Below are 57671 nucleotides of genomic sequence, written 5' to 3' on the forward strand. Positions count from 1 at the left end.
GGATGTCGAAGACACAGCGCCAGAGGCCCGCAGTACCCAATTCGAGTCAACATAGATCAGCATTCGACGACGCGACATATCACCAGCAGAACGCGCCAGCGGCGAGCACGTGGAACGATCTGGTCGCGACGGATCTGTTCAGAGCCAACGTTCACGTCGATGGCGCCGAAGCCGGACATTGTCGACGTCCTAATTGATGAATGCGAGGGTCACCGACTCCGCGACTTGGAGCTGCATACCCGCGCGTTCGTCGATGCGCTGATGACGAGCGCACGCGAAGCACTGCACGCCACCGAGCAGATTGTCTCGGAGCCCGTTGGGCCCACCCCAGATCGAGCACCTCCCGCTTTTCGGTACCAGAATCTGAATTTCTTGCGTTCGTTGAGTCGGGAGCATTGTCGGGAGCTGCGACCTGATCAGATCCAATTGATCGAACAGTTCCAGCCCTACTACTGGGCTGATGCCATCAAACCAGCTCATCAACGATTCGGCGTAGTCGTGACGCGCCTGTACGGCCTCGCGACGCCCGCACCACAACCGGAAGCCCGTCCCCTAGCGGCGTTTTGGGTTGAGTCCACGCTCCCCGCCTTGGAAATAGATCCACCGGCGATAGTCACTCAGTTGCAAACCTACCCCGATGGGGTGCTCGTCGATTCGCATCTGGTCACCACGTTCCGTGTGCCTCCGGGTACCTCACCGCAGTGCACCCCCAATATCGCCATTGATGCCATCCTCAATACCGAGCCCTGGCCCGACAGCCCCGACGACAACATGAGTGTCCAATGCCGCGAACTCCTACGAGCGATTCATGAGCTCATCGTGGCCTTCGAGCGTTCGGTGGGGCTCCGGGCACCGCTCAATGATAGCCACTTTCGGCTTATCCCAGCCGAAGACGATCCTATGTGGGCGCGAGTAGACACAAGCGATAACCCTGATGTCGAGGCAGGCCTTGCTCGATCCGACATTGGTCTCGCAACCTATCGTTCAGGGGACGACCTCATCATGCTGGTTCAGCGACCCGACGACATCTGTGGACGAAGAATGGTCCCGATGGCCGGCGATCTCGATCCGGCCGCAAATCGTGGTGTAGCGGCCGAGGATGCGAGTCGTGACTCAGCAGCCCAATGGAGCCTTCCGGATTTCGTCTTCAGGCCTGAAACAGTTCAACGTGGCTGATGCTACAAGAGAAGTCGGCGACGGAACCGTCATCAGCGGTGCTCGCGGACTAGCCATTCAAGTGAGAGCGAGGACCAACGCGGCCACAACTGACGATCGTGAGCGCAAATGGATCGCCAAGAAGGCCAAGAGAGGAGCGCGGCAGACAAGCGGATCCGTCAGGACAGTTCAGCGCGGACCCATTGCGCATACAAACGCACGCGGTCGGTCAATCACCGTCGACGGTAATGCGATTCAGTGGGTCGGCGTGGTGATCATCGACCATGACACACCCCCAGACAACGTGTCCTTCTATTCAGAAACGGTGCCGATCCCCTACGTCGTCATCCTGAGGAGAGAATGGGAGTTTCTGTTCGATCAACTGCGTTCGACGACCGCCGTCGTGGACTACCTGCATCGCATCGCCGGGCATGTTGTAGCGCCTGGCAAGCACGCCACTCATTACTACGAGCTAGCACTTGCCGACGAACGGACGCCACCGGACTTCGAACGATCTGGCATCCCGGCCTGCCTCAACGACCCGGAGCTTCGCACCTCACGACCGACACTGCCACTTGAACCGGCAAGCGCAGCAGACGAATACGGGGTGCGAATGTATCGCCAGATCCTCGAAGACGTTGCGGAAAGCCGACGGGTCGGCGACGAACCAGACCGCTTGTTTGTACTGCACCTGCTCGACAAGCTTTACGTAGCCGAGCGCGCCGTTGTTGGCCGACTGCTGTTGACCAGCATGAGCAAAGCACCCCGTGTCGACATCGGCACCACCCGTTGGGATTTTCGCCGCTATCTACTCGGCGAGGCCGGCCTTTGTTGGCCGTCGCTCAGGATGCAGACGATGGCGTCACTGTGGATGCAGACGTGATTTCGGGGGTCGGTCTGCATTGTGACGGGGTAATCGTCGCGGCGACGCGGTGGTCGTCATGGTGACGACTGTCGGCAGGCATGGTGATGACGCCCCCGGCGGCAGCGCGGGGACGTCGGAGGGTCAGCCGGAGTGGCGCCAGAAGGCGGCCGCGGGTGTACATCCCGATCAGGGTCCACGGCGGCTCACCGAGGGCGTAGCGGCGGCGGTCCCAGTAGGCCGCTGCCGACAACAGCGACGGCGCGTGGTGCAGCATGTTCCCTCGGTAGCGCAGCGCGGTGAACGTGTCGGGGGCCAGGGCGAGCAGCTGCTCGGTCCCGTCGCGTGCGAGACGGTCCAGGTGCTCTGGCCCGAGTTGGGTCATTTGGCTTAGTGCCTTGAATTCTCGGCGTTCAGTGCGTTGAGGATTGCGTTGACTTCTGGTGTTTAGGGCTGGCGGGTAGGTGGCGATGACGCCGTTGAGGTCGATGGTGGCTGATCGCAGGGGTTTGAGGGTGCGTAGGAATCGGCGCAGTGACGAAGCCGGTGCGGGTCTGGGCTTCGCGGCTGACGGCCAGGGCGGTGAACACGATGGTCAGGTGGGCTTCGATGGCGTCGCGGGTGCGGGCGAACATGGGCCGGGCAGCGAGGTCGGATTTGGACATCCGGAAGGACACCTCGACGTGCCAGAGGTCGTGGTAGCTGGCGACCACTTCGGTCGCGGGCATCAGTACGGCGTCGATGTTGGTGACGTAGCCCTTGAGCCCGACCAAACGGCAGGCGCGCTGCAACGACGCCTCGTCAAATTCTTGGGAACCGTTGCAGTTCTTGATGAACCGCGGTACCCGCGCGGCTTTCTCGCCGGCGACGACCGCGCGGGCCTTGCTCTCCTGCAGGTTGAGCGTCTTGGTGTCGCGCACCGCGCATTTGGTCGAGTACGCCCACCACGCCCGCCAGGACTTGGTGTGGGTCGCCGAATCCCAGACGGGCTCGGCTTTGCGCTTGGGGTCGCTGGTCTTGGTCGCGGTGCCGCGTCGATCGCGTGGGGTGATGGTGTCGATGATCTGGCCATCGGTGAAGAAGTCGCCGTGCCGTGGAAGTGCGAGGCCAGATCGTTGGGCGCTTTGGTAACCCTCGATCCGACGATGAACCGCAACCCTGCCTCATCAAGTTCGCGCAGATTGCCGCTGGCCAGCATGCCCGCATCAGCGACGACGACAATGTCGGTGATCTCGTGGCAGGCTTGGAATGCCTTCACGATCGGCACGATCGTCAGAGTTTCGGCCTTGTTTCCTTCGAAACAGCCGATTTCCAAGGGAAATTCGCACCGATCGACCAGCAACCCGACCACGATCTGCGGGTCCACTCGGCGTTCAGCGGAGTACCCCACGCGGCGTAGGTCGTCTTCCTTGTCGGCCTCGAAATACAGGGTCGTGACGTCGTAAAAGCACCAGGCTGACATCACCGGCGGTGCGGGAAAAGTGGGCGAAACACGCTGCAGGCGATCTGGTCAGCGGTAACGCAACCACCGCGGGCACGGCTATGCAGGGTGCGCTTGCGGGTCGACAGTGACGCTGAGGTGGCCGTCCCCAGCCTTCGGCGAGGACCCGATCGGCGTCGAGACAGGCTGGTCGGCTCGACCACCCGGGCGATGACCAGGTCACGGAAGACCTCATCGCCGACCGCGCCGTCGAACCCCCGGCTGGCATACACCTGCGCCAGGGCGTCCTACAGCAGCCCGCTGCAGCTCTTGAGCACCCGCGGCCGCAATCACCACCAATCCCCGTACTGGCGGATTCTCCAGCATCCTCGGTGAACAGCATGCCAGCTGGCGGTGGAACCATATGGGCCTCGGGAACGGCTTTCGGCGTGATCCCCAGATCCAACTCGCCTTGGGTGTCATCGGCCAAGGGCAGCCGGCGGGCCTCCTCGAGCAGCAGACCCAGCTCGGCGTCATCACGCGCAGAAGCCCACATGGCGCACGATCCGGCGGCGGCCATCGACGGACTTCGGCGATCTGGACCGCGGTCGCGCCCGAGGCCGTGCGCAACGAGCGCCGAATCCACACCATCCAGGCAGCCTACTGACCTGCAACATTAGTGCCTAGCACGGGCACTAAGCTCTCGGGATACACCGATCGGCGGTTGGTGTGGGGTTGAATCCTGGTTGTGAGGCTTTGAGCTGATGTATAGGTCCCAGTGGGCGTGGCTGATCGCCCGATCTCGGTATCGGGTTGTTCCTGTTGGTGTTTCGCGTCGAAGGCCGGTAGGGAGTGGTCTGATTAGGCCGTGAGCGGCTGATATCGGCCGAAGAGGTTGCCGAACAGCAAGTTCCATGCGTGTTCCCAGGGCCAGTTGCGCGGCAGGTGCAACGTCAGCCGTCGTGCCGAGGAGGCGATGCGTGCGGGCACGGTGATCAGCGTGCGGCGGATGGTGGCGGTGCGGGCCTTGGCCAGCGTGGGGCCGGTGAGGGTGGCCGCGGCGCGGTGAGGTTGAACGCGATGACCGCCAGCACCAACCATGCACTATTGGCCGAGAACCGGCCTGACGGTAGATGGGCCAGCGCGGAGGCTTTCAGGTCGGCGTGGACCTGTTCGATGATCGCGTGGCCGCGGTGAGTCTTGTCGGCGGTGACGGTGTCCAGATCGGTGGTCGTAAAGAAGGCGTGAAACCGCCAGGTGTCGAACAGGGTGGCCTGTCCATCGCTGGTGGGGTTCAGGTCGGGGATGTGGCGTACCACCAAGCGGCCCGGGACCTGCTGGTGGGTTTTCTTGGAGCTGAACGCGGTGAATCCGATCTCGGCGACCTCGGCCCGGGAGATCCATTGGCCGGTGTTTTCGTCGTAGACGGCGTCGGTGTACTCGATCGAGGTCCACGCATCATCGTTGATGGCCGCGATCGCAGCCTTGACTTTCGAGTCCAGGGCACGGTGATCGACACCTCGGCGCCACCGCGCAGCGCCGCGCCCACGCTGCGGTGACCGTAGAACGCCGAATCGGCGCGGACCAGCGGCTTGCTGGTGGCCTCGGGTGAGCGCAGCCGTGTCACAGTGGACAGGGTGTCGCTGATCATGCGGGCAGCTCCGCGTGGGGAGCCACACGAGCCTTTGCGCAGGCGTTGGGCGGCGATCACCGGAGCACACTGACCGGTGGTGACCGTGGCCAGCAGGGCGTTGAGACCCCGGACTCCGGAGTAGCCGTAACCGGATCCTTGCTTGCTGTAGCCGTGGACTTCGATGATGGTGTCGTCGAGATCGACCAGCACGGGGCCGTCGATGCCGGCCAGCACCGGGGTGCGTTCGTGCAGGCTCGCCAGCACCCGCGCCGCGATGGCGTCGAGTTGGCGGACGTGGCCGAAGCTGAATTCCCGCAGGAACGAGCCCAGCGTCGAGGGTGCATACGGACGGTCGAACACCGTGCGCATCGCGCCGTGGCGCAGCAGGCGCATATCGTCGATGCTGTCCGCGCCAGCGACCATCCCCGCGACCAGCGCGCTCACCTTCGCCCCCGCGTTGGAGCCCTTGTCCGTGGGCACCGTGAGGTGCTCATCAGCCAACGCGGCCAGACCGCATTCTTGCGCCAACGCGGTGATCGGGACCAGTCCGGCGCACGACACCAGGTTCGGATCATCGAAGCGGGCCGCCGCGACGGGCCGAGTGTGAGATAGTTGCATCTACGAGATGCCCTTCGTAGTGGCTGAATTGGATCCTGAACAAATCTCATTCTCCCACCACGACAGGGCATTTCGCTGTTTCAACCCACCCAGGCCGCCACCTAATCGGTGTATCCAGGCTAAGCGGAGACATCACCCCAGCTCAAGACACCGCCACCCCTACAAAACTGACCAAAGTGACCCAACTCAGGACAAGCTTTACGTAGCCGAGCGCGCCGTTGTTGGCCGACTGCTGTTGACCAACATGAGCAAAGCACCCCGGGTCGACATCGGCACCACCCGTTGGGATTTTCGACGCTATCTACTCGGCGAGACCGACCTTTGTTGGCCGTCGCTCAGGATGCAGACGATGGCGTCACTGTGGATGCAGACGATTTCGGGGGTCGGTCTGCATTGTGACGGGGTAATCGTCGCGGCGACGCGGTGGTCGTCATGGTGACGACTGTCGGCAGGCATGGTGATGATGCCCCCGGCGGCAGCGCGGGGACGTCGGAGGGTCAGCCGGGTGGCGCCAGAAGGCGGCCGCGGGTGGTACATCCCGATCAGGGTCCACGGCGGCTCACCGAGGGCGTAGCGGCGGCGGTCCCAGTAGGCCGCTGCCGACAACAGCGACAGCGCGTGGTGCAACATGTTCCCTCGGTAGCGCAGCGCGGTGAACGTGTCGGGGTCCAGGGCGAGCAGCTGCTCGGTCCCGTCGCGTGCGAGACGGTCCAGGTGCTCTGGCGGTAGTCGGCGAAGCCAGCGGCGCACGGTGGACACCGGCCGCCCCATGGTCGCCGCGATACGCCGGTGTCCGAGTCCATTTGCTTTGTGCAGCAATGCTGTTCCAATCACTGCGGTGGTGTCGGCATGGCGTGGCTGCAGAGCGGCGGGCATCACGATATGCGTTGACGAGCAGGACCGGCATCGCGTGCGGCGGGGCGCACCGTGATCGTGGTCCCGTCGTGATCGCGCACGGAGCGCCGCCTGCCGTAGCCCCAAGAAGTCAGCTGGCCGTCGCGGCACCGCGGGCAGCGGAGTTCGCCGGCGGCGAGCAGTTTCTCGGCCAGTTCGCCGGTGCGCGCGACGATCACCGCAGAGCCAGTCCATGATCCACCAGCCTTACCTATCACCCGGGAACCGGGATAGGGTCAGTTCGTGTTGGGCGACCGCAGAATCGACGCGTCCGCCGTCACCGATTGTGACGATCTCGGGATTCGGCATCGCGCCGGAGCCGAAATGGACTCTGCGCGAGCAGACCAGCGCGGGGTCCGTTCGTGGGCACGCTGATGATGCAGACGACCGCCGTCCCCGACCCGGGATTTCGACAACTTCAATGACGATCACCCCCGCCGTGGTCGTCACACAGAGGGACGGTCAACAACCTTCATCTGGCATACGCAGTCTGCAATCACTTCACCGACCGGCATAGGTACGCGTTCAAACTATGGGGCATGCTGCGCCACCACGAATGGATCACGCACCTAGAACCCGACCGACGAAGCGATGCGACAACGGTCGCAGTGATGCTGACTCCACGCCATGACAAGGTACGACCTTGGGATACAACCCTATTCGCGCACTTCGGCGAAAGACCGTTGGACGACTACGAGCTGGAGTCGATGCGCAGGTTATGGAACAACCCCAGAATTTTGCGCCTGACGTTGAGGTTGAGGCAGACGGTGGGTCAAATGACCAATAAGAAAGGGTGACAATCGTGGATCCGCTGGCGCCGCTGGGTCGCAATGAGATGTGCTGGTGTGGATCGGGTGTGAAATACAAGCGCTGTCATGGCAATCACCGCCCCGGCTCGCAGCCGGGCGCACCGCTGCCGCCCGACTTGGAGGGCAGCGTTTTCTTGAGCCCGACCGTGAATATGGCCGGCGATGCGATCACTGTCCCGGAGGGCGGAGCCCCTTCAGGATCGTCGAGACTGAGCTGGCTGCCAGAGCTGTCAAATACACAAATTGGGACTCGCACCTCATTGAGGTTGCCGCATCTGCTGGTCAAGTGTTGTCTCCCCCCGATCTCGGGCGACTTCGAATCGAAGTCCTAAGCAGACTGACATCACTCAGTACCGATGATTCGGAGCTGAGCGACGAGGTCAAGCATGGGATTCTCCTTCTGGCAGCGCAATCAATCCGGACGGTAAGCGCTCTCGCTCAGAAAGCTCCGAAACCGTCGATGCTCTGGAATCAAGAGCTCGATCCAGCGAAGTTCCTCGGCCGCACCCTGCTCTTGGCAGACCACGTGGTGATGCCAGATCGCGTCTTCGAGGTGCTTTTGGGAGGTCCACAAAACAGATCCCTAAGGAGGGCAGCAGAAAACGAGCTGAAACTGAGCAAACTCCTCAGTGCAGGACTGGTGATCCCGGTGCCTATCGGACCAGCGATTGCTCTGAGCGGTGCGGCATCTATCAAGCTCACCAACCACGACTTAGAAGATGCCGCGCTCGTCTCCTGGGTTAGGGACCAGCTCATTCTCGAAGGCCCGACTGCACGAGAAGCCCTATTTGTGCGAGCTAAAGACGATCTGTCGATGTACGCCGACAAGTTTTGGCTCTACAGCCATATCGACCCTGACTCCCTGAGCGCGGGCGACGGGCGATTCACATCCCGCATGCTCCAATCCTATGACCCAGCACACGATTACAACCCGTGGATCAAGCAGGTGTCAGACTCCGCAATCAGCTTCTACGTGCAGCGAACGGCCAAGCGACTCGTCACGGCAGACGTCTACGGCTCCGACTACGTGTCAGCGTCGATGTTCGAAGCACGGCTCCTCGACCGTCGAGGGCGCAGTAGCGGCAACACAGCTGCTCAGGCCGCAATGTGGGCCGACATCCCCCACCTCCCGAATCTTTCCGCCCCGACCTCGTCAAAATAATTCAGAACGAGCAAGCCGTTGACGACCTGCGGCGACTCTTAAGAGCCTCGCTAGTTACAGTGTCAACGGCGGCCGAAAATTGACCCCTTTTTCGTCGGTTGAAAATTGACCCCCTTGGTGTTCATTCTTCGGTTGTCGATCCCGGGACTCTCCCGAGGTCGCGGTCTTTGATGCGGTAGGAGTCGCCCTTGAGGGCGATGACTTCGGCGTGGTGGACCAGGCGGTCGATCATGGCTGCAGCAACGACGTCGTCGCCGAAGACTTCGCCCCAGCGGCCGAAGGGTTTGTTGGAGGTGACGATCAGGGAGGCATCGTTCGTAGCGGCTGGAGACCAGCTGGAAGAACAGGTTGGCCGCTTCGGGTTCGAACGGGATGTAGCCGACCTCATCGATAACGAGCAGCGGGTAGCGCCCGAGCCGGACGAGTTCTTGTTGCAGCCGCCCGGCGTGATGAGCCTCCGCCAGTGACGGCGCTCATCGAAAGTCCCCAGGTGTGCTCGTTGAAATTCCCCACCTGTGAGCAGCGGTCAGTGTAGTGGTTGGCGGGTGCCGGTGGTGGTTCGGCGGATGGTTTCGGCGGCGTCGTGGTGGTCTCGGAGTCGGTAGGACTGGCCGTCGAGGTTGATGACCACGGAGCGGTGGAGCAGGCGGTCGAGCATGGCGGCGGCCACGGTGGTGTCGCCGAGGATGTCGCCCCAGGCGCCGACGCCTCGGTTGGTGGTGATGACGATGCTGGTCTTCAAATATCGTTGGGAGACAACCTGAAACAGTGCTGAGGCGGCCTCCGCCGGTAGTGGCAGATACCCGAGCTCGTCGATGACCAGCAGGGTGGGGCCGGCGTAGAACCGCATGGTGGTGGCCCATCGGCCTTCGATGGCGGCGCGGTGGCACCGAGCGGCCAGGTCGGCGGCGGTGGTGAAGTAGGTCCGGTAGCCAGCATGTGCTGCAGCGCGTGCCAATCTGACCCGTCCCGGCGAGTCCGGAGACTGCATTCGTTGATTCATCCCGCCTTCGGTGGGATGCGTCTGTGATCGTAGTGGAGCTTCTCGACGGCCTCGGGGGTGAAGTCGTCGAGGTACTCGTGCGGGCGTTCGGTGTTGAACCACATCACCCACTCGGCGGTCGCCAACTCGACCTGGTTGACGTCACGCCAGGGGCCTTGGCGCCGGATGACCTCGTTCTTGAAGGACCCGACGGTGGTCTCGGCCAAGGCGTTGTCCAGCGCGTCGCCGACCGAGCCGACCGAGGGATCGACGCCTTCGTCGATGAGCCGCTGGGTGAAGGCCACCGAGGTGTACTGGGCGGGTTCAATCGGTCGTTGCAACACCGGGTTGTTGGAGTGAGTGTAGCTGTTGGGCAAAGACTTCGGCGGAGTCTTCCAGCCGAGGACCTTTCGGGGTCGGTTGTTGAGCGTCAGTGCGACCGCTTCGAGGTCTTGAGCCGACCATCGAGATAAGTCGGTGCCTTTCGGAAAGTACTGACGCAGAACGCCATTGGTGTTCTCGTTAGTAGGCCGCTGCCATGGCGAGTGCGGGTCGGCGAAAAACACCTTCGTTCCGGTGTCGAAGGTGAACTGGGCGTGCGCGGCCAACTCTTTGCCGCGGTCCCATGTCAACGTCTGACGCAGCTGCTTGGGTAGCTGTGCCAGTGAGGCGATCAGGGCAGCGTTCATCGCCTCGGCGCCGTAGCCGCTGAGCGCCGGCCCGTTCTTCACCGGCGGCGCCAGACCCCACCCCTCGAGGCGGGGAAGGTGAACCAGCATCACCGAGCGGCTCTTGCGTTCCACCACGGTGGCAATCGCCGACCGGCCCGCACCGATGATCAAATCACCCTCCCAATGCCCAGGAACTGCGCGATCGGCGGCTTCGGCAGGGCGTTTGCTGATCACGACGTCCGCGGTGACATGTCCCTGCGGTTTGTTCTGTGTCCTGGCCCGCGGGACCCGCAGCGCACGACCGGTCCGCAGGCACGCGACCAATTCCCGTTTGAGCGCCCCACGCCCCTCGATGAACAAGGACTGATAGATCGCCTCATGGCTGATGCGCATGGACTCATCATCGGGGAAATCCAGCGGTAAGCGGTGGGCAATCTGTTCCGGGCTCCATGCTGTCGACCACCGTCGGTCTTGTCGGTGCGGCTTGTTGCGGCCGTTCCAGGCCTTGGTCTGCGGACCTGCGACGGCGGTGCCGTCGGGTCCGCGGACACTGCCATCGAGCCGCTGCTGCACGTACTCACGCAGCTGCGGGTTGACTGCCAGTTTCGCGGGTTTCGGGCGCTTTGCTGCTTGCTGGGCCTTCCACTGCGCCACCCCTGCGCGGTACACCTGCGTGCCGCTGCGGGTGGCTGCGTTGCGCCGCAGTTCCCGCGAAACTGTCGAGGGGTCACGCTTGATCTCGCGGGCGATCTCACGCACCCCGGCGCCCTGGGCGCGTAGCAGTGCGATCTCCTCCCGCTCGGCGAACGACAGATACCGGCCCGTGGGCTCATCCAGACTGATCGGCGTCATGCCGCCAGCGTGGTGGAACCACCTGGTCGCCACCGGTGTCGACACGCCGACCTCTGCGGCTGCGTCGTCGGTGGAGACACCCTGGGCGATCAGCCGCCAAAACTGACGCTGCACCGACCGCGACGGGTCCGGGCGCCCTGGTGAGCGCATCGCAGGCCGCAACGCACGGTCAGCCGCCCACTGCCGTCGCCTACCAACCGATTCCGCGTCCTTACGCTTGGCCACACCACACCTCCGTGATCAAGGTGTTGCGACGACCAGTTGAATCCGCCCTGGCTGCCCGCGTCGCTGTGGGCGATCAGCCCGTGCAGGCTGGTGGTTCCGTCCTGTGCGCGGGTGAAGAAGGCGTGCTCGACGGCGTCGAGGACCAGGTCGGTGGTCATCGTCCGGGCGGCCCGCCACCCGAGGATCCGACGGCTGTAGGCGTCGATGACGAACGCGACGTAGACGAACCCCATCCAGGTCGAGACGTAGGTGAAGTCGGCTACCCACAACCGATTCGGTGCAGCCGCGTAGAACCGGCGGTCGACGAGGTCGGGGTATCGGACGTGGGTGTCGTCGGCGACGGTCGTACGGTGCTTAGATCCGTAACGCGCACCCTCCCAACCGTTTTCACGCATCACCCGCTCCACGGTGCAGCGCGCCGCATCGTGATCTCGACCACGCAACCAGATCCAGAGTTTGCGCGATCCCAACGTCTGCACGAACTTCCCGGTCTTGCGGTCTTCCCTTGCCGCGGTGATGATCTCGACCAACTCGGCGTCGCGGACCTGGCGCCGTGTCGGTGTCTTGGCGATCCACTCGTAGAACGTCGACGGGCTGATCGGCATGCCGTGCTCGGAGAGCACGGCGCACATGGGCTCGACACCCCAGCGCAGTCCGGCCCCGCCGTCGGGGCCGGCCACCTGCTGGTCCTTGTGTTCGGCGATGAACCGAATCACCGTCTCCCGGGCCGGTCGAGCTCGGCCCCGAAGAAAATCGCCGCTGCCTTCAAGATCTCATTGGCCCGACGCAGCTCGGCGATCTCCCTGCGCAGCGCCTTGTTCTCCTCGGCGATCTGAGTCGTCACCCCCGGCCGCTGGCCGGTATCGACCTCCGAACGCCGTATCCAGGTCCGCAACGTCTCCGGGGTGCCGATTCCCAACATGCCCGCGACCGCGGTGATCGCCGCCCACTGCGACGGGTACTGCGGGCGGACTTCGGCGACCATGCGCACCGCACGCTCACGAAGCTCCTCGGGGTACTTGCTGACACGTCCCATAACCCAGATCCTCCCAAGATCGGAAGTCTCCGGAAACGCCGGGACGGGTCAATCCGACCGACAGGTGCGTCTTTCCGGTGCCCGGTGGGCCGATGAGCAGGATGTTGGTCGCTGATTCCAGATAGCGGCAGGTGCCCAGTTCGTCGATGAGCTTGCGGTCGATGCCCGCGGCGGCGTCGACATCGAAGTCGGCCAGGGTGGCCGGGGTGGGGATGCAGGCGAACCGCAGCCGGCCGGCCAGTCGGCGGGCGGTGCTGGCCTCGACTTCGACGGCGAGCAGCCGTTCGAGTGCCACGGTCAGCGACAGTCCCTCGGAGCTGGCTTCGTCGAGTACCGCGGGCAGGGCTTCGGCGCAGGCGTGCAGTTTGAGCGCGGCCAGATGGGAGCGCAGTTGTTGGTATCTGCTGGCCGATGCCGACGGCGTCTCATCGGTGGTCGTGGTGGTCTTCTTGGTGCGTGGGGTGGGGGTCATTGGATGGTCCTTCGTTGGGCGGCCCGCTCGTAGGCAGACAGGTCGATGACGGTGGAATCGGTTGACGGCGTTGTTGTCTCGGATATCTCGGGATCGTCAGATGCGAGCCGAAGTAGTTGTGCGGCAGCGGCTTTGGCGGCCAGGCCGGGTGGGATGCGTTCCTTGCGGCGGTGTGGACGCCCGGTGGCCGCGGTCGCCATGGCCGCGGCGTCCAGGGCGATGACATGACCGCTGTCGCGGACCATCACCCCGAGCCCGTCAGCGGCCATCCGGTGCCGCGCGATCACGATCCCGCCGGTGGTGGCGATGTCGCAGAACTCACCCCCGACCGGATGCGACACCACCACCTGGGCGGCGGCGAGCTCTGGTGGCACCGAGTAGCGGTTGCCGCGGTAGGACACCAGCGCTTGGCGCGAGGCCGTGCGAGCCTCGGAGACGATCACCGGATACGCCTGCGCCGGCACCGGGTGCAGGGGCTCGGCCTTGGCGATTACGGCGACCGAGGACCGCCCGTCGGCAGTGGCCCGCAGCCGGGTGTCACCACGGACCCGCGCGAAGCGGTCCAGGCTGGCTTGAGCCATCTCGACGGTGGCTTCGTCGGCCAGGGTGCGCCACCAGCGCTGCGCCGCAGTGTGGTTGACCTTCTCCACCACGCCCTTGCGGTTGCCGCGCCGGGCCGGGCAGATCGCCACCGAGACCCCGTAGTGCTTGGCCACCCCAGCGAACGAGGCGGTCACCCGGCCGCTGCCGGGATCACAGACCGTGGCCATCCGGTCGAACCGCCACACCCGGGTCAAGCCACCGAGATCACGGGCCACGCGGTCCAGCCCGGCGACCAGGTGCGGCTGATCCTCGCTCGCCGCCAGGAAGCCGCGCCACTTACCGGAATGCGCCAGCGACCCGACCAACAGATGTGCGGTCTTGCCCCAGCCCCACGATGCCGGCGGATTGGGCAATTCCAGCCAGTCCCATTGGGTTTCATCACCCGGGGCGTGCGGGATCACCGCGTTCGGGCGATCGGTGGCCGTGCGGCAGGCTTCACAGACTGGACGTAGATCCCGGGCGCGGATGTTGCGGGTCAAGCTCTGATACGACAGCGGAAACCCCAGGTCCTCGAGCTCGTCGAATAGGGTGCGCGCCCACAGGTGCGGGTCCTCGGTCAGCCGCGCGACCACATAGTCGATGAACGGATCAAACGGATCCGGGTCGGGGCGGGCTCGCACCCCGGGTGCCGCCACCGGCCAGATACTTGCGGACCGTCTTACGGTCGAAACCGGTGTGGCGGGCGATCGCCGAGATCGACCAACCACGCTTGCGTAGGGCATGTACTTCCACATCGTCCTCCCATGTGAGCATGAGAAAGCGGGCCTCCTTCGGACAGTGCTGCAGGCGTTAGACACCAGCAGCATCGAAGGAGGCCCGCCCTTCTCGGCGGAGCCACACGGGTGGGGAATTTCGATGAGCGTCAGTGGGGAATTTCAGTGAGCGCCGTCACCAGGCGGGCCACCCATTCCGAGGCGGTGGCGAATAAGGTTCGGTGGCCGGCCTGGCAGGCCCGGATCGCGATCCCGATCGCCAGATGGGTCTTGCCGGTGCCCGGTGGGCCGAGGAACACGACGTTGTCCTTGGCGGCGACGAAGTCCAGGGTGCCCAGATGGGCGATCAGGTCCCGTTTGAGGCCACGGGCATGGTCGAAGTCGAACTCCTCGAGAGACTTTCGTGACGGAAATCGCGCGGCCCGGATGCGGCCCTCCCCGCCATGGGACTCCCGGGCGGAGACTTCGCGCTGCAGACAGGCCACCAGGAATTCCTCATGGGTCCACGATTCGGTTCGGGCCCGCTCGGCCAGCCGTGACACCGCTTCGCGCATCGTGGGTGCCTTCAAGGCGCGGGTCAGGTAGGCGATCTCGGCGGTCAGATCCCGGTTGGTCGATGTCGCGGCCCGGGTGGTCTTGGCGGTCATGAGGCGAACCCGCCGTCACCGAGGTCGATACCCAGGGCGGTGTCGTAGTCAGTCAGCGACCGCTGCTCGACACACAACGGGTCATCGTGTTCCCGGTTTGGGCGCAAGGCACTGACCCTGTTGTGCTGCAACTGGTTCGCTGCCTCACGGTGCTCGGGGTCGGTGATCGTCTGATGCCACGCCCACACCCGTTCGTGCTCGGCGACGGTCTTGCCGTCACAGAACACGACCACCCGGTCCAGGTCGGCGATCACCTCGATGCGCCGCCCGATCACCGCGGGGTGCACCGAGTAGTCGTTGGAGTCCAGCCGGATGTAGTGATCGCGGGCCAACCGGGTCGAGTTGCGCCAGCCCACCTCCGGAGCCACCGGCGGCAACGTGAGCATGGCCGCCAGGTCTGCTCCGATCCGATCGGTCGGCGCACACCCCAACACGCGACGCCGACGGGTGTTGACCACATTCAGCCACTTCTGCAGCTGATAGTTGAAGTCCCCGGGCCCGGTGAAACTGCGACCCGGCAGAAACGACCTCTCCAAGTAGTCGTGGCTGCGCTCGACGATGCCCTTGTGCTCGGGCTCTCCGCCCTTGAGCACGATGACCTTGGTGCCCAGGACCCCGCGGAATGCCTGGCAGTCCCGGGTTAGTTCGGTCCTTCCGGCTCGCCACCGCCCGACCGCGCCCTCGCCGTCCCAGACCAGGGTGCGGGGCACCGCACCCAGCGCGGCGATCAGGTTCCACCAGCCGGCGAACAGGTCCTCGGCCCGCCGCGACGGGATCAGGATCGCCGAGAGCCACCGCGAGTACCCCAGCACCATCGTCAGCACCGGCAACTGCAACGCGGTCCGGGTCTGCCCATAGCCGACCGGAAGCGTCGTGGGTGGGAACCACAGGTCGCACTGCGCGATATCCCCGGCGTCATAGGACGTGCGCCCGGCAGGGTCCGGGGCAGATACGCCGGGCGCAGCTCCCGGACCCGTTCCTTGAACACCGTGATGCCCCGCGTCCAGCCGACCCGCTCGGCGATCACCGTGGCCGGCATCGTCGGCACCGCTGCTAGCTGCGCCCGGATCGCGTCCTCGAACGCATCCACCGCTGACCCCGCCGGCCTGCGCACGTACTTCGGCGGCCCGTCGGAGGCCACCGCCGCCCGCACCGTGTTGCGCGAGATCCCCAACGTCCTGGCAATCAACTTGATCGGCAACCCCTCGGTCTTATGCAACCGGCGGATCTCAGCCCAATCCTCCACTGACAACACTCCTTCTCCTCTCGGCTCGTAAGCCGAGACTCAGACGAAGGGGGTCAAAATTCACCCGCCGACACGGGGTTAGTTTTCAGGCGACGCCGACATACAGCACGGACTCCTGGCGAACAAGCTGACGTATTGACGGCGTTGGCTCATCAGCTAGACGCAACCTCGTGTCGTCTGCCAGGAGGATGGGACCAGTGTGAGCTGATTTTGCCAGGGTGATGGGACCACCTGGATTGCCAGTTATGGGACCACCGGCGCGTCGCGTCGGTGGTCCCTTCATCTGTTCGTTTGATCGCCGTGACGGTCGAAGTCACGGAGGCGGCGGGCATGGCTTTTCGGGAGGTCAGTGTGAACGAGATCAGGGAAGTGCTGCGGGTGTGGCTGGGGGTCGCCGGGCTACCGGCACCGGGCTACCGCACGATCGCCGCGCATTGCGGCGTGGACCGCAAAACTGTGCGCCGCTACGTCGAGGCTGCGCAAGCGGCTGGTCTGCACCGCAGCGACGGCGTTGAGGCCGTCGATGACGGGTTGATCGGGGCTGTCGCCGACGCGGTGCGCCCGGTACGCCCGGATGGCCACGGCGCAGCGTGGGAACAGCTGCTGGGGTTCGAGGACCAGATCACCGCGTGGGTGGCCGGCGAGGGTGAGCAGCGTCCGTTGACGATCACCAAGATCGAGACCCTGCTGGCCCGTCAGGGGTGCGTGGTGCCGTATCGCACGTTGAACCGATTCGCCGGTGAGCGTTGCGGTTTCGGCCGCAAGGACACCACGGTGCGGGTCGCCGACGGGGATCCCGGGGTGGAATGCCAGATCGATTTCGGCTACCTCGGGATGCTCACCGACGCCGATGGTGGGCGGCGCCGCAAGGTGCACGCGCTGATCTTCACCGCCGTCTACTCCCGGCACATGTTCGTGTGGCTGACCTACTCGCAGACCCTGGTGGCGGTGATCGCCGGATGTCAGGCGGCGTGGGAGTTCTTCGGAGGGGTGTTCGCGGTGCTGATCCCGGACAACCTCAAGCCGGTGATCGCCGCCGCTGATGCGGTCAATCCCCGATTCACCCAGGGGTGGCTCGACTACGCCGGTCATGTCGGGTTCCTCACCGACCCGGCTCGGGTGCGCTCCCCAAAGGACAAACCGCGAGTGGAGCGTGCGGTGCAGTACGTGCGCCGAAACTTCTGGGACGGTGAAACATTCGCCAGTATTGAGCAGGCGCAGCAGGCTGTCACCGTGTGGTGTCTTCGTACTGCCGGGACCCGCATCCACGGCACCACCTGCGCACGGCCGGTGGAGGTGTTCACCACCGAGGAGCAACCGCTGCTGCTGGCGGTGCCGGGGGCCTACGACGTGCCGGTGTTCAAAGCGGTCAAGGTGCACCGCGACTTCCACGCCGAGGTCGCCAAAGCCCTCTACTCGCTTCCTGAGCAGTGGATCGGGCACACCCTCGACGTGCGTGCTGACGGTGAGCTGGTGAAGTTCTATCACCGCGGTGTGCTGGTCAAAGTCCATCCTCGTCAGCCTGCGGGAGGCCGCAGTACCGACCGCGCTGATCTACCCGAACACAAAGTCGGTTACGCGCTGCGGGACTTAACGACGCTGATCGCCACCTGCGCCGCCTATGGCCCGAACGTCGGGATCTACGCCGAACGCATCCTCGACGATCCGCTGCCGTGGACGCGGATGCGCACCGTCTACCGACTCCAGGGCCTGGTGCGCCGTTACGGCGCGCAGCGTGTCGAGCAGGCATGTTCGGTGGCACTGGATCTCGACGTCGTCTCGGTCAACAAGATCGCCTCGATGCTCGAGCGCGCCACCGAGAACACGATCCCGGCACTGCCGCTGGCCGTCGGCCAAACCGCTACCCGGTTCTCGCGCGATCCATCCGAATTCGGCACCACCTCAACATCATTGACCGTCATCGCCAATGCCGACTCCGAGGAGACCTGCTGATATGACCACTACCAACCGCGTGGCCGCAGACCCGGTCGGCGCCGACCTGCTCCGACTGCTCAAAGCGCTCAAGCTCGGCGCCCTGGCCGACACCCTGCCCGAACGGGCCGCACTGGCCCGCCAGCACAAACTCAGCCACATCGGATTCCTCGAAACACTTCTTGCCGACGAAGTATCCCGACGCGAATCCCGATCAGCCGCCCTGCGGGCGGCCAAAGCCGGACTCGACCCGACGATGCGCTTCGACTCCTGGACCGCACAACAGGACCTGCGCTACGACCGTACCCTGCTCGGCGACCTGACCTCGCTACGATTCCTCGACGCCGGACAGTCCGCAATCATCCTCGGGCCCGTGGGCGTAGGCAAAACACATCTGGCAACAGCACTGGGGCACTTGGCCATTCGTCGCCGCCACACCGTCCTGTTCGCCCGATCCGACAAACTGTTCACCCGGCTACGCGCCGCCCGACTCGACCACACCGTCGACGCCGAGATCCGCCGACTGGCGGCCGTCGACGTCCTCATCATCGACGACTTCGCGCTGCGACCCCTCGACGCCACCGAAACCAGCGACTTCTACGAAATCGTCGTCGAACGCCACCAAACCAAGACCACCATCGTGACATCAAACCGGGAACCCGCCGAATGGCTGACCATGACCGCCGACACCCTGCTCGCCCAATCAGCCATCGACCGACTCACCGCTGCGGCCCACACCCTGGTCATCGAAGGACCGTCCTACCGCCAACGCACCCGACCCGGTCAGCTTGACCCAGAGGGACCCGACGAGCATCCTCGATAACGCGCCACGGTGGTCCCATCCCCCTGGCAATCAGGTGGTCCCATCACCCTGGCAAGCGACACTCGCACCGCCTGGCCCGAGTTGGGTCATTTGGCTTAGTGCCTTGAATTCTCGGCGTTCAGTGCGTTGAGGATTGCGTTGACCTCGGTGTTTAGGGCTGGCGGGTAGGTGGCGATGACGCCGTTGAGGTCGATGGTGGCTGATCGCAGGGGTTTGAGGGTGCGTAGGAATCGGCGCAGTGACAGGCCGGTGCGGGTCTGGACTTCGCGGCTGACGGCCAGGGCGGTGAACACGATGGTCAGGTGGGCTTCGATGGCGTCGCGGGTGCGGGCGAACATGGGCCGGGCAGCGAGGTCGGATTTGGACATCCGGAAGGACGCCTCGACGTGCCAGAGGTCGTGGTAGCTGGCGACCACTTCGGTCGCGGGCATCAGTGCGGCGTCGATGTTGGTGACGTAGCCCTTGAGCCCGACCAAGCGGCGGGCGCGCTGCAACGACGCCTCGTCAAATTCTTGGGAACCGTTGCAGTTCTTGATGAACCGCGGTACCCGCGCGGCTTTCTCGCCGGCGACGACCGCGCGGGCCTTGTTCTCCTGCAGGTTGAGCGTCTTGGTGTCGCGCACCGCGCGTTTGGTCGAGTACGCCCACACCGCCCGCCAGGACTTGGTGTGGGTCGCCGGATCCCAGACGGGCTCGGCTTTGCGCTTGGGGTCGCTGGTCTTGGTCGCGGTGCCGCGTCGATCGCGTGGGGTGATGGTGTCGATGATCTGGCCATCGGTGAAGAAGTCGCCGTGCCAATGGAAGTGCGAGGCCAGATCGTTGGGCGCTTTGGTAACCCTCGATCCGACGATGAACCGCAACCCTGCCTCATCAAGTTCGCGCAGATTGCCGCTGGCCAGCATGCCCGCATCAGCGACGACGACAATGTCGGTGATCTCGTGGCGGGCTTGGAATGCCTTCACGATCGGCACGATCGTCAGAGTTTCGGCCTTGTTTCCTTCGAAACAGCCGATTTCCAAGGGGAATCCGCACCGATCGACCAGCAGCCCGACCACGATCTGCGGGTCCACTCGGCGTTCCTTGGAGTACCCCACGCGGCGTAGGTCGTCTTCCTTGTCGGCCTCGAAATACAGGGTCGTGACGTCGTAAAGCACCAGGCTGACATCACCGGCGGTGCGGGCGTGGGCGAAACACGCTGCGGCGATCTGGTCGCGGTAACCACCACCGCGGGCACGGCGCAGGGTGCGCTTGCGGGTCGACAGTGACGCTGAGGTACGTCCCAGCTCGGCGAGGACCCGATCGGCGTCGAGCAGGCTGGTCGGCTCGACCACCCGGGCGATGACCAGGTCACGGAAGACCTCATCGCCGACCGCGTCGTCGAACCCCAGGCTGGCATACACCTGCGCCAGGGCGTCATACAGCAGCCCGCTGCAGCTCTTGAGCACCCGCGGCCGCACCACCAACTCCCGTACTGCGGATTCTCCAGCATCCTCGGTGAACAGCATGCCAGCTGGCGGTGGAACCATATGGGCCCGAACGGCTTTCGGCGTGATCCCCAGATCCAACTCGCCTTGGGTGTCATCGGCCAACAGCCGGCGGGCCTCCTCGAGCAGCAGACCCAGCTCGGCGTCATCACGCGCAGAGCCCACATGGCGCACGATCCGGCGGCGGCCATCGACGGATTCGGCGATCTGGACCGCGGTCGCGCCCGAGGCCGTGCGCACCCGCCGAATCCACACCATCCAGGCAGCCTACTGACCCAAATTAGTGCCTAGCAGGGGCACTAAGCGGAGACATCACCGCAGCTCAAGACACCGCCACCCTACAAAACTGACCAAAGTGACCCAACTCAGGTCAGGTGGTCCCATCACCCTGGCAAGCGACACTCGCACCGCCTGGAGAAGTCGTCTATATCGGACCGCTGGTGGCAGATGGCGGCGCCCGGAGGTCTTGGGGTGGGTGGCCTCGTGGTCGGTTCCTTCTCAGGCGGGTTGCCCGCGATGTTTGGGGCGACGCTAGGGGTGCTAGCCGGCGTCGCGCCGTATCTTGGCGCTCGTGCTAACGCTCGACGCGATGCAGCGCATCTATTTTTGACGGCACGGCGCAAGGCACGGTAGAACAAGCCCGCTCGCCACGAAGAACACCGGAATCAGTCACGCCACGGCAACGCGGACCAAGGCCGTGCCCCTTTCAGTCTCGGCCAAGCTATGCAACGAACCCATTTCTAGTGGAAGTTTGTAGTCTTCTTATTTTGATTATCTCCACCTTCGCTCCTTAGTTTTTTGTAAGCCGCGGTAGTAGCGGTGTCCAGACGCTACTGCCTTTCCAAATGCACGTCAGTGTCGCCGTCGGGGTGTTAAATGATCCAACAAGAAGTAGCGCGTCGTTGCCATATCCGAGCGCACGCTCTTCACTTACGGCCTCCGACTTTCCGGACTCCATGATGGCTTTAGCGCCTTGGATACGGCAGAAGTCGATTAACCTAGAGCGCTTTCCCTCATCCGGGATAATAGCCGGTGAGTGAAGAGACGGAATATCTGTGTTGTAGATGTGAGTTTTCAAGTTTTCAAAGCCCAGTGCTGCGGCTCGATTGCTCAGGCTGTCGGCGCCCTCTTGTTTCCCATTTGCAAAAAGGATCGTAATATCAGCTTTGAGCAGTTCAGGGCGTACTCGGGACGGCAGTGGCTCGACCCTACTTTGATTAAGGTCCTGCGTGCTCGCCGCTCCTAGCCAGTTCTCAAGTATTTCTATACCTGCACTACCGCGTCCGACATAGTCATCGATCATAATGATGGGCTGATCCATGAAAACCGCGTCAGTGATAGGTTTGAGTTCGAAGTCAAATCTGCTGCCCAGATCCCGCACCATGTATGTTAGGACGCTGGACGAGTCTTTTGGCTGCCCGAAAGGGACCAAGATCGATGGGCCGCGTTCGCTGTCCTGTTGAAGGTACTCTTCGAGGGCACTATTGAGGTACGACCGATTGATGTGCCGGACTCCTCCAACATGCAGAGCGCGCTCTCGGCAAGCTCATCTGTAGGGAACTGCTTTATCCAATTCGCTACCCGGTCGGGTGTAAGGAGGATTCTGTACGCGCCTCCCCGCTAGCATCGGTAGTTAGCGGCCCCTGGTAACCGCCAAGATTTTCGACTATTAGTGCCCTTAGTCTCGCTGCAGCGTTTGCTAGCGTTAACACATTTGGCGTCGGACGCAGGTCGTGAGGCTTTCCGTCGTACCATCCATTACTAGCCAGAGTGCGCCTGCTCACCTCCAGCGCTGCTGCATCTTGCTTGGCGAACGCGAGCATCGTTCGAGGTACGCGTAGCCCGAACTCCCGGCGTACAACGCTTTCGGCTGCGAGGTACATCGAACGGCGAATTTCTCGCGGGCAGAAGATAAGACCTAGATCCCGTGTTGCAACATACGAGTTAGACCACAGGTCGGTCTCGGCGTACTCGTCACGAGCTTGGCGCAGCTCTTCTTCAGAGGATCCGATCAACCACGCATGGCCTATCTGCCCGACCTTTCCAGTACCGTCCGTGGTCCGAGGTGCACTCATCCAAACGTATGGAATGACGTCGCCCTCGGGGACGACGCTGTTGGGTGGGGGTTCTCCTATAAGGCTTGCTATCTCGGCGGCTTCAGTGACAATCAGTCGGATGAGGTCAAGTCGGCGGCGTGGGTCCTCAATCGTCGCTTTCAACTTCTGGGTCGCAGCTGGTCGGCCGGCATCTGCCCTGTGGGGATCCAGCGGCATCCGTTCGCTGAAGGCGAAGCACCGCGAAAGCAACTCGCGGCGGCGCAGGCGCTCCGCAAGATCGACCGCAGTCCGTATGTGCCTAGCGATCGTGTTGTCCTGGATCTGATCCTCGTCCAGATCCAAGAGGTCCTGAGCTGAGCGAACCGTCAAACCCAACAATTCTTCGTCGCAGACGCGGAAGGGAAGCATGGCAGCCGGCGAGCCGGCGACTTGTAACAGTTGGTCGAAGATGCCAGCAACCATTGCCTCGGCGGCCCGTACCTTTTGGTGCCGATAAACTTTATCGAACATCAGCGTCCGAGCTAACGACAGCTCATCTAGAGTGCGTGCTCCTGATCGAGCAATTCCTGTCATCACGTAGCTGTGATTTTGTCTCACCGTTGCACCTATAGGCGCAGGCAACTCGGACTGGCCTAAGCGTCGAGAACGAACCTTTTGAATCAGCCTTGGTATATCCGTCACAACGGGCAATCCACACATCATGGCGTCGCGCGACATGTAGTCGAGTTTGTCAGCGTCGAAGGGCCCACTTATGAGCTCGTGTATCAGAGGGTACTCGTCGTCAATCGCTTGACCGACAATCAGACGCGGTAGTTTGGTTTGGTACTCCTTAATCTTGTCCACTTGCGATTGGCCCTGGCGTATGACGGGGAGGCCATCCGGGACTAACTCAGCCGCTGTTGTCAGCATTCTTCCGAATGCCGGCGAGCCCAGCAAAAAGTAGGACGCGATTTCGCCAAGATTGCGAACTTTCTGATCTTCAAGGTAGTCCGTGAATGCTAAGCGTATATCAGCGCATGTTGCGTCGTTGTCTAGAGCGTTCTCGGACACATGGGACATCACGCCGTGGCCAGTGTCATGACATATGGCCGCCAGACGAAGGATTGCAATATGCCAATCGTCTAGGCGATTGTGTTCCCGTTGGCCGGGGGCGTTGACCGAATGACGTTCGAGCGACTCCGCCAGTTGGCTGACTTGATGAGACACCCCGAGGCCATGTTCAAATCGAGTATGCACCGCTCCCGGATAGACCAGATGCGCGACTCCTAGCTGCCGAATGCGCCGTAACCGCTGTAGTAACGGACTATCTAAGACCAGTACCTCAAAAGCGTTCACATACAGCGTTCCCCAGACGGGGTCATTAAATTCTTTCGCATTTGGTGCAGGTTTCGCAGACGCCAAACGCTCCACGTATGTGGCAAGAAGCTGTTCAGCCAAGGCCTCTATGTTGGCCTTATAGTCGGCCAGCACATCGGCAATCTGTGACGACATAGCGCGAGGCTACCGGCCTAGCGGTTAATGTTCTGGCAGACGTGCTCTACTGACTGCTACGGACGTGCTTGCGAACCACCCACGCATAGTCGGACAGGAAGTCGTCTGCGAGAGCTTCTGCCAATGCAGCCCCACCTGGAAGCTGTGCGGCCAAGAGTCCTGCTTCTTTACAGTTAAGTTTGATCCGCAGATTTTGGTATTCAGGGTCGTCAAGGGCGATCAAGTCGCTCTGGGCTGCTTGACTCAGCGCCTCTCTGACGACGGGTGAGTCCCCGTAGATTTTGTCGAGGTATACACGGAATCGTAGATCGATCGAATGAGCAGGCGCATGCTTGTAGCGAAGAAGATCGAACACTCGTTTTGCTGCACTGTCGAACTCCGTTCCGCGGATGCTCAGAGCTTCCACGTCGCGGAGTGCCAGACCGGCGAGCAGCGTCGCGATGAAGCCGTCGGCGCGCATCTCAGTCGCGGTCGAGCTCATTCAGTGCCTCCATCCTCGCACACATGTTCTATAAATGAACTATGCACAATTTCGACGCTCTGTCAAGCTGCGCTGCTCCACAGGGCTAGCCTAGTCGAAAGTCTGTTGCGCCGTCCTGCGTTGCGTGTGGCGTGTTGGCATCTGTGGGATGTCTTCCGCGTCACCTCGCGGCCCACTGTAGGGCCGTGGTCCGACAACTCGTGAGCTGAACTTCCGACCGCGTGGGGCACCCGACGGGGGCCTGACACACGGCAAACAAGTGGCGGATACAACCCAGCCGCGCCCAAGCATGGAAGAGGTCGGACATTGAGATTACAAGCACCACCCAGAGTGGGCCGAGGCCACCTGACACCACTAGTCCTGCGTTGCTCGCTGATCAGCTCGATAAGCGCAATCGTCAGCAAGCATCTGCTGGCGGATCTGGGTGACGCGTTCCGCGCGCTCGGGATCGGCTAGAACTCGATCGAGGTAGGCACTCCCGCGGTCTTGGAACTCCATTGCTGGTTGCCTTTCCATGGCGAGCCCACCCTTTCGCGTGCCGCCGGGGGCGAGGCGTATCCCATAGCATCGTTTCTCCACGCCGCCCTCTGTGCAAGCTCTTGATGTTGACGTCCATGAGTAGCGGCCTACGCGACACAGCAATGTCGTAGATGGGAAGGCGTCCAGATGACAGACCAATCGGCCGAGCGGGCCTCCGAGAAGTCAGACGATGACCTGCGTCAACGTTCAGACGTGGATGGACACACTCGTGGGCTGGCCGTTGAGCATCTCGATAGGGCGGCTACGGCTGCGGCCGATGTCGATGATCCGGCGATCATGGACGGCGCGTGGCGATAGCACGGTGTGACGTGTTGCTCGCCATAGTGCTTCGTCCTGCAAATCGGTGAGGCGACGGCAGTCTTGTTTTTCCATGGCGTAGGCATCCGAGTGCGTCTTTTAAATCGTCGCGACCACAGCCTACGCGTAGACGACACGCCGAAGGACGATTCTTTCTGTCGAAGGCACAGATGCCGTGCAGCGCGCACAAGCAGTCAATCCACAAAAACGCGCATGAAAGATCTTTGCGCACAACGCTTTTACCTATGTCGGCACTCGAAATTTGGATGCCGATATAGAACCCAAAGCTATTGAGAAGCAACGGATTACAGTGCCGATCGATATTGCCGGAAACGGGTGTAGCCAATGTTCGGCTATATTCGCGCCACGAGATCTTCGGCCTCCTCCGGAGTGATCCGGACCTCCACAGCAGAGGTGGTTTCCATGGCTCGACCGGTAATGAAACGCCGCGAGCGCGTGCGCGTGGAGTTCAGCTTAACCCCCGAGCTGGCCGCCCGAATCTATGACTACGCCGATGCCCAAGGTCTGACGCTGTCCCAGACGGGGAGCGTCTTCTCGCCGGAGCACTGCCTGACCAAACAGATACCTGTTTCGCGCAGTGCTCTGCCGCGGACTCGCCGGCACCGGCAGACGGGGCGTAGAAGCGCCGCTTCAATGGACCGCTGCACGACGACCACAATCAAGGGAAGGACGCCCGAATAGGTAGCTCTTAGAACGGTCTCGCGCCGAAACGCGAACATTCACCTTTCTCGGCTGTGCCGAGCCCAGAAATGCCAAAAGCTGGGGGGCAACCCAGCTTCGGCGTTCATCAAGAGTCTCTCGGCTCTAGACCCCTCAAGGAGGGATAGGTGTATTCCACCGTGCACGAACAAACCTGTCAACCGTCCACGCCGGATTGCCTCGACCGAATCCTGGGGCCGAGGTTGCTAGGCGCGAAGACGCCCTACCGAAACCGTGCAGGCCGACCAGCTTGCGACCGTTGGTCAATCGGGGCGAGGACGGCCCGCTGATGGCGCGGTTCAAGAAGATGACCATCGCGGCCAGCCCACCGGTCAGCCCTCAGGCGGCTGCTCACGGTCCCGCCGCGGAGTCAGCGGCGCAAACAGCGATGCTCGTCGCTCAATCCGCGGTGAGGCAGCTTCCCGCGCTGCCACCGTCGGAGCATGACCGGCTGGCCACACTGCTGCGCCAGACCGTCGGTGCCGACGACCCGGAGGTGGCGCGCGCAGCGATCACGGCGGCCGCGACCCTGCGGTGCCAGGTGCCGTTCACCAGCGCCGAACAAGACCGCAAAGATGTCGGACACGTCGCGCGATTCTTGGTGTGGGCGGCGTTCGGCGATGTGGTCGACCCGGTACGGGCGTTTACCAGGGCCAACGTCGACGAACACCTGGCCGCCACGGCCACCGCCAGCAAGCGATCCGCTGACCAACGCCGCTACATCCTGTACCGGACGGGCCGCCGTCTACATCCACAACAGTTCCCGCCCAGGATCGGCATGAACGCGTCGGCGCGGCATCGGCATCCGGTGGCTAGCCATGCCGAGATCGCGCGCCTGCGGACGCTGATCCCTCGGCTGCCGGCACGCCTATCGCAACGGACGCAAGCACTGCTAGACCTCAGCTACGGTGCAGGCGCCCGGCCGGCGGACTTCCGGAGCCTGCGCGGCACCGCGATCACGACCACCACCGTCGACGGTCGTGCAGTCGCGGTTGTGGCGTTGCCGAATCTTGGCGGAGGTGTGCGCCAGGTGCCGGTCTGGGACCGCGAGATTGGTGCCCGGCTCGTGGGACTTGCGGCAGGCCTCGGCGACCGCCTCATCTTGGCCCCCCACGCCGTGGCCGCGGAACGCAACATCGTCAACCGAATCGGTGAGCAACTGCGCAACCACGGCCACCCCAGCATCGACCCGATCGCGTTGCGCAATCGGTGGGTGCTGGATCTGGCCGAACGCATACCGGCAGTACTGCTGCAACAACTCGCCGACCTATGCGAACTGCGAATCCTCGTCGATGAACGCAGCCTGGTGACACAGTACAAACTGCGCCACGCCATCACCATCCTCGACGAGGCGCGGCGATGATCCGCAACCGACAGCAGTTGTGCACGATCGCCGACGATGTATTCGCCACCGCGCTGGAGGTGATCGTGAAATCTGGTGCAGCACAGAGCATCGAAGACTACTACCGCCACACCGCACAGCCGGGCGGCCGCAAGCCCGTAGGGATTACCTACACCGTGACCGGGGTGCTCGTCGCGCTGCTTGTGCGATTCATCATCGGGCGCCCGTACAGTCTGCGGGGCACCATGGACACCCTCGGCGAATTCAGCGCCAATCAGCTCGCCGCGGTCGGCATGGCAGGACAAGACTGCACCGCAATCAGAACCATGGCAGACACCGAGTACAAACGCTTCCACCGGTTCTGGAGCTTGCGCATGCAACCCCTGGACCCTGACTCAGATCTGCCCGCCCGGCGGATGACCAACGCCGAATACACCGCCCGCCTCCACGCCCGCAGCCCCGAGGACCATGCCCGCAGCGCCGCGGCCAATCAACGACTGACCGCAGTGATCAACGATCTGCTCTACGGGTCGATCAGGACCGTTGCCCCACCCGACTGTCACGGCGACGTCGTTGTCGACGAAACGATCATCAACACCGCGGCACCCGACGGCATGTTGGGCACCCGTCCAGAGCGTTACCGCGGAGCATCCTCGGTAGCGCGGTACTGGGCCCGCGACAAGCGCGGCCAAATCAAACAACCCGGCATCCCAGGCGAGATCAAATCCAGCGGATTCGGCATCGGAGCCACCTTCGTGTCCCGGGTCGCGCGCCGCGACGCCTTGCACGCCCAGCCCGCCCTGTTCGTCGGCATGGACGTCCACGCCCCGACCAGCGGCAGCGTCGAGGGCCTAGCGACCGCGTTGACCCACGCTCGCCGCAACGGTATCGATGGGCGCCGCGGAAGTAGGAGCGGCCGATCCCGGCGACCGCTGCTCGCCGCCGATATGGGTTACAACCCCAAGAACGGGTTCGCCGAGCTCATGCTCGAACACGGCTTCTCACCGGTGGTGCGCTACCCGAAGCACTGGACCGTCGAATACCCGAGCGCCTCACCGCCGGGCGCACCCGACGGACTCGAACCCGGACCCCTGCAGTACGCCGGCGCGTTCTACTGTCCCGCAGTGACCAAACGGATCACCGGCCACCGCACTCCCAGCACCGAAGAACTCCTTGCACAAGACAATTTCGGAACCCACGATCGCCGCCTGCAAGCCATCTATCCCTTCCTGATGGGGCTGCACTCAAGGCCGGTAATGACTGACTGCCGATTCGGTCGGCCAGCACTTGGCGCCACACCACCGAAGCGGGTCAAGATCCGGCAAGTCTGCCCGGCAGCACTCGGGACCGTCATGTGCCCGCACAAACCCGAATCGATGCACACCGAGGTCACCGGACTGCCGATGGCCGAACCAGACTGGCCTGCCGACGCCATGGCGTGCTGCAGTAACTCCAGTATCACCGTCTACCTCACCGATGGTCAGCTCAAGATGGCCCAGTGGGACCTCGTCCCCGGCTCCTGGGAGCACACCCTGTACTTCGAAGCCGCCCGAGCACTCACCGAACAACGATTCAGCCAGCTCAAGTCTCGCCACGTCGCCGGCCTGGACTCACTGACCACGGGGCCGCGCAGAACGCCGATGATCAAGATCGCCATCGCGTTGGCCGCCGCAACCGTCAACATCCGCGCCCAACAGAACTACGACCCCAAGATGCGGCGCACCGAAGCCATCGACATCCGGCTGCGCCAACTTGCCGCCGATCTCGGACACCAACCCACGCCGATGCCCCGACGCAGCTGACAAACCCTTCTCGCAGCTAGGCGGGCTGGCTCCTTCGGTCAGCCCGCCTATTGGTGTGTTCGAGGCGAACAAGGTTGTGGAGATTTCGGCCGCGATGAGGCAACTTCGGGCAGAACCGGCAACGCGACGTAGGCCCGCGTTCTTCAGCATCCGACAAGCAGCCGATCACGCCGGGCCCCTAGGGGCTTACCAGCCATAACGACGCCATACGCAGAACGGCCGCTGCGCATCGGAAAGCCTGTGGACAAACCCTCAAAACGCAGTGGAAGCGGGCACACAAACCCGCGCTGACCAGCGTAACTGAACTGCCCACCACGAGCGGTTCTACGAACCGCGGCGCATGAGGTCACGAACCAGAAATGGTTCGTGACCTTTGTGTTTATGTGGGCGGCCTCGGAGGAGTGTGCCTGATGGACAGATGCGGGAGTTAGAGGCGCAAGTCCCCGGGGAGCTTGTGAACCGCAAGTCGCCAGCTGAAACTTCCACTTGGTGGCGCCGCCCCGATTGTCGGTGTGGACGGATACGGTCGAACCCCGTCGGCTGGCGGAGAGGGGGCGGTGTGGGGTAGGAGACGACAGAGCTGCAGCGCCGATGCACAAGCGCAAGTGCTATTTCTAAACCGGCGCCTCGCGGACAAGCCGGACAAGAGCTCACCGACGGCAACTTCAGCTCAGCTGACACCAGCGATGCGAAAGGACGACGATGCCTGATGACGAACCGGGCAGCGGTTCATTGCCGCCCGTCGCGCAAAGCATGGATAAGGCGAGCCTACTAGCGCTCGCCAGCGGTGAATCTCATGACGTGGACCTGAGTTCCGTCGACCTGTTCGAGGGTTGGCAAAACGTAGTGTTGAGCACCACAGACGGATGGATACTTCGATTCCCGCGAGACGCCAGCCACGCCTTCGTACGCGAGTGTGAGGTACTCGAGTTGTTGCGTGTTCGGCTGCCCGCTGAGGTTCCCGTCATCGAGTGGACCGGGGTACGCACTCGGTTCGCGGCCTACCGGACCCTTCAAGGCGTCCGCCTAGAGCCGGGCGAATATGGCGCTGAAGCCGAGCGCACCAGCGATCGGACCGCTGCGTCCATGGCTCAATTCCTACTGAGCATGCATTGCAGCATGTCGGTCGAAGAGGTAGCAGCACTGGGGATCCCGACGCTGGGTAGCGATCATCTCGTCGAGGCGACGCAGCGGCATTGGTCATCGGTTCCGGCCCACTCAAGAAAACAGGTCGAAGCTGTAATGGCGCGTTTCCATGACCGATGGGTTGCACCGGTCGCGGCGACGAAACCTGGCGCGCCCACCCTTCACAACGACTTCCACTTGGGAAACATGCTCTTCGCGGAACATGACGGCGCGCTAAAGGCTGTGTGGGATTTCTCCTGCGTCGAGCAAGGCGAACCTAGTTACGACTTCCGCTATCTATTCGAGGACTCATGGCAGCTGGCCATCGATGTCGCCGGATGTTACGAGCGGATCGCAGAGTCGAAACTCGATTTGCCCGCGGCCGCTCTGGCCGGGCACTTTGAGGCCATCTCCGACGCGTTGGTGGAAGGTCGCGATGTCTCCGAGGTGATGGACGATTGGTCGCGGCGCCCGCTGAACGGATTGGCTCATTGAGGCAGACCGAAGTGCAAGGCGCCAGTTGTACGGTCTAACTCATTTCGTTCGTGCGCGGAAATGTTCGGGTTAATAGCAGATTACGGGGCTCCAACTGGCCAGGGTCACGGGTACGCTGACGCGACTGCGGAGGGGGGATTTCAGATGGTCTTGGGCCACGCTTCACACTTGGCGATACACGGGGGACGGCGGACCTCAGCAGCGCCCTGGCCGGGGTGGCCGATCTTCTATCCTGAGACCGAGCAGTACCTAGCTGAGGTAGCAGCCTCTGGGGTCTGGACGATATCGGGTAGAAGCTCCGGAGCCCGGCTCCAGGTCGCTTTGTTCCGGGAAGAGTTCGCCGCGTTCACCACTCGGACATGGTGCGTGGAGGTAGACCACGGGACCAGCGCCCTCGTAGTCGCGTTCGAGGCGCTCGGGATCGGCCCAGGGGACGAGGTGATCGTGCCGGTGCTCACCTGGATTGCTTGCGCCAGCGCGGTTCTGCGGGTTGGTGCCACCCCGGTCTTCGTCGACGTTGACGCCGAGACGTTATGCATGGACGTTAGCTGCGTCGAGTCGGCCGTCACCGAACGCACCGCGTGCGTTCTGGTGGTGCACACCAATTGCTCCGCAGTCGACATCAACGCCGTGATGAGGATTCGCGATAGGCATGGCCTGCGCGTGATCGAGGATTGCGCGCAGGCCCACGGCGCCGAGTGGCTCGATGGCACGATGATCGGCACGCATGGTGACCTGGCCGTGTACAGCTTCCAGAACAGCAAGTCGCTCACGGGTGGCGAAGGGGGTGCCGTCGTCGGCGACGACGATGTGTTACGGCGCCGAGTCGAGTCGGCGCGGGCCGATACCCGGGAGTCGATTCCGACCGAGGTGCCGGCAGGCGAGATGTATCTGAGTGAAACTGGCCCGCTGATGGGCTCGAATTACTGCATGTCGGAGTTCAACGCAGCCGTGATAAGGGCCGGTCTGCTACATCTACGCGATCAGCTGCTGCGCAAGCACGAGAACGCCGAGTACCTCGATGAACTACTGCGGGATCGCGGTTTTCGGACCATCCGGAACAACCCGGCGCTTGGGTTGCGATCGGTCTACGAATACGGCGTGTTCTTAGACGGCGCCATCGACGTACCGCTTGCGCGCACAGCGTTGATTGCCGAACTCGGCTTCCCCGTATACGAGATGGACGCGCCGATCCACCGATCCCCTATCTACGTGCCTGCCACCAAGCCCGGATTTGCCAGCAGGAAACACCTCACATCCTTATCCGATCGCTTTCCGGTCGCCGAGGCCGCACATGAGCGCCTGGCGATGATCCACCACGGCACCCTGCTAGTGGACAAGCCGCGAATGAATGAGATCGCCGACGCGTTCCAGAAAGTCCGTGACGCCCTGACCCAGTCGTTGGGGTCGGAAGGTGTCGATGGCCGGGAATGACGTTCGTCGCGCCCTGGTCATCGGAGGCGGTCGCATGGGCACCGCGCACGCTAGGGCAATCAGCGCCTGCGGCCAGTTTGGCGCACGTGCAGCCGTAGTCGATCCGGCCCCATCGGTGCGGGTCCGTCACGCCACCGGCGGAGCCGAGGTTTTCGCGGCACTGGGCGACGTCGACCTAGCGGCGTTTGACTTCGCGGTCGTGGCCGCACCGAGCAGCCAACATCTCAGGATTAGTCATGCACTAGCCGGCCATCACCTCGCCGTGCTCCTAGAAAAGCCCTGCGGCTTAGACCGATCGCAGTACCAGTCCCTCGCGGCCCTATCCACAGTTGCCCGGTGCCGGTTCCGAGTCGGCTTCTGGCGTCGACTCTGCGAACCGTTCCGGACCCTGAAAGATATTTTGACCAGTGGCGAAATAGGCACTCCACGAATGGTATTGGCCTGTCAGTGGGATGCATTCATACCTGCCTTGGCGACGCAACCCGTCGACGACACCGGAGGAATCGGTCTCGACTGCGGCATCCACGAGACCGACACGATCGCCTGGCTCGGGCTGGGCAGCATCGACCGGCTTACCATGGTCGCACCGACACCCCACTGCAGCCGCGTTGCGGCCGGGGACCACGACCAACTTTGTGCGGTCGCGGTCACCGACCGCGGAGTGGCCGCATCGATCTCTCTGTCGCGCACCGCGGGCGGAATCGACGAGATCTTTTACAAAGTCATCGGTGACGCAGGCAGCATCGAACTGCGGTTGGGCGACTCCGCGACTATCCAGATTCACCGTGCCGGGGCGGTGAGGGAGCTACCGGCCCTGGAAACGGACTGTATCGCAGACGCTCTCCGCCAACAGGTCCTGGCGGCCAGCGGCTCCGCCGCCGGCGACGGATGCGCGACGATCGACGACGTCACCGCGGCCGCCGCCCCCTGGCTCGAACTGCGAGTGACCAGCTGAACCGGCGGGAAGGACGGACGATACAATGCCGCGGGAGTTTCGACCGGTCGTCGTGGACGATGCCTGGCCGTGGTACGAGTCCTCATCTGCCCGTGGGGAGGCGTTGCGGACGAGGTGCGAGAGACTGGGTTGTCGCTACCTAGATGAAAGCGACATCGACGAATTGGCGCTCGAACTCTTGCTGAGGACCCTGCGAGACGGTGACGTGGTGTGCGTTCCCCTGATGAGCGGTGCGCTGTTGCTGTCGGCATTGCAAAGGGTACGTACGGTCATCTCTGTCGAGGTCGTGGTCGCGCCGGTATCGAAGCATCCATTCGTGACGCTCAGCGCAGACACTGATGCCGAGTTGCGCGACGCGTGCCAGCGCTACGAGAGGCTGTCCAAGTCGTTTATGACCACTAAGCTTGGGCCGTTTGGCACTCGGCAATCGAGGAGAATGGTGCTGCTGGATAGCAGTAGTGCAGCTGGTAGCGATGCCCAGTTATTCTTTGATCGGGTGTCATCCTGGGGATGGAGTGCTGGCGAACGGATCTTCGTATCGCTGATCGAGGCGGTGGGCGAGGAGGACGACTATGCACCGGGACCGAGCCGAGAAGCCAAGACATTGCGACCCGACGCTGCAGCGCTGACGGCCGTCGGCTTCGACGTCATTTACACCTCCCATCTGCGCTTCCTGGCGCGCTCCATCGAACAGCAAGACGCTTGCGCGGGGGCGCTGCGAGCCGAATTCCCAGAACTGACAGGCTATTGGGATCAAGACGCCGGAGACCGGGCCGACGTGGCGAACCGCCTCGCGCGTACCCGAGCGAAGTCCACACATCGCACCCACGCCCGCACCGCGCGCAGCACCAAGGGCGTCGCCGACCGGCTTGGCGCGGCGTTGTTAGACGTGGAACGGCAGCTCCCCGTGTCCGTCGATGACCGGGCGCGGACCAAACGGGAAGCGTTGCTCCGGAATTAGCACTTCCGTCGCCAGCTATCGGTAATCGGCGGCCTCCCCGGCGCGCCGCACGTCAAGGGTCACACAGTGGAAGCCGCCGCCGAGCGTCCTGGCGTGGGTCAGCTGGGCGGGGACGACATCGACACCGTGAACTTCGAGCACCCGAATGAGGTCCGGCTGGCGCCGGTCGACAACAGCGATACCCGGGCCGACCATGAGGATGTTCATCCCGATCCAGCGCGACGCCCGAGCAATCGGTCCCACGAATCCGGTATCGACGAGATCTGGGCAGGGAAGCCGCTGCCAGTCCTTCAGGAATGAAGGCATGTTTTCTTCGGTTACCCGGCTGGGGTTGGTCAGAAGCAGTCCCGGTCTCAGCGGGACGAGTGTCGAATCGACGTGCGTCGACGCATACAGATTGCGCGCGGCGTGGACCTCGTAGCTCGATCCGAGGAACGTGCGCAGCCAGTCCATGCCTGCCTCGTTGCCACTATCTGAGATCAGGTACAAGACGTCGGTGCCGAACCGCAAGATGTTCGCTGCGTCAAAGGCAGGTTCGTGGTTGGCTAACCGCGAACCCATCGTGGCGCTTGGGTCAAACATCGAGTCGGCCAGTTCCGGCTTCGGCGCGACCACCCAGCGTGCGCCAGTCTCGCTATAGCGCTGGAAGAGTGCACGATAGGCCGCTCCTTCGAAATGCCGAGAGCGCAGCACCATCGGCGACTCGAGTATGGTGTTACCGATGGTGAGGAAGCCATCACGGGGGCAGTAGTCGTAGAAGCCCTCGGTGGTCCAATTGGGAGTCGAAAACTCCACCGCGGTGTCGCGCGCCATCGGACGGCGCACCGTCACTCCCATATTTGCGAGCAGCACGCACAACGCTTCGAGTTCGTCGTTGGTCTCGTCGACTACCCAGTCGGGATATGGCCCACTTGGAATGTCGTCCATACGGGCCAGGCCAGGAAACTCGACTGCGTGAAGGTCACGCCCGGGCCGCGGTACCCGGGCATTGGTCATCGTTCCGACGATGACTTCCTCAAGAACATCCCACTCTGTATGGACATTCACCGATGGGACTGTTCGGCCATCCTGACCAGCGCCCGTCACCATTAGCGCCCCAAGAGTGCATTGATCGTGTCGTCGATCACGTCCAGATCGACGCCGCACAAGGGCTTTCCGTCGGTGGTCAGCGGTCGCCCAAGCGCCGACAGCAGAACCATAGGCAGCTGATTGTCGTCCACAGCGGTATGTCCCCGCTTGGTGTCCGCGCGGACCAGCTCGCGTACCGTGGCGACATCGATGCGCGGACGCCGTGTGCGGATGATGCCGAACACTTCCAACATCTCGTCATGCGCGCAGTGGTCGTCGTCGCTAAGCCCGTGGTGACTGCGCGCGATATCGGCCGCCGCGAGCATTCCCCAACCCACCGCCTCGCCATGAAGGATCCGACCGTCGGCCGCCCCCTCGATCGCGTGTCCGATTGTATGGCCGTACTCGAAGATCAGGGCCTCCGCAGTCTCGTCTGCATCGGTTCGCAAGAAGGGAAGCTTTGTCCCGACGCCGATTTCGTGCAGTCTGCTTAAGGCTTGCTCCGGTTCGCCGTCAAGTGATCGAACAGCTCGGATCAGCATGTCGCCGTAATCCGGTCGGACCGCAAGGACGTTCTTGGCCATCTCCAGCAGGCCGGTACGCATTAAGCCTCCGGGCACCGTCTGCAACCACTTCAGGTCGACCCCGATGAACGTAGGAGTCTTGAACAGGCCTGCGGCGTTCTTGACGGCGCCAATGTTCACCGCCTGCTTCCGGGAAAGTACAGCGTCGAATGCCGCAACCGGAGTAGTGGGGAGGTGTAGAAGTGGAACACCGCGGAACAACAGCCCGGCAACCATTCCCGCGACGTTCCCGATCATCCCACCCCCGATCGCGACGACGCTGGTTCGGCGGGTGAGGCCGAACCGCAGCGCCCGCCCCAGCAGGTCCTGGACCGTACCCAACGACTTCGCCGACTCGGATGCCTCCAGTGCTAGCACACAGATTGTGTGGCCGGAGCTTGCTAGGTGAGTCTCGACACCGGACACGAGTGCGGGCATCGCGGAGTCGACCACCAGCAGCACAGTCTCCGACTCAGTCACCGCTTCTGACACTTCATCTAGAAGATCACGCTGACAGTCGTATCCGACCACGTAAGGGGTGACGGCCTCGCCGAAATTCACAGTCACCGACCTGATCCGCTGTCCCACGGCTTCCATCGTCTCCGCCCCTTCGCCAAGTGGTTTCAGCAATCTAGCAGGGTGTATACGAGGGGTCGTTCCCGCAACACGGAGGTCATCCACCGCCCCGGCAGCGGAAGCTGGCACGGTCCATGTTTCATCTGGCCGCCGCCGTGCAGGTCCCTGGCCCGGTTGAGACAATTCTCAGGTGCGGGGATTCGATATCATCGGGGACGTTCATGGCTGCGCTGCGAAACTTGAGGACCTTCTGAGGACGCTTGGATACGCCCAAGACGATTGCACGCGTGCCTACCGGCATCCGCACCGACAGGCCATCTTCGTCGGGGACCTGATAGATCGTGGTAACGAGCAGGAACGGACACTGCACATCGTCAAATGCATGGCGGACAACGGATTTGCGCGGGTAGTCATGGGCAACCACGAGTTCAACGCGATCGCCTACGGCACAGACTACCCCCCGGGTAGCGGCCGGTTCCTACGACCGCACACGCCAGCCAACACAGCCCAGCATCGATCATTCCTCGAACAACTTGACACACGGGCCCAAGCCAAATACCTGCATTGGTTCCGAACGCTGCCCCTCTGGATCGAAACCCAGGGACTGCGCGTTGTGCATGCCTGCTGGCATGAACCCTCGGTCGCGGTGGTGCGACGCGAGCTCGGTGCGAGCAGAATAGCTACGCTAGAACAGTGGGTGCAGGCCTTCACCGAGAATGATCCACTTTACGAAGCCATTGAGGTGTTGCTCAAAGGACCCGAGATTAGCCTGGTCGACCACGGGGCCCCGGCGTACTGGGAGCGCAGTGGCCATCGTCGGCCCAGCGCGAGGCTGAAATGGTGGGACGACCAAGCGACCACATTGCGAGCGCTCGCCGAATTGTCGGACACGTTCTGCACTGAGGACGGCCGTCGCTACCCGGAACCTCCAGACATCGAGATCGACGCCGCTGAACGATCCTTCGGCTATTCCGGTGGGCCGCCGGTCGTCTACGGACACTATTGGCGGCGAGGACGACCGGAGCATGGTCGCGACTGGACCAAAAAGACGGCCTGCGTCGACTTCAGTGCTGTGCGAGGTGGGCCACTAGTGTCTCGCGTCTGAATTTGGTTTACGGGTATGGGGCAGGATGTCGTCTGCGGATTTGGTCCACACGAATGGGTGGCAGCGCTGATTCCAGCCTTGGATGAACGCGGCGATGGCGGCCATCAGTTCTTTGACGCTGTTGAACGAGCCACGGCGGATGGCTTGGCGGGTGATGATCGAGAAGAACACCTCGACCATGTTCAGCCAGGATCCTGAGGTCGGCGTGAAATGCAGTGTCACGCGGGGGTTCTTGTCCAGCCAGGCGTTGATGTCGGCATGCTTGTGGGTGTGGTAGTTGTCGCACACCACGTGCAGTTTCCGTCGGGGGTAAGCGCGGGCGACCGCTTTGAGGAAGTCGAGGAACTCCGCTTTGCCGTGCCGCTCATAGCAGCGGTCGGTCACCTTGCCGGTGGCGATCTCGAGTGCGGCAAACAAGGTGGCGGTGCCGTTGCGCTGGTAGTCATGGGTCGCTTTTTCGGGCAACCCGGGACGCAGCGGCAGGATCGGCTGGGTCCGGTTGAGGGCTTGAATCTGGGACTTTTCATCTACGCACAACACGATCGCGTTGGTCGGCGGGTTCAAGTAGAGGCCGATTACGTCGCGGACCTTGGCCTCCAGCTCCGGGTCGGTGGAGAACTTAAAGGTCTCCCGGCGCCAGGGTTTGACCCCGTAACGGCGCCAGGCCCGGGCGACCGTGGCGTCCCCCACGCCGAGGTGTTTGCCGAGCAGTCGACTCGACCAGTGGGTGACCGCCAAAACCTCCGGCGGCGGCTCCAGGGTGGCTGCCAGGATCGCCGCGTCGTCGACAGTCTTGGGTCGACCGCTGCGAGGCTCGTCGGCAAGTCCATCAATCCCGTACGCGGCGAATCGATCCCGCCATTTGATCACCGTCGGTCGCGAGACTCCCACCTGCCGGGCTGCGCCAGAGGTGCCGGCACCATCAGCCACCGCCAGCACGATCCGGGCCCGCTCGACATGACCGGCAGATGCCGTCGTCGACCGCGTCCACGACTCCAACGTCACGCGATCCTCAGAACTGATCACCAGCGCAGATGACGGCATACACCATCATCCCACACTGTAAACTAATTAATGACGCATGACACTAGTTGCCTATCGATGGTCCGGCGAGACCGAAATCCGATCAGAGCACTACGTTTCCGATTGCTGGCCTGAGGCCGCGACGGCCCGGTGGGAGTGAGCCGGGCGCCGTGAGCGCGGTCCATTGGTGGAACGTCTAAATTCTCGGTCCATGTGCTAAAGGAAGTTTGGCGACTCGCTGAGCGGTCGTTGACCGGCGAATTGTTGATCGACGGCGAGGACGCGTCCTCCCGGCCCCGCGCAAGCGCTCTCTGATCGCAGCCCAGTACACGAACTGCTTCAAGCCGCAAGGTCACGGGGAAGGCTCGCGCGCCCCGGACTGGACACCTGGCAAAGTGCCGAGAAATCGAGGGAACGCAGCAATGCCAGTATCCCGATACCCGGAATGGCGGCAAGGGTGCCAAACCCGGATCAAGAATGAATCGACGGACCCCAGCGCTCATCACGGACTCGTATTCGATTGGCCCGGCGGACTGTATCGCCGCGGCGATGCACCACGACGCGTGGCGACCTCGGCATGTGATACGCGTCATACTGAACGGTGGCCGACGGGACTTGTGTCTGGAAATTTCCAGAGGGGCAGCTTAATCGGTCCGCAAGCCGTAACACGCCGCCGCACGCTTCGTGCGCAGGTCATTTGTACCTCACTTTCCAGGGGTGGTAAATCTCCACCAGTCGGCCTCGAACATGGATCCGGCATCGACGGGAGAGATCACGACACGCGTGAGAATCCAGCCCCAGACCTGTGTCCTTGGCGATTGCATGCACCTCCATGGGATCGCCTAGGCGTGCCATCCACGCGACCGGAATCACGAACCCTCCGACCTGGAGGCCGCGGAGTTGGCGCGCCGCAGGCGCGTGATCAATTGCGACTGATTGATCAGGCAGCGAGTTTGCGGCACAGGGATTTTAGCTCCGACCAACCGGACGATGCAGTCACCCGAAAGTAGTTTGGCGCCCTTCCGCGTCCTGTGTTTGCCGCAGATGTGCGCTCGATCAGGCCGCTGCCGAGCAGGCGGCGAATCACCGGACTCACGACACTGTCTGCAAGGTCCGTCTTTTTCGCAATCTGCCTTGCAGTGAACGGCTTTCGGGCGCCGATCGCGGCGATGGCGTCAACGATCTCAACAAGATGGCAGTTGTTGAACAGCGCGGCGGATCGGTCTCTAAGAACCTCGGCGGACGCCTTTTCCACGTGTATACTATGACACGTTTAGCGATCTACTGATTAAGGAAATGTCTGATGCCGGTCACTGTCCCAAAGCAATTGGCCATCGACGATCAGACGAACGATAGTGATTCCGACGACCTTTGCTCGTCGACCCCTCCTTCGCCCATCGTGGTTGGCGGACGTACGCTGCAGCCGACGCAGGTGTTTGACACCTATTGGCGATTTGCTGCACGGCGCCAGCAGGTCTACGAAGCCCGGGTCGCGGGACGTGACGGGCCTTGGACCTCTGATCCAGTCCTGCGAGTTCATCGGTTTACCAACTGTTACCGCGCCGCGGACCGCGTCAGCCAGTACGCAATTCGTGAAGTCGCTTACACCGGAGACCAGCGTCCGGCGGAACTGATATTCCGGATCCTGTTGTTCAAGATGTTCAACAAGATCGACACGTGGCGGCTACTGACGGCGGCGCTGGGGACGCCGACATTGACAACTTTTGATCTGGATCGATACGGAGCAGTCCTCGATTCGGCGTTCGCGGGTGGACAGCGGTTGTACTCTGCGGCGTACGTGATGCCGGCACCGGGATTTGGGGCGGCCCGAAAGCACGTTAACCACTTACGGCTGCTGCAACGGATGCTCGACGACGATCTAGCGGGCAACCTGACGTCGGCTGCGTCGATGCAAGAGGCATTCGAGCTCATCAAGAGCTATCCCGGGATGGGCGATTTCTTAGCGTTCCAGTTCCTCATCGACATCAATTACTCGACTGCGCTGAACTTCGATGAGATGGAGTTCGTAGTGGCCGGGCCCGGTGCGCGCGATGGCATCCGGAAGTGCTTCGGCGCGCAGAGCGCCGGGATAGAGCACGACATCATTAGATACATGGCTGCAAGCCAGCAGGAGCATTTTGAACGTCTTGGACTGCCCTTCGGTGGGTTGTTCGGTAGGCCTTTGCAGCTAATCGATTGTCAGAACTTATTCTGCGAAGTCGACAAGTACGCGCGTGTCGCGCATCCCGACGTCTGCGGGTATAGCGGCCGCACGCGGATCAAGCAAAAATTTCGTGCGCTGCCCGAGCCGGTCCCGGCGTGGTTTCCACCGAAATGGGGTCTGAATGTAGTCAGTGGTTTCGCGGGCACTTGGGACTGACCTCGGTGAGCTGTGCTCTTTGAGGTCGCGCGGCATCAGGTTGGCTCTATGAGTCCGCGCCGACCGAGCTCGCCGACAATGAGGTTGTGAGCATCCGATTCCGACATCATCGGGACAAGGACGACGCGGTCAGATGCGGCAGCGAGGGCCTCGTATCCGCTTTTCACCGCTTGGGCATTGTGGTTGTCGGCTACATGTTCATGGAGAAATAGGAACACCACGTCGGCTTCGAGGTCCTGCCACACCTCATCGATCAGCCCACGGAACGTCGCTTCCGACAGTCCAAGGCCACCCTCGCTGCCATACCAGCCGTATGCGAGTGTCGACCACCACCATCGGTCGATGACGAGGCCGCCGCGGCCCGCTGCTTCGACCAATTGGTCGACGGTCTCGCTGTGACACGACAAGTGCGCGAGCTGTCGGGCAAGTGCCTTGGCTGGCGGCCTGGCTTCCAGCAGGCGATAGAGGCGCCGAGTGAAGTCCGCGAAGCCTGACGGCATGTGCACGAATGTCGTCGATGCCGGTTCGACAACTGCCTCGAGCATCTCACGCTGAGTGCTTTTGCCGGCCTTGTCGACGCCTTCGAAGACGACGACGGCACCGGGCCGCAGTGCAAATGCGCGGCCGGATTCGAGAGGTTCGCCGGGCGGGGTGAACGTGAGGGTGCGGGTGGTCAGGTCGGCGCGCACGGTGCCGCCTCGATGTTCTTTGAGCGCGCGGAACATCTCGTAGCCGGCCAGAATTGCGTATTCCCAATCGGCGGACTGGCGTTCGGAGACTTCCAAATGAGCGGTCATCTTGCGGCATGCCTTGATGACGTCAGCCGGGACGTGGCTGCTCGTGGCGAAGAAGCTGTGCTCAGCGGCGACCGAGAAGACATAGGCGGTGAGTCCTTCTTCGATAACTGATGCCCGGCCACCGTCTTGGATCCGGTTGACTTCGGGATCGCTGCGCCTCTTGGCGTCGAGTAGGCCACGCATGGTCGGCGACCATCCCAGTACCGCCATGTGGGCGAGGTGCAACGCGTCGTGGTAGCGGTAGTCGTCGTTGTCGTCACTGTTGTCGTCGAGGGGATCACCCACGGTTCTGACGCCACGGTAGATTCGCACCACCGGCACCGGCTCGGCCGCATCGCTGGCCAAATCGGCTTCAACGAAGGTGATTTCGATCTGGCGTGGTAGCTGTTCGTGGGTGGGGAAATCCTCGTCGAACAGTTCGTGCGGGGGTGGGGTTGACGGCCGGTTGTAGCGTTCCTCGACCTTGTGCAGGTTTTCGGCGAGAATCTGCCCTAGGTTGAGGTCGCAGCGCCGAGCCAATGCCGCTGCATACCACATCAAGTCGCCGAGTTCTTCGCGTACTTCGTCGTCAAAACCGCGATAACCCAATACGTCTCGGTGCCGTTTCTTCAGTTCGGCTGCCAGGCTGCCGATCTCGCCAGCCAAACCCAGCAGCGGCAGGGTGAAGTCGTCGCCGGGCAGGATGTCACTGGCAGCAGATCGCAGCTGGTAGTCATCGATGTCCATCAGGTGCCTTCCGTCGAGCTGTGGCGGGCCACGACAGCGGCGGCCTCTTGCACGTTGACCACGAGGTAGTCCAGCGGCAGCCAGCCGTATCCTCCAGCCCCCCAGTACGTTCCCCAGCAGTTGCGGATGAGCAGCCGTCGACCAGCTTGAGGGTGTGTAGCGGCACCGACCACTAATACCGCGTGCAAATCGCCTTCGGGACTTCGGATGTCGGGGACGTCGATCGAGCCGTCCGGCGCGGGGTTCTCGAACTCGGCGGTGACCTCGACCACCAGGATCACCGGGTGACCGGCGCTGAGTGCATCTTCGATGCCGTCTTCCACACCGTCGTGAGCCAGGACGACATCGTCGACCTTGGCGCGTTGCCAGGGCGGAACACCCACTGCGGTGGGCGGGTCCTCCGTGGCGACACCAAGATGCGGATTGAACGGCCAGCTGGCCAACGTGGGCTGACCACAGTCGTCTAGTGTCCTGAGTCATTAATTGCGATCTAGTTGTTAGACTGGGTTGTGCCGACACCTCATGCCGCGAAGATTGTCTTGACCACTGACGAGCGGGCCGAGTTGGAGGGGTGGGCGCGGCGACGATCCAGTGCCGCGGGTCTGGCGATGCGGGCTCGAATTGTGTTGGCAGCCGCCGACGGTGGCTCCAACACCGAACTCGCCGATCGGCTGGAACTGTCGATCGGCACGGTGCGGCGATGGCGCAACCGGTTCGTCGAATTACGTCTAGACGGGTTGGTTGACGAGCCTCGCCCGGGTCGTCCGCGGGTCGTCGGCGACGACCAGATCGAAGCGTTGATCACCAAGACGCTGGAGACCACCCCGCCGGATGCCACTCATTGGTCGACCCGCTCGATGGCCGCTCATTTGGGGTTGAGTCAGTCGATGGTGTCGCGGGTCTGGCGAGCGTTCGGACTGGCTCCCCACAAGCAGGACTCATGGAAGCTATCGAAGGATCCGCTGTTCGTGGCCAAAGTCCGCGATGTCGTCGGCCTGTACCTGGACCCGCCGGAGCGGGCGCTGGTGCTCTGCGTGGATGAGAAGACGCAGATCCAGGCCCTTAATCGCACCCAGCCCGTGTTTCCGATGCTGCCCGGAACCCCGGCGCGAGCCAGCCACGACTACGTCCGCCACGGCACCTCCAGCTTGTACGCCGCCCTCGACCTGACCACCGGCAAGGTCATCGGCGCGCTGCACTCCCGGCACCGGGCCACCGAGTTCCTGGCCTTCCTCAAGAAGATCGATGCCGAAGTTCCCGACGATCTCGATGTGCATCTGGTCCTCGACAATGCCTCCACACACAAGACGCCTGCGGTGAAGCGTTGGCTGGCAAGCCATCCCAGATTCGTCCTGCACTTCACCCCGACCAGCTCCTCGTGGCTCAATCTCGTCGAGCGCTGGTTTGCCGAGCTGACCACCAAGAAACTGCGCCGCTCCACTCACACCTCGGTGCGGCAACTCAACGCCGATATCCGTGCCTGGATCGACACCTGGAACGACAACCCCAAGCCTTACGTCTGGACTAAGACCGCCGACCAGATCCTGGCAAGCATCGCCAACTACTGCAACCGAATTAATGACTCAGGACACTAGCGCCCGGGCGGCGTGCTCGAGCTTTGTGCCGCCCGCTGAAGTCACGCCCTGGTGGGTGCAGTGCCACCAGATCGCTTCTGGTGCAAGCCCAGCTCCTGCGGTGGCTATGCCACTGGTGGTCAGCAGGGCGGCATGGGCGTGACTCAGCGCGAACGGCAGGCACATCGGACGCGCACCCTGGTCCATCAGTTGACCATCGATGAGCGGGCGCAGGTCAATGTTGGGCCGGCCTTGCCGCCCGGCAGCGGGGGTCGGGGACAGTGCGCTAGTCACTCGCGTCCTCAATCTGATCGCCGGGGTCGTCGAGATCGACGTTCAGATATTCGCGGCGGCGCAGCACGGCTGGCGTGGGCTTGACGTCGACCTCGAGACGGTAGGTTTCGATCGCTGGCGCCGTTGGGTCGTAGGCGGAGCTGTACACGATGAGGAACGCCGAGTGCCCTTCGTCTGTCGATCGCAGCGCGAGTAGGCGTGTGCCCGTGCCTCCAATCGGAGCCCCGGGGCTGATCGCGCCGCCGGGCGTATCGCGTTGACGAGCGATGGCCCGTCGTGCGCTGCGACGTTCGGACGCTGCGAGGGGCCCTCGGGAGACGTGATACTGGTCATCGACCAGCTCCAGGGACGGGAGCTTCTCCGCGGGGGCGGGCAATTCTGCCGCGTCGGGGGCGGGAAGGATCCGGATGGCGCCGGTGTTGCCGGGGATGCGTGCCAGGGCGTCATCAACCGATGCCACCCGTAGAGTCGGCTCGTCAGTGGTGTCGAGGTTGATGGTGTCTTCGTGCGCTGCTGTGGCGATTTCGGGAGGATCGGCGCGAGTGTGCAGCGCGCGTCTGGCGAGTTCGTCGTCGGTGAGCCAGCGATGTCCTGTAGTGCGGTTCTCGGGTAGCAACACCACGACCTCGTCACCCTCGGTGACGGTCAACGTAGTGCCCCCGGACTCGACACCCTCCAATGGCCACACGTCGACCGCTCCCGTTGGCCGGTGGCCACGACAGAGCTCTGACTTGATGGCGGCGGGCTGCTTCTTGAGGAGTTCGTCGCGAAGGGTCCCACCGATGATCTCGAGGTTGGCCAGTTGCCTGGCCACGGCTTCGTAGCTGGCCCCGATGTCACGTGCTACCAGGTAGACCGCCGTGGGTGTTGCGGTTTTCGGGCTGTCGAGGCCATGTTCGGCGCACGCCGCGTAGATCAGTGGTGGGGGCATGAGTAGTTGGCTGGCGAAGACTTGAGCAAGAACCTCACGGTCCCCGGAGGGATGGTAGATGTCTTGCTCGCTGTCGAATGCGGCTTGGCCGTAGTCGAGAACCCAGTGCCCGATCTCGTGGGCGGCGGTGAACCGTTGCACCGCCGCCCCGCGCTCCGTGGTGAGCATGATTCCGCCATCGCCCTTCGGCACTGCCGCCCCCAACAGGGTTTTCAGGGGGTTGAAGACCAGCCAGAGGCCGAGTCGGTCGACGATGTGAAAAACGTCGATCGGCGCTTCCTGGTTGATGTCGAGTTCCTGCAGCAAGCTGTCGGCTTCCTGTACAGCGTGCCGGAATTGGGTTCGCGTGACCATGTCAGTCGGCCTGAGGTGACTTGGGTCGACGTCGCTCTGTGATCCCTGTGCGACCGCCGGGCGTGTCGGGTGGGGAGCTGCCTGCGGCCAGGAACTGTGCGAAACGCAGGACCTGTGCTTTGTCGTCGGGAGAGAGTTCCGCGGTCGCGCGGTAGAGCGCGTGATCGTCGTCGGAGGCGATGTCGGGGTCGGGTTCCTCGCCGAGGACCCACCCCACGCTGCGCCGGTAGAGGCGGGCAAGCCGGCGTAGCTCCAATGCGCCGACGCCGCGTTTACCCGCTTCCATCGCGATCACGCTGGTGCGTTGAATACCCAGGGCGCCGGCGACGTCTTCTTGTGTCAGGCCTAGGGTTTCGCGGGCGGAGCGCAGCCGTTGGCCGACGGCCTGCTGTTCATTGGCTTCCATCGTTGGCACCTTCCAGAGGGCAGCGCTCACAGTTGTCCGCTGAGCGAGGGGTGGCCACTACGAACGCGATGGCGAAGTCGTCTTCGTGGCTCATCGACAACGCGAGGTCGAGATGGTGCCTTTCGGCGAGGGCCAACGCCGTGCCGTGTAGTCGCAGCCCGGGCACTTGCCCCTCACAGCCGGTCACCTCGATGTCGGTTGGGTCTATTTCGCCGATACCGCGGCCGAGCGCCTTCATGGTCGCCTCTTTGGCGGCCCAGCGGGCAGCCAGGCGCGGGGCGGATCCATCGCAGTGTTCCAGTTCGGTTGCAGTCCAGCATAATTCCTCGAACGCGAGGCCGCCGCTGTCGAGCATGTCGCGCACTGACGAGATCTTGACCAGGTCCACGCCGACTCCAACACGTGCCGCCATGGTTTAGAACCCAGTTCGGGCTGCGGTGAGCAGATCGGCGACGACACCTTTGGTGTAGGTGCCGAGTTCGGCATCGGCGAACGTCGCGTTCACCAACAGCTCACCGACACCAAAACCCGTGTGCTGAGCAATGAATGCCAGCAGATCGCATAGGCCTACGAGGTTCCCATATGCCTTTGTGATCAGGAGTTGGTGACGATAGGTCGCGGCCATGCTCAGCCGGCCTTCAAACAGCGTGAGATCGACGTGCACCAGGCACGGAAACCCCCGCTCACGCCGGTCGCTGGGGGCAAAGACCTGCAATCCCACTGCGCCGTCGAGAAGCTCGGCCTCACCGGCGATCGCGAAGTCCTCGACGTTGCGCTGGCCGACATTGGCGCTCATGCTGCGGCGCAACCGCTTGATGCGGTCAGCGAGTTGATTGATGCCCCCGCCCACCTTGCCGGGCCAAGTCACCATGCGACCGAAGTACGTTCCGCGATTATTGGCTGTATCCGTGCACAGTATCGGCAACATCTCGCCGTACGCCGCGTAGAGATCCTCGGCACTGGAGTCGAGCTTGGCGAGTTCTTCGGTGTCCATCCCGGCGTGATAGATCAGCCCGGTGTCGGCGTAGAGGTCCCGGGGAAAGATGGTGCCTGCGACGGTGTCGACGGGCTGAATGCGCACCTTGTTGCGGTTCCCCTCGGTCAGGACAGCATCCAGAGCCGATCGGATGACCGGGTCCTGCGGCGCCAACGGATTCTGCACCGTGCTGATGACGTTGATCCCGTGGCCGCCATGGGCCCCGACGTGCTCCAGGGTCCGATACCAGGCCGTGCTGAGATTCTCGGCTGGTGGGATGTAACTACTCATCAGGGTTCACTCCTAAATCGGCCCGGATCGCTCGGACCAGTAGGTCAGCCACGCCGCCGATGCTGCGCAACACATCAGGGTCTCGAACCCGCGACAGCTTCACGAGCTTGCTGCCCGGCAGATAGGCCTGAGAGACCCTGCCGATCAGCCAGACCGCCACCAGGCTGGTGATACGCGCCGTCCCGTTGCCGTGCAGTTCGCCAGTGGCCGCGGGGCCGCCCGCCGAACCCCCCAGCTGCGCGCACATCTCTTGCAGCGTCGCCTGCAGCCCGGCGACATCGGGGCGCTCCAACGCCTGTCGGGTCAAACCCGGCAACGCGCTGATGCGCTCGGCCAGCGACCGGACCGGGGTGGACCAACCGGTAGGCGTGGTCGGTCCCGCCGGTGGGAAGAACGTGCTTCCCACTGACGGCACCGCCACACCAACGTCTGATCTCACGACACCAATGTCGCATTTTCTGACATCATGCGCAACTGTACCGCCTCGATGGCGGGTCTACGTTGGATTGTGTGGCGGGTTTGGGCCGTCCAACATGGCGTAGACCTCACAGTCAATGCCATGCCAGCCCAGCACCTCGGCGAAAGTGTCTGCCCAGGCCGATGCACCGTCGTATCCGCGCACGGGCGCGGCCACCCATGTGCCAGAACGGGGGCCCGCACCGCCGCGACCCGTCCTACGCAACCAGGTGGCGAACCCGCTCGGTTCGTCGGGAACGGCCACTAGGGCGGCGCCTTCGGCGCCCTCAGCACGCCATACCTCGGTCGTGTGGTCCTGGGCCACGAAGACCGGGTTGGGGACCGTCAGTTGGGCGGCTTCGCCGGCGGCGACCGCGGCAGCCTCCCAGAGCAGTTCCCACTGTTGGCGAGAGGTCGGTGGTAGTACTGCTACGTCGTCGGCGGCGACGTCAGCCTCGGTTCCACGGCGCGCTACCCATGCGGTGGTGAGACTGGCAGGCTGCCCTGGCCGGAGAATCCAGCCCGACAGCACCGGTTTGACGGCACCGTTTCGTCCTTTCACGGCGACGACGACATCGAAGCGCACCCCGAATTCGTCGCCACGGACTTGGCGAAGCGCCGGGGCGCGGCGAACTCCCCGCCGCAGCTGCCCGGCCAAAAACCGCCAATCATCAGCTTCGATGCCCAAAAGTTCCCGAAAAAGCCGCGCCTTATGCCGACCGCTCGGGTGAGCCGGATTCAGCGCATACCCGGCCAGCTTGGCTTCAGGGACCGTGACACCATCGGCGCCGGGCATTTTCGAGGCTGAGAACGTTTGCGGCCCCGGAGGAAACTTCGCCGGGTCGTCGGCGAGTTCGCTGATGATCTGCTCCATAGGAGAGAGTTTCACGAGGCGGCTCAGGTGCTCGCGCACGGTCGCGCCGCGAGGCGAGTCTGGCAACGGCTTAACAGCATTCGAGGGCCCATACGCACCGGCTTCGGCTATCCACGAGAATGACGAGGCGCCAGTCTGCCACCACCAGTTGTCCCCCGGTTCTTCCTCTTCATCAAGGGCGTATCGGTCTGCTTCGTGTCCGGGCATGTTGTCGAGAAACCGTAGATTGGTGCCTACCACCTGATGCGTGGGAATCAGGCCTGTCCACAGCACCCTGAACAGCCCTGGGTGGCCAGCGTCGACTTCCATGGCACCGAGGTAGCCGGCTGCGTTGGCCAGTGCGTTGTGCAATCGGGCGGCGGAGCACCGGGGAACAGGTGCGACGGCGAAGGCCGTGAGTGGGCCAGCAGCCAATTCGGTGTCGATCACGCGCGGATCCCCGGTGTGCCAGGCTTCTCGGTGGGCCTCGGCGAAGTCCGACAGCAGGTACATAACCGCGCGGGGATCAGACTGTGAACGCACCGAGAACACCCAGTCCGGTTCACCGACCGGTGCGAATACCTCTTCAGAAATGACGACTGTCCATGGCCGCTTGAAGGGCCGCGCGGCTTCCCCACGGACGGCTGCCAGATCGTCGCGGGGCGGTGGCTGTCCGCCGCGGAATTTGCGCACCTGCGTGGGGCGGACTGCCAAATCCTCAAATAGTGTTAAGCCATCCCTGATCGTCGTTGAGATCTCCACACCGGCAACTGATTCCGCGACGAGCGCGCGGACGATACGGGTGCGGACGTCGCCATCGGCTATCGGGGCGTCGGGTGATCGGTGCCCGAAGAGGAACGCGAAGATTGCCATACAACGAGTATCTGAGGCGCGTCGAGATGAGTGCAACGAGCAAACGTCGGACACGGGGATTCCGCTCCGCCCGATTCAAAGCTGAAGTTCCGGGGCCGACTTCCGAGGACCACACACTACAAACGGCCCAGCATTGTCGACATCCTGCGAACTGTGATGCGCATCAGCAGTCCGGGAGCTCCCGCTGATGCGATCAAGCTCGACCCCGCGTTGTGGAGCAATCCGGGAAAGTCCGATGGGATCCTTCAGTTTCTCGGCAACGAGCCACACACAGCGCCTAGGTCAGAGGTTCCCGGTCGCCAGCCCCAAGTCCGTCCACGAGGCCTTCACCGGATCGACAAGTTGCGCCGAATGTGGCTGCGACCCTTGCAACAGTCATCGATGCTCGTGCCCTCGGTCGGGCGGCCTCGCCGCCCGGAATTGACGCACGACGCACGGCTACAGGGGTACGCAAGCCGACAAGGGCAGCACTTGATAAACGGATCGCAGACCTCGAGGCGGAGGTGGCACAGCTCCAACTCAAAAAGGACTCGGATCGGCGCTGATCGCGAGACGGATTCCGCACGTCGGACACCAGTCGACACTGCTCCCGAGGACGGTGCTGATCGCGTCGAGTTTGTCGGGGTGGTGTGCGTAGGTCTGCTTGCGGAGGTGGTCGCGGATGGTGGTGACGATGAATCCGGCGCGCTCAACGGGGGTGGCTCCGTATCCGCCGGTGTAGGTGGTGCCGGAGGCGATGATTTGTCCGCGTTCGATGCTCTGCTGTCGATAGCGGGTGGTGCCCTCGTCGTTCTGGCCGTCGATGATCCGCATGGATTCTCCGGTGGGGCGGAGGTCGATTTCGACGTCCCAGTCGCCGCCGCGTTCGCGGAAGTAGAAGCGGTGTCCGTCGACGGTGCCGCGCCACTGTTCGGGTGCCCAGCCGCCGTGGCTCTCGACGACGACACCCTGGTGTTGGCTAAGCCAGGCCTGCAGTTCATCCTCGGCGGTCTCATCGGAGGCTCGGGCGCGGAGGCCTTCGGTGGATCGCCAATACTCGTCGATGTCGTTGAGCAGCTTGCGCATTGAGTCGCGCCGTTGGTCCTGTGTGCGGTTGCAGTTGCAGTCGAAGCCGAGGTCGTGGAGCTCGCTGCTGGGCAGTTGCGGGTGACAGGAGCAGCGGCACGGCTCACCGGTCTCGATGTCGGGCCACTCGGTCAACGCAGCCAACACCGCGTCCGCCACGTCTACGGAATTTGGGATGCCCCGCGCATGAAGCATCTCCGCCAGATAGGCGACGTAGCGGGCACGCGCCTGCGCGCGGGCACGCTCACTGCGCTCCAGGTAGTCGGCCGCCGTCAGCGGTCGCGGGTCGTCGGTCACGGGAAGTGAGGATGACACCACCGCCGTCACCGTGTCGCGCGAATTCCGTGGCGCGCCGCGAGCATGACGGAGAAAAAGTCCTTGCCAGTGCCGCTGCAAGGTGAGAGTCTGTACGACTTTGCTCCATCCCGCCGACCCCATACGAAGCGATGACTCTCACCGAAAAAGCAACAGCCACAACGCCTGACCGCGTCATGACGGGAAGCGGTGTCCGGCACCTGCCGATTACCGATGTCGGCGACTACCTCAACCAGCTGCCCGAGGACGCCCGCGCGGGGCTGCGGGCCCTGGGGGAGTTGCTCGTCGGTGTCACCCACCGCCCGGCGGGGGCGGAATCGGCGGACCGGTTCACCGCCCGCTGCCTCGGCGTCGCCGACGCGGGGCTGCTCGTCGATGAGGACCGCGAGCTCAATCCGGTGTCGCGGCTGACCACCGCGGTCGCGCTGGCCGAATTGATCACCGCCCACTCCGAGGTGGTCGAGTTCGGGCCCGGTGCGCGTGCGCAGCCGCCCAGGTGGACCCAGACCCGGATCGGCGACCGCACCTACCGCCACCCTCAATGCCTGCGCGCGCACTTCCCGGCCGGGACACTGCTCCCCGATACCGGGTGTGTGATCGGCATCGAGACACGACAGACCGCGATGCATTTCCCGGAGGTTAGCGCGTTCGCCACCCCTGATCACCAGGACGCTGTGCGCGAGGTGCTGGATCGGTTGGCTGAACGCGCCAACGAGCTCAACCCTTACCGCGGACGCGCCTTGCGCGCCAGCTACTCCCACGGCCTGCGCCTCACGGTCACCGACCTGCCCGTCACCGCGGCCCGTGACACCGTCATCGTCGACGAACAGGTGTGGCACGAGCTCGACCTCGGTTTGACCGCCGTCCGGGATCGCCACGACCTGCTCAACACCCACGGCCTGGGTGCCCGCCGCGGTGTCCTGCTGTGCGGGCCGCCGGGTACCGGCAAGTCCGCGGTCTCGGCGGTGATCGCCGCGGAGGTCGTCGGCGAGTTCACCGTGATCTACGTCGAGGCCAGAGCCGGTGAACACCTCCTAACTGCCGTCATCGAGGAAGCGCAGCGTCTCGGCGGCCCGATCCTGCTGATCCTCGAGGACGTCGACCTGTGGTGCCGCGACCGCAGCACCGGCGGCGGTGGACTTTCGGAACTATTGCAGGCCATGGACATCGCCGCCGACGCCCGCATTCTCACTCTGGCCTCCACCAACGATCCGGCCACCTTGGACAGGGCCGCGATCCGCACCGGCCGCTTCGACGCCATCGTCGACATCGGCTACCCCACCCGTGCTGATGCCGCCCGCATCCTGACCGCCCTGCTGACCGGACTGCCGGGCGCCGACACCGTCGACACCGACACGGTGGCCGCCGCCCTCCCGGAGCACACCAGCGGCAGTGACCTGCGCGAGATCGTGCGCCGTGCCGTCCTGGCCGCCGACGACACCGGCCTCCTCACCACCACCGCGCTGCTGGCCGAGGTGGGCAGCGGCCGCTACCGCGCCACCCCCGCCGAGGGGATGTACCTGTGACCACCGGCGGCGATGACGACGGCATCCCGGAGCTGACCGAGGCGAAGCAGATCCGCTTGCAGGCCGCCGAATCCGACATCACCGCGATGAGCAAGGCGCTCAACAACGGCACCGCCACACCCGCCGACGTCGACGTGACCGGACGCCTCACGGCCATGGATATTGACCCACACGAGCATCGCAATGCGCTGCGCATCCCACCCGACGCCGGACAACACAAGATTGCGATCGAGTCCATCCTGCGACGCATCCCGGACGGGTGGGGGCGCCGGCTGAGCGTCGACGCCGGCTGGTATTCCCTCGTGATCGCCACCGACGCCGAGCTGGCCCGGCTTGATCCCGACTACCGGGTGCATCAGATCAAGGAGAAGTTCGGCACCCTGCGTTACTACTGTCAGGCCAGCGGCGACGATCCCGATCCCGAGTTGCTCGACGCCGTCACCGACGACGCCGAACGCGTCTCCGCCCTCATCTGCGAACGCTGCGGAGCGCCCGGCATCCTGCACCGCAGCCGCAGCATCCGCGTCAAAACCCTCTGCACCACCTGCGCCGGAACGCTCGGATACACACCGGCATAGCGACTGACCACGGGCTCAGCTGTCGGCGGCGTCCTCATCGGCCAGCGCATCGAGGAGCAGATAGCCGGTCGAACCGGCGGGCCGGCCGGCCGACGCGATCGGCGTGATCCGGGTGATGGATTCGACCCGCGACGACTGCCGAAACTGCTCATAGTCCAGTGGCCTCGCGGGGTCGTCGTAGAACACCAACGACGTAGAACCGACCCGCGGCCACCGTCCCACCCGAGTAATCGGCATGCGCTGACCGTCCAACGCGAACCGCCCAGACTTACTGTCCTGGCCGGCGATACGCATGTAGGTCATCGCGTCCAGATCCCACTCCTGACGACTGCCCTGGGACACGAAGAGCCAGACCCCGGTCATACCCGGCAGAAGCTCATCAACCCCGACGCGATCGGACTCCTCGCGGCTGTTGGTCATGACCAGCACTGTCGCATGCATGGCGGACAAGTCCTTCGGCGCTGGCCATTCGTGGTGCGACCAACCCGTTGCAGCATCCGAAAAGGCATAGATCCGCAATGCCCCCAGCAACGATGACCAGTTACCCGGAAGTGATCGAAACGGACAAGAACCGTTGGTGCGCAACCGAATCAGCATGTGATCCGTCGATCTAACCCCCGACGTTGGCACCGGACTGCTCGCCCCGCGAGCAGGACGGGGTCCGCAGTAGCCGTGCCGCCCGCCCAGCAGCGACCCAGTCCGGCAGGTCGAATTGACGCGACAGGCGACAGCCGTCGCGCCCCGCCTGGCACCCTTGATGTGAACTCTCTCACATCTTGTCTCGCTGGCGGGCTCCCGGTGTTGCATCTCCGAACATTGCCGTGCGCCGGGCTCGTCGCCCCGAGGAGCGAGACGTGCCTGTCCGCCTGGCGAGAGTTTCCGCCAGCGGTAAACATCCGGTTGCCGAGGTAACCCGACACGCCTATCGCGGCGTTGACCGTATTTGCTGCGCTGGGCCGTTAGTTTCCCGGATATGAACCGGCACTTGGGTGGGAATTTCCCGTGACGCCGCGCCAGGCGCCACGCTTGCAGCGCACTCGTGTGGAGCTTCGGCTGTTCCCGGCGACGGCGGAGGCGCTGTATCAACGCGCCGAGGAGTGGAACGTGTCGGTCTCTGAAGCGGGCAACCGTCTGATCGACGCCGGACTGGCTAACACAGCGGAGTCGAACGAGAAAGTCTGAAAGCAGCGGACTTTAGAGCCGCCGCCTTCGGGCACCAACCGACCACGTCCACTAACAAGACACGCGAGCGAAGGGAGACAGACTAGAACGCGACAACAGTGAACGCCCTCCACAGGAGGGCCGGTAGACCGTAAAAGCAGACAAGGCCGAGGTTGCAGCCCCGGCCTGTCTCGCGCAGCACTGAGCCGCAACTTCTGTATTCAGATGTTCCCTCGAGGAGGAACTGTGCTTATTGCACTCTGTTTGCTCAACCATGTCAACAACAGCCCCGGTGTGTCGCTGGGGCGGCGCTGATGGCGCGCCATCCTGCAATGGCTGCGGCATCGCCAGACGAACCAGATCCGCACACACCAGCCGTGCACGTCGAATCAGCCATCAAGGGTGCCCGCCTGGTGTTGCCGGCGTTCGACCCGGCTATCGACCCGCAGCGGTACGCCCGTCTCGACAGCATCGATGTGTTGCGCGGTGTGAAGAAGGCGTACGTCGCGCCGTCGATCGAGACGGGCAAGCGACTGTGGTGTCTCACCGACGAGGCTACGAGCTACACCGATCGGGATGCGGTCCGGACCGTGGCCCGGTTCCTCGCCATCGATGCCGACCGAATGGACGCCTTCAACTTCAAGGCGTCGTTTCGACGCGCCAACGTCGACACCTACCTGAACTACCTACAGACCTATCGGCCGGCACGAAGCATGCGCACAATCCGCGGCCAGCTGTATGCCGTCGGCCGACTCGTTCACCCGCGGGAATACCCGCAGCGGCAGGCGCTGGCCCAACCTCACGTCCCGCGAACGCCGGCAGCAAGCCCGAAGCTGATCGATGAGCTCTACGCACTGGCCCCAACGCTGCCCACCTCGCTGTCACAGCGGCTGTTCGTGGTCCTGGATTGCTGCCTGGGCGCCGGGGCGCGGGCCGGCGACTTCAAAACCCTCACCGGGCACTCGATCTCCCAAGCCAGCTGGGACGGCGAGCCCGTGGCGATCGTGAGCCTGCCGAACAACGCCGGAGGACACCGGCAGGTACCGGTCGCCGACGTCGAGATCAGTCAGCGACTGCTGGCACTGGCAAGCACCAGAAAATCAGGGTTCTTGTTGCGAAACGCCAACGGTGAAGTCGAACGCAACGCCACCAACCGAGTCGCCGAACACCTCCGTAACCGCGGCTACCGCGGATTCGATGCCAGCGCCCTACGCAATCGGTGGCTGATCGAGATGGCCACCCGGGTACCGGCGGCATTGATGCTTCAGCTCGCCGACGTCCAGACCGCACAAATCCTGTCCGACCAACGAGACCACCTACCCACTTTCGCCCTGCAACACGCCATCGCCCTGACCAAGGAGAACACCCTATGATCGCCGACTTCCAGCCCTCATACCGGCTGTCGGACAACATGTTCCGCCAAGCCAAGATCATCATCCGACGATCCGGGACCGCCCGACTCATCGACAGCTACCAAGCGCCCGGCAGCGACAGGCCGTCCACCCAACGAGGGGTCAACTACACGATCGAGGCCGTGTTGATCTGCGCGCTGAGCCTGATCATCCTGGGCAGGACGCCGAGCTACAAAGCGATCCTCAACACCCTCGCAGACCTATCCGCGCGTCAACTCGCCGAAGTCGGGTGTTGCCCGTCGCTGTGGATGAGGATATGGGCATCATCGAGTTTGGTGACGAGTGGCCGATGGGAACGGCCCCGCTCGGTGTGGTGAGCGGGGCCGTGGTCGTCGTCGTGACGGGGTCGTCGTCGTGGTGACGTGGTGTTCGTCGCGGTGAAGCGACTTGGGTTCAGTCGGTTGCTGTTTCGCTGATGGCGATGCGTGCGGCTTTCTCTCCGACGATGGAGTGACCGGCGGCGAACGCGGCGGTCAGGGCGTGCAGGGCGAGGTTGTTGACCGCGCGGGGGTGCCCGCGCGAGGCATTGTGGATCAAGGTGATCGCGTCGTCGGCGAATAGGACGTCGGAGCGGCCGGCGATTTTGGTGTGGTGGTTGATGTAGTCGGCGGTGTCGTCTGGTGTCATGCCGGGCAGGGTGTAGCGCACTGCGATGCGCTGGTCCAGGGCGGCCAGGACTCCGAGACGTAGCCGGTGGCGCAGGGTGGGTTGGCCGACGAGTACGACGGCGAATGGGGATCCGGAGTCCATGTCGTGGTTGGTCAGCAGCCGGATCGCTTCTAGTTGATGGTTGTCGAGCAGGTGGGCTTCATCGACGACCAGCACGGGGCTGCGGCCGCGTTCGGCGTGTTCGGCGGCCAGAGCGTCGGCGGCCTGGGGTGCCAGTCGGGCGGTGTGAAAGACCGGGGTGTGTCCGAGGGCAGCCACGATGTGGGTGAGCATGCCGCGCACGCCGATGGTGGGGTTGGCCAGGTAGATGATGACGTGTCGCGCCGGATCCAAGGAGGTGGCTGCGGCGCGGATGGCCACGGTTTTGCCGGCACCGACTTCGCCGGTGATGACTCCGATGGCGCATTGGTCCACACACCAGGAGATCCGGGCGATCGCTTCGCTGTGTCCGGGATAGCGGTGCAGCATCGAGGGGCCGAGGTCGCGTCCGAACGGCATCCGGGAGAATCCCCAGTGTGATTGCAGTCGTTGAATACTCACGCCGAGGCCTCACCTTCATGGTCAGAGTTCTCGGCACCGAGGTCGGTCAACGCGAGCTGTCCGAGGACCTGGTCGTTGACCACAATGTCGTCGGTGGCTGTGACCTCGGTGCCGTAGAGGGCGTGGTAGCCGATGCGTTCATCGTCACGCAGTTGGGCGTGGTGGGCGGCGGCGGTCAATGCCAGGTAGTCGATCCCGGTCGCCGCCGGCGCAGGCGCTGGGCCAGCGGCCTCGGGTCGGGCTTTCGGGTGAGCGTGGCGGGTGATGGTGTGCGGCGCCGCGGCGCCGAAGCTTTGATCGCGGTAGCGGACCTCGATGGTGTGCAGGTCGAACGGGGAGAACACCAGCTCCACGCGGCGCCCGGCCAGGGCGGGGTCGACTCGGTAGGTGTTGGAGTGCAGCGACACGGTGGCGGTCTTGGTCACCACGCGAAACTCCGACCACAAGAACGCTTCGGTCAGATCCGCGGCGGTCGGCAATGCCGGTGACCCGCCGAGCCGGTCGAAGCCGGCTTCCCACCGTGCCAGTGGTGCCTGTTCGGTCTCGGAATGAGTCCGTCGGTGGTATTCGGTTTCGACCCAGGCCATGAACAGCCGGTTGAGTTCCAACAACGCCGCGGTGTGGGCGACCCCGGCCGCTGTGAGGTCCTCGCTGCTGGTGTCGGTGACCTCGACGAGGAACTGTTCGCGCACGGTGCGGAAGAACCGTTCGATCTTGCCTCGGCCTTGCGGGCGCCCGGGCGCGGAGTGCACCAGCCGGATCCCGAGTTTCGCGCACGCCCGCAGCAGCCAGGCATCGACGAACGCCGAGCCGTTGTCGACATAGATTCCGGCGGGCACTCCGCGGGCGGCCAGCGCGGGTTTGAGCGCGGCGGCCAGGCGCACGGTGTCTTCGGCGAATCCGAACCGGTGCCCGACGACCAGCCGGGAATGGTCGTCGAGGAAGGCGAACAGGTAGGTTTTGCGGTCCCCGACCCGCGGGCCATGCAAAGCGTCGCCGACCCACAGTTCGTTGGGGTCAGCGGCTTCGAACCGGCCGAACACCTCCGTGCTCTGACCTGCGGCCGGGCCCATCAGCTCGCACCGATGGAAGTGGCGCAGCAGGGTCGATTCCGAGGGCGCCCACCCGGTCGCGGTGCGCAGGATGCGAGCCACCTGCGCGGCGGTGCGGGCCGGGTTCTCCCGCTTGAGCGAGGCGGCCAACTCCAGCACCCCGACATC

43 protein-coding genes and 11 pseudogenes (1 of these 54 running past the window's edge) are annotated in these 57671 nt (G+C 63.6%); 20 read left to right on the forward strand and 34 right to left on the reverse strand.

Going from position 1 to position 57671, the window contains the following annotated elements:
• Positions 1-159 precede the first annotated feature (159 nt).
• The gene (locus KXD97_RS32500) at positions 160-1176 is read left to right on the forward strand and encodes a hypothetical protein (RefSeq protein WP_260758562.1); all 1017 of its coding nucleotides are present in this window, start codon (positions 160-162) and stop codon (positions 1174-1176) included.
• Entirely contained in the window at positions 1109-2038 is a 930-nt protein-coding gene (locus KXD97_RS32505; protein WP_260758563.1) for a hypothetical protein, read from the forward strand. Before KXD97_RS32500 ends, KXD97_RS32505 begins: the two co-directional genes overlap by 68 nt.
• Here KXD97_RS32505 and KXD97_RS32510 read toward each other — a convergent pair.
• The 5 genes and pseudogenes from KXD97_RS32510 to KXD97_RS32530 all read right to left on the reverse strand — a co-directional run bounded on the left by KXD97_RS32510 (position 1998) and on the right by KXD97_RS32530 (position 6761).
• On the reverse strand, positions 1998-2402 hold the full coding sequence (locus tag KXD97_RS32510) for a hypothetical protein (protein WP_260758612.1): 405 nt from the start codon (positions 2400-2402) through the stop codon (positions 1998-2000). The genes KXD97_RS32505 and KXD97_RS32510 overlap by 41 nt on opposite strands.
• 63 nt (positions 2403-2465) lie before the next feature.
• A pseudogene (locus KXD97_RS32515) lies at positions 2466-4088 on the reverse strand (IS1634 family transposase); the annotation flags it as partial.
• Positions 4089-4298: 210 nt separating this feature from the next.
• Positions 4299-5688, reverse strand: a pseudogene (locus tag KXD97_RS32520) (IS1380 family transposase).
• A gap of 297 nt (positions 5689-5985) precedes the next feature.
• Positions 5986-6564, reverse strand: coding sequence for a helix-turn-helix domain-containing protein (locus tag KXD97_RS32525; RefSeq protein ID WP_260758565.1), 579 nt, complete (start codon positions 6562-6564; stop codon positions 5986-5988).
• The gene (locus tag KXD97_RS32530) at positions 6564-6761 is read right to left on the reverse strand and encodes a hypothetical protein (RefSeq protein ID WP_260758567.1); all 198 of its coding nucleotides are present in this window, start codon (positions 6759-6761) and stop codon (positions 6564-6566) included. Before KXD97_RS32530 ends, KXD97_RS32525 begins: the two co-directional genes overlap by 1 nt.
• 623 nt (positions 6762-7384) lie before the next feature.
• Between KXD97_RS32530 and KXD97_RS33445 the strand changes: the two genes are divergently transcribed.
• Entirely contained in the window at positions 7385-7723 is a 339-nt protein-coding gene (locus KXD97_RS33445) for an SEC-C metal-binding domain-containing protein (protein WP_396885713.1), read from the forward strand.
• Positions 7678-8553: a hypothetical protein gene (locus KXD97_RS32535; protein WP_260758569.1), complete on the forward strand. Its 876-nt coding sequence runs from the start codon at positions 7678-7680 to the stop codon at positions 8551-8553. Before KXD97_RS33445 ends, KXD97_RS32535 begins: the two co-directional genes overlap by 46 nt.
• 121 nt (positions 8554-8674) lie before the next feature.
• Here KXD97_RS32535 and KXD97_RS32540 read toward each other — a convergent pair.
• The 9 pseudogenes from KXD97_RS32540 to istA (KXD97_RS32580) form a co-directional block, all read right to left on the reverse strand.
• Positions 8675-9017: pseudogene (locus tag KXD97_RS32540) on the reverse strand (ATP-binding protein); the annotation flags it as partial.
• A 62-nt stretch (positions 9018-9079) separates the two neighbouring features.
• A pseudogene (locus KXD97_RS32545) lies at positions 9080-9517 on the reverse strand (ATP-binding protein); the annotation flags it as partial.
• 35 nt (positions 9518-9552) lie between these two features.
• Positions 9553-9855, reverse strand: a pseudogene (locus KXD97_RS32550) (integrase core domain-containing protein); the annotation flags it as partial.
• 4 nt (positions 9856-9859) lie between these two features.
• Positions 9860-11058, reverse strand: a pseudogene (locus tag KXD97_RS32555) (IS30 family transposase).
• A 272-nt stretch (positions 11059-11330) separates the two neighbouring features.
• Positions 11331-12319 (reverse strand): annotated as a pseudogene (locus tag KXD97_RS32560) (IS3 family transposase); the annotation flags it as partial.
• A 13-nt stretch (positions 12320-12332) separates the two neighbouring features.
• A pseudogene (locus KXD97_RS32565) lies at positions 12333-12791 on the reverse strand (ATP-binding protein); the annotation flags it as partial.
• Positions 12788-14147: pseudogene (locus KXD97_RS32570) on the reverse strand (transposase). The pseudogenes KXD97_RS32570 and KXD97_RS32565, both read right to left, overlap by 4 nt.
• Positions 14148-14277: 130 nt before the next feature.
• Positions 14278-14754: pseudogene (locus tag KXD97_RS32575) on the reverse strand (ATP-binding protein); the annotation flags it as partial.
• A pseudogene (istA, locus tag KXD97_RS32580) lies at positions 14751-16009 on the reverse strand (IS21 family transposase). The pseudogenes istA (KXD97_RS32580) and KXD97_RS32575, both read right to left, overlap by 4 nt.
• 321 nt (positions 16010-16330) lie before the next feature.
• Between istA (KXD97_RS32580) and istA (KXD97_RS32585) the strand changes: the two are divergent.
• Positions 16331-17953 carry an IS21 family transposase gene (gene istA / locus KXD97_RS32585; protein ID WP_260753010.1) on the forward strand — a complete coding sequence of 541 codons (1623 nt, stop codon included), beginning with the start codon at positions 16331-16333 and terminating at the stop codon, positions 17951-17953.
• A 1-nt stretch (position 17954) separates the two neighbouring features.
• Entirely contained in the window at positions 17955-18755 is an 801-nt protein-coding gene (istB, locus tag KXD97_RS32590) for an IS21-like element helper ATPase IstB (protein WP_070351813.1), read from the forward strand.
• Between the two features lie 95 nt (positions 18756-18850).
• Here the strand turns inward: istB and KXD97_RS32595 are convergent, their stop codons facing one another.
• From KXD97_RS32595 to KXD97_RS32610, 4 genes are all read right to left on the reverse strand, one after another.
• Positions 18851-20497, reverse strand: coding sequence for an IS1634 family transposase (locus tag KXD97_RS32595; RefSeq protein ID WP_260756015.1), 1647 nt, complete (start codon positions 20495-20497; stop codon positions 18851-18853).
• A gap of 532 nt (positions 20498-21029) precedes the next feature.
• Positions 21030-21623, reverse strand: coding sequence for a hypothetical protein (locus tag KXD97_RS32600; protein ID WP_260758570.1), 594 nt, complete (start codon positions 21621-21623; stop codon positions 21030-21032).
• 193 nt (positions 21624-21816) lie between these two features.
• A complete protein-coding gene (locus tag KXD97_RS32605) occupies positions 21817-23787 on the reverse strand; it encodes an HD domain-containing protein (protein WP_260758571.1) in 1971 nt (656 codons plus the stop codon).
• Between the two features lie 46 nt (positions 23788-23833).
• Positions 23834-24268: a hypothetical protein gene (locus tag KXD97_RS32610; protein WP_260756155.1), complete on the reverse strand. Its 435-nt coding sequence runs from the start codon at positions 24266-24268 to the stop codon at positions 23834-23836.
• A gap of 1816 nt (positions 24269-26084) precedes the next feature.
• On the opposite strand from KXD97_RS32610, the gene KXD97_RS32615 reads away from it, so the two are divergent.
• The 6 genes from KXD97_RS32615 to KXD97_RS32640 all read left to right on the forward strand — a co-directional run bounded on the left by KXD97_RS32615 (position 26085) and on the right by KXD97_RS32640 (position 33939).
• A complete protein-coding gene (locus tag KXD97_RS32615; protein WP_260756157.1) occupies positions 26085-27188 on the forward strand; it encodes a hypothetical protein in 1104 nt (367 codons plus the stop codon).
• Entirely contained in the window at positions 27185-28969 is a 1785-nt protein-coding gene (locus KXD97_RS32620; protein WP_260756158.1) for a hypothetical protein, read from the forward strand. The genes KXD97_RS32615 and KXD97_RS32620 overlap by 4 nt, the downstream gene beginning before the upstream one ends.
• Before the next feature lie 702 nt (positions 28970-29671).
• Entirely contained in the window at positions 29672-30589 is a 918-nt protein-coding gene (locus tag KXD97_RS32625; protein WP_260758572.1) for a phosphotransferase family protein, read from the forward strand.
• A gap of 144 nt (positions 30590-30733) precedes the next feature.
• A complete protein-coding gene (locus KXD97_RS32630) occupies positions 30734-32023 on the forward strand; it encodes a DegT/DnrJ/EryC1/StrS aminotransferase family protein (RefSeq protein WP_260758573.1) in 1290 nt (429 codons plus the stop codon).
• Positions 32010-32978 (forward strand): Gfo/Idh/MocA family protein, encoded by a 969-nt coding sequence (locus KXD97_RS32635; RefSeq protein WP_396885717.1) that lies wholly within the window; start codon positions 32010-32012, stop codon positions 32976-32978. Before KXD97_RS32630 ends, KXD97_RS32635 begins: the two co-directional genes overlap by 14 nt.
• 223 nt (positions 32979-33201) lie before the next feature.
• Positions 33202-33939, forward strand: coding sequence for a hypothetical protein (locus tag KXD97_RS32640; protein ID WP_260758575.1), 738 nt, complete (start codon positions 33202-33204; stop codon positions 33937-33939).
• A 15-nt stretch (positions 33940-33954) separates the two neighbouring features.
• Here the strand turns inward: KXD97_RS32640 and KXD97_RS32645 are convergent, their stop codons facing one another.
• A complete protein-coding gene (locus KXD97_RS32645; RefSeq protein ID WP_260758576.1) occupies positions 33955-34935 on the reverse strand; it encodes a scyllo-inosamine-4-phosphate amidinotransferase in 981 nt (326 codons plus the stop codon).
• Between the two features lie 92 nt (positions 34936-35027).
• Complete coding sequence (locus KXD97_RS32650) at positions 35028-36200, reverse strand: iron-containing alcohol dehydrogenase (RefSeq protein ID WP_260758577.1); 1173 nt, start codon at positions 36198-36200, stop codon at positions 35028-35030.
• Between the two features lie 136 nt (positions 36201-36336).
• Between KXD97_RS32650 and KXD97_RS32655 the strand changes: the two genes are divergently transcribed.
• Complete coding sequence (locus tag KXD97_RS32655; protein ID WP_260758579.1) at positions 36337-37251, forward strand: metallophosphoesterase; 915 nt, start codon at positions 36337-36339, stop codon at positions 37249-37251.
• Here KXD97_RS32655 and KXD97_RS32660 read toward each other — a convergent pair.
• Together KXD97_RS32660 and KXD97_RS32665 are read right to left on the reverse strand one after the other, a co-directional pair.
• Positions 37234-38295, reverse strand: coding sequence for an IS630 family transposase (locus KXD97_RS32660; RefSeq protein ID WP_260754080.1), 1062 nt, complete (start codon positions 38293-38295; stop codon positions 37234-37236). The two genes, KXD97_RS32655 and KXD97_RS32660, sit on opposite strands and share 18 nt — an antisense overlap.
• A 919-nt stretch (positions 38296-39214) precedes the next feature.
• Positions 39215-39529, reverse strand: a complete 315-nt coding sequence (locus KXD97_RS32665) for a helix-turn-helix domain-containing protein (RefSeq protein ID WP_260758580.1) — start codon at positions 39527-39529, stop codon at positions 39215-39217.
• 48 nt (positions 39530-39577) lie between these two features.
• Here KXD97_RS32665 and KXD97_RS32670 point away from each other — a divergent pair, with 48 nt between their 5' ends.
• Positions 39578-40654, forward strand: a complete 1077-nt coding sequence (locus KXD97_RS32670; protein WP_260758582.1) for a nucleotide kinase domain-containing protein — start codon at positions 39578-39580, stop codon at positions 40652-40654.
• A 35-nt stretch (positions 40655-40689) separates the two neighbouring features.
• Here KXD97_RS32670 and KXD97_RS32675 read toward each other — a convergent pair whose 3' ends face one another.
• Both KXD97_RS32675 and KXD97_RS32680 read right to left on the reverse strand, forming a co-directional pair.
• Positions 40690-42177: a MazG nucleotide pyrophosphohydrolase domain-containing protein gene (locus KXD97_RS32675; protein WP_260758584.1), complete on the reverse strand. Its 1488-nt coding sequence runs from the start codon at positions 42175-42177 to the stop codon at positions 40690-40692.
• Positions 42177-42560, reverse strand: coding sequence for a C1 family peptidase (locus tag KXD97_RS32680; protein ID WP_260758585.1), 384 nt, complete (start codon positions 42558-42560; stop codon positions 42177-42179). Before KXD97_RS32680 ends, KXD97_RS32675 begins: the two co-directional genes overlap by 1 nt.
• Before the next feature lie 126 nt (positions 42561-42686).
• Between KXD97_RS32680 and KXD97_RS32685 the strand changes: the two genes are divergently transcribed.
• Positions 42687-43772 (forward strand): IS630 family transposase, encoded by a 1086-nt coding sequence (locus tag KXD97_RS32685; protein WP_260751415.1) that lies wholly within the window; start codon positions 42687-42689, stop codon positions 43770-43772.
• A 265-nt stretch (positions 43773-44037) separates the two neighbouring features.
• Here the strand turns inward: KXD97_RS32685 and KXD97_RS32690 are convergent, their stop codons facing one another.
• The 7 genes from KXD97_RS32690 to KXD97_RS32720 all read right to left on the reverse strand — a co-directional run bounded on the left by KXD97_RS32690 (position 44038) and on the right by KXD97_RS32720 (position 50547).
• Positions 44038-45330, reverse strand: coding sequence for an ImmA/IrrE family metallo-endopeptidase (locus KXD97_RS32690; protein ID WP_260758587.1), 1293 nt, complete (start codon positions 45328-45330; stop codon positions 44038-44040).
• Position 45331: 1 nt separating this feature from the next.
• A complete protein-coding gene (locus KXD97_RS32695) occupies positions 45332-45736 on the reverse strand; it encodes a helix-turn-helix domain-containing protein (RefSeq protein ID WP_260758589.1) in 405 nt (134 codons plus the stop codon).
• Positions 45723-46124: a holo-ACP synthase gene (locus KXD97_RS32700; RefSeq protein WP_260758591.1), complete on the reverse strand. Its 402-nt coding sequence runs from the start codon at positions 46122-46124 to the stop codon at positions 45723-45725. The genes KXD97_RS32695 and KXD97_RS32700 overlap by 14 nt, the downstream gene beginning before the upstream one ends.
• Positions 46125-46151: 27 nt before the next feature.
• Positions 46152-47003, reverse strand: a complete 852-nt coding sequence (locus KXD97_RS32705; protein ID WP_260758593.1) for a hypothetical protein — start codon at positions 47001-47003, stop codon at positions 46152-46154.
• On the reverse strand, positions 46996-47442 hold the full coding sequence (locus tag KXD97_RS32710; protein WP_260758594.1) for a hypothetical protein: 447 nt from the start codon (positions 47440-47442) through the stop codon (positions 46996-46998). Before KXD97_RS32710 ends, KXD97_RS32705 begins: the two co-directional genes overlap by 8 nt.
• A gap of 57 nt (positions 47443-47499) precedes the next feature.
• The gene (locus tag KXD97_RS32715) at positions 47500-49185 is read right to left on the reverse strand and encodes a DUF6883 domain-containing protein (protein ID WP_260758595.1); all 1686 of its coding nucleotides are present in this window, start codon (positions 49183-49185) and stop codon (positions 47500-47502) included.
• 519 nt (positions 49186-49704) lie between these two features.
• Positions 49705-50547: a hypothetical protein gene (locus tag KXD97_RS32720; protein WP_260758596.1), complete on the reverse strand. Its 843-nt coding sequence runs from the start codon at positions 50545-50547 to the stop codon at positions 49705-49707.
• A gap of 149 nt (positions 50548-50696) precedes the next feature.
• Between KXD97_RS32720 and KXD97_RS32725 the strand changes: the two genes are divergently transcribed.
• The gene (locus tag KXD97_RS32725) at positions 50697-52091 is read left to right on the forward strand and encodes an ATP-binding protein (protein WP_396885720.1); all 1395 of its coding nucleotides are present in this window, start codon (positions 50697-50699) and stop codon (positions 52089-52091) included.
• Positions 52088-52669, forward strand: coding sequence for a hypothetical protein (locus tag KXD97_RS32730; protein ID WP_260758599.1), 582 nt, complete (start codon positions 52088-52090; stop codon positions 52667-52669). The genes KXD97_RS32725 and KXD97_RS32730 overlap by 4 nt, the downstream gene beginning before the upstream one ends.
• A gap of 15 nt (positions 52670-52684) precedes the next feature.
• Here the strand turns inward: KXD97_RS32730 and KXD97_RS32735 are convergent, their stop codons facing one another.
• The gene (locus KXD97_RS32735) at positions 52685-53089 is read right to left on the reverse strand and encodes a hypothetical protein (protein WP_260758601.1); all 405 of its coding nucleotides are present in this window, start codon (positions 53087-53089) and stop codon (positions 52685-52687) included.
• A gap of 582 nt (positions 53090-53671) precedes the next feature.
• Between KXD97_RS32735 and KXD97_RS32740 the strand changes: the two genes are divergently transcribed.
• The 3 genes from KXD97_RS32740 (at position 53672) to KXD97_RS32750 (ending at position 55559) form a co-directional block, all read left to right on the forward strand.
• Positions 53672-53851: a hypothetical protein gene (locus KXD97_RS32740; protein WP_260758602.1), complete on the forward strand. Its 180-nt coding sequence runs from the start codon at positions 53672-53674 to the stop codon at positions 53849-53851.
• 356 nt (positions 53852-54207) lie between these two features.
• Complete coding sequence (locus tag KXD97_RS32745; RefSeq protein WP_260758603.1) at positions 54208-55203, forward strand: hypothetical protein; 996 nt, start codon at positions 54208-54210, stop codon at positions 55201-55203.
• A complete protein-coding gene (locus KXD97_RS32750; protein ID WP_260758604.1) occupies positions 55200-55559 on the forward strand; it encodes a hypothetical protein in 360 nt (119 codons plus the stop codon). The genes KXD97_RS32745 and KXD97_RS32750 overlap by 4 nt, the downstream gene beginning before the upstream one ends.
• 76 nt (positions 55560-55635) lie before the next feature.
• Here KXD97_RS32750 and KXD97_RS32755 read toward each other — a convergent pair whose 3' ends face one another.
• Positions 55636-56451, reverse strand: a complete 816-nt coding sequence (locus KXD97_RS32755) for an ExeA family protein (protein WP_260758605.1) — start codon at positions 56449-56451, stop codon at positions 55636-55638.
• Positions 56448-57671, reverse strand: partial view of a DDE-type integrase/transposase/recombinase gene (locus KXD97_RS32760; protein WP_260758606.1) — the 3' portion only. The gene runs 267 nt beyond the window's last position; only the last 1224 of its 1491 coding nucleotides appear in the window; its start codon lies off the right edge, out of view; it ends in the stop codon at positions 56448-56450. Before KXD97_RS32760 ends, KXD97_RS32755 begins: the two co-directional genes overlap by 4 nt.

The sequence above is a fragment of the Mycobacterium sp. SMC-8 genome, from assembly GCF_025263565.1.
In the GTDB taxonomy this organism is placed as follows: Bacteria; Actinomycetota; Actinomycetes; order Mycobacteriales; family Mycobacteriaceae; genus Mycobacterium.

Excerpts from the sequence above, each read along its gene's own strand:
- KXD97_RS32500 (WP_260758562.1), top strand. The coding sequence starts at position 160 with ATGGCGCCGAAGCCGGACATTGTCGACGTCCTAATTGATGAATGCGAG.
- KXD97_RS32510 (WP_260758612.1), bottom strand. The coding sequence starts at position 2,402 with ATGACCCAACTCGGGCCAGAGCACCTGGACCGTCTCGCACGCGACGGG.
- KXD97_RS32525 (WP_260758565.1), bottom strand. The coding sequence starts at position 6,564 with ATGCCCGCCGCTCTGCAGCCACGCCATGCCGACACCACCGCAGTGATT.
- istA (WP_260753010.1), top strand. The coding sequence starts at position 16,331 with ATGGCTTTTCGGGAGGTCAGTGTGAACGAGATCAGGGAAGTGCTGCGG.
- istB (WP_070351813.1), top strand. The coding sequence starts at position 17,955 with ATGACCACTACCAACCGCGTGGCCGCAGACCCGGTCGGCGCCGACCTG.
- KXD97_RS32595 (WP_260756015.1), bottom strand. The coding sequence starts at position 20,497 with ATGGTGTGGATTCGGCGGGTGCGCACGGCCTCGGGCGCGACCGCGGTC.
- KXD97_RS32600 (WP_260758570.1), bottom strand. The coding sequence starts at position 21,623 with ATGGTGCGGGATCTGGGCAGCAGATTTGACTTCGAACTCAAACCTATC.
- KXD97_RS32605 (WP_260758571.1), bottom strand. The coding sequence starts at position 23,787 with ATGTCGTCACAGATTGCCGATGTGCTGGCCGACTATAAGGCCAACATA.
- KXD97_RS32610 (WP_260756155.1), bottom strand. The coding sequence starts at position 24,268 with ATGAGCTCGACCGCGACTGAGATGCGCGCCGACGGCTTCATCGCGACG.
- KXD97_RS32620 (WP_260756158.1), top strand. The coding sequence starts at position 27,185 with ATGATCCGCAACCGACAGCAGTTGTGCACGATCGCCGACGATGTATTC.
- KXD97_RS32625 (WP_260758572.1), top strand. The coding sequence starts at position 29,672 with ATGCCTGATGACGAACCGGGCAGCGGTTCATTGCCGCCCGTCGCGCAA.
- KXD97_RS32630 (WP_260758573.1), top strand. The coding sequence starts at position 30,734 with ATGGTCTTGGGCCACGCTTCACACTTGGCGATACACGGGGGACGGCGG.
- KXD97_RS32635 (WP_396885717.1), top strand. The coding sequence starts at position 32,010 with ATGGCCGGGAATGACGTTCGTCGCGCCCTGGTCATCGGAGGCGGTCGC.
- KXD97_RS32640 (WP_260758575.1), top strand. The coding sequence starts at position 33,202 with ATGAGCGGTGCGCTGTTGCTGTCGGCATTGCAAAGGGTACGTACGGTC.
- KXD97_RS32645 (WP_260758576.1), bottom strand. The coding sequence starts at position 34,935 with ATGACCAATGCCCGGGTACCGCGGCCCGGGCGTGACCTTCACGCAGTC.
- KXD97_RS32660 (WP_260754080.1), bottom strand. The coding sequence starts at position 38,295 with ATGCCGTCATCTGCGCTGGTGATCAGTTCTGAGGATCGCGTGACGTTG.
- KXD97_RS32670 (WP_260758582.1), top strand. The coding sequence starts at position 39,578 with ATGCCGGTCACTGTCCCAAAGCAATTGGCCATCGACGATCAGACGAAC.
- KXD97_RS32675 (WP_260758584.1), bottom strand. The coding sequence starts at position 42,177 with ATGGACATCGATGACTACCAGCTGCGATCTGCTGCCAGTGACATCCTG.
- KXD97_RS32690 (WP_260758587.1), bottom strand. The coding sequence starts at position 45,330 with ATGGTCACGCGAACCCAATTCCGGCACGCTGTACAGGAAGCCGACAGC.
- KXD97_RS32695 (WP_260758589.1), bottom strand. The coding sequence starts at position 45,736 with ATGGAAGCCAATGAACAGCAGGCCGTCGGCCAACGGCTGCGCTCCGCC.
- KXD97_RS32705 (WP_260758593.1), bottom strand. The coding sequence starts at position 47,003 with ATGAGTAGTTACATCCCACCAGCCGAGAATCTCAGCACGGCCTGGTAT.
- KXD97_RS32715 (WP_260758595.1), bottom strand. The coding sequence starts at position 49,185 with ATGGCAATCTTCGCGTTCCTCTTCGGGCACCGATCACCCGACGCCCCG.
- KXD97_RS32725 (WP_396885720.1), top strand. The coding sequence starts at position 50,697 with ATGACTCTCACCGAAAAAGCAACAGCCACAACGCCTGACCGCGTCATG.
- KXD97_RS32735 (WP_260758601.1), bottom strand. The coding sequence starts at position 53,089 with ATGACCAACAGCCGCGAGGAGTCCGATCGCGTCGGGGTTGATGAGCTT.
- KXD97_RS32750 (WP_260758604.1), top strand. The coding sequence starts at position 55,200 with ATGATCGCCGACTTCCAGCCCTCATACCGGCTGTCGGACAACATGTTC.